Annotated in this window: 53 protein-coding genes, 3 tRNA genes and 1 pseudogene (1 of these 57 only partly in view); 20 read left to right on the top strand and 37 right to left on the bottom strand. The window is 54.7% G+C overall.

What is annotated here, in order from left to right:
* Nucleotides 1-157 precede the first annotated feature (157 nt).
* Nucleotides 158-4,975 carry an NAD-glutamate dehydrogenase gene (locus tag IE111_RS09185; RefSeq protein WP_189608263.1) on the bottom strand — a complete coding sequence of 1,606 codons (4,818 nt, stop codon included), beginning with the start codon at nt 4,973-4,975 and terminating at the stop codon, nt 158-160.
* A 209-nt stretch (nt 4,976-5,184) separates the two neighbouring features.
* On the opposite strand from IE111_RS09185, the gene IE111_RS09180 reads away from it, so the two are divergent.
* On the top strand, nt 5,185-5,385 hold the full coding sequence (locus IE111_RS09180; RefSeq protein WP_189608262.1) for a DUF2970 domain-containing protein: 201 nt from the start codon (nt 5,185-5,187) through the stop codon (nt 5,383-5,385).
* A gap of 216 nt (nt 5,386-5,601) precedes the next feature.
* Here the strand turns inward: IE111_RS09180 and IE111_RS09175 are convergent, their stop codons facing one another.
* Nucleotides 5,602-5,835 (bottom strand): hypothetical protein, encoded by a 234-nt coding sequence (locus tag IE111_RS09175; RefSeq protein WP_189608534.1) that lies wholly within the window; start codon nt 5,833-5,835, stop codon nt 5,602-5,604.
* Between the two features lie 139 nt (nt 5,836-5,974).
* Between IE111_RS09175 and IE111_RS09170 the strand changes: the two genes are divergently transcribed.
* From IE111_RS09170 to IE111_RS09155, 4 genes are all read left to right on the top strand, one after another.
* A complete protein-coding gene (locus tag IE111_RS09170; protein ID WP_189608261.1) occupies nt 5,975-7,636 on the top strand; it encodes a nitrite/sulfite reductase in 1,662 nt (553 codons plus the stop codon).
* Nucleotides 7,620-8,105: a DUF934 domain-containing protein gene (locus tag IE111_RS09165; protein WP_189608260.1), complete on the top strand. Its 486-nt coding sequence runs from the start codon at nt 7,620-7,622 to the stop codon at nt 8,103-8,105. Before IE111_RS09170 ends, IE111_RS09165 begins: the two co-directional genes overlap by 17 nt.
* A gap of 194 nt (nt 8,106-8,299) precedes the next feature.
* Nucleotides 8,300-8,887: a cell division inhibitor SulA gene (locus IE111_RS09160; RefSeq protein ID WP_189608259.1), complete on the top strand. Its 588-nt coding sequence runs from the start codon at nt 8,300-8,302 to the stop codon at nt 8,885-8,887.
* Nucleotides 8,888-9,206: 319 nt separating this feature from the next.
* Entirely contained in the window at nt 9,207-10,463 is a 1,257-nt protein-coding gene (locus IE111_RS09155) for a site-specific integrase (RefSeq protein WP_189608258.1), read from the top strand.
* 22 nt (nt 10,464-10,485) lie between these two features.
* On the opposite strand, the gene IE111_RS09150 is transcribed toward IE111_RS09155, so the two are convergent.
* From IE111_RS09150 to IE111_RS09135, 4 genes are all read right to left on the bottom strand, one after another.
* The gene (locus tag IE111_RS09150) at nt 10,486-10,755 is read right to left on the bottom strand and encodes a hypothetical protein (protein ID WP_189608257.1); all 270 of its coding nucleotides are present in this window, start codon (nt 10,753-10,755) and stop codon (nt 10,486-10,488) included.
* 65 nt (nt 10,756-10,820) lie between these two features.
* Nucleotides 10,821-10,988, bottom strand: coding sequence for a hypothetical protein (locus tag IE111_RS09145; RefSeq protein WP_189608256.1), 168 nt, complete (start codon nt 10,986-10,988; stop codon nt 10,821-10,823).
* Nucleotides 10,989-11,041: 53 nt separating this feature from the next.
* Complete coding sequence (locus tag IE111_RS09140) at nt 11,042-12,721, bottom strand: coiled-coil domain-containing protein (protein WP_189608255.1); 1,680 nt, start codon at nt 12,719-12,721, stop codon at nt 11,042-11,044.
* Nucleotides 12,722-13,243: 522 nt separating this feature from the next.
* Nucleotides 13,244-13,723, bottom strand: a complete 480-nt coding sequence (locus tag IE111_RS09135; protein WP_189608254.1) for a replication/maintenance protein RepL — start codon at nt 13,721-13,723, stop codon at nt 13,244-13,246.
* A 1,542-nt stretch (nt 13,724-15,265) separates the two neighbouring features.
* On the opposite strand from IE111_RS09135, the gene IE111_RS09130 reads away from it, so the two are divergent.
* Both IE111_RS09130 and IE111_RS09125 read left to right on the top strand, forming a co-directional pair.
* Nucleotides 15,266-16,012: a leucine-rich repeat domain-containing protein gene (locus tag IE111_RS09130; protein ID WP_189608253.1), complete on the top strand. Its 747-nt coding sequence runs from the start codon at nt 15,266-15,268 to the stop codon at nt 16,010-16,012.
* 516 nt (nt 16,013-16,528) lie between these two features.
* Complete coding sequence (locus IE111_RS09125) at nt 16,529-17,035, top strand: hypothetical protein (protein WP_189608252.1); 507 nt, start codon at nt 16,529-16,531, stop codon at nt 17,033-17,035.
* A gap of 45 nt (nt 17,036-17,080) precedes the next feature.
* Here IE111_RS09125 and IE111_RS09120 read toward each other — a convergent pair whose 3' ends face one another.
* The 11 genes from IE111_RS09120 to IE111_RS09070 form a co-directional block, all read right to left on the bottom strand.
* A complete protein-coding gene (locus IE111_RS09120) occupies nt 17,081-17,716 on the bottom strand; it encodes a hypothetical protein (RefSeq protein WP_189608251.1) in 636 nt (211 codons plus the stop codon).
* A gap of 51 nt (nt 17,717-17,767) precedes the next feature.
* The gene (locus IE111_RS09115; RefSeq protein ID WP_189608250.1) at nt 17,768-18,088 is read right to left on the bottom strand and encodes a hypothetical protein; all 321 of its coding nucleotides are present in this window, start codon (nt 18,086-18,088) and stop codon (nt 17,768-17,770) included.
* Nucleotides 18,089-18,115: 27 nt separating this feature from the next.
* Nucleotides 18,116-18,490 (bottom strand): Rap1a/Tai family immunity protein, encoded by a 375-nt coding sequence (locus tag IE111_RS09110; protein WP_189608249.1) that lies wholly within the window; start codon nt 18,488-18,490, stop codon nt 18,116-18,118.
* Nucleotides 18,491-18,601: 111 nt separating this feature from the next.
* Nucleotides 18,602-18,688 (bottom strand) — tRNA-Leu (locus tag IE111_RS09105).
* Nucleotides 18,689-18,897: 209 nt separating this feature from the next.
* Nucleotides 18,898-18,971 (bottom strand) — tRNA-Cys (locus IE111_RS09100).
* Nucleotides 18,972-19,092: 121 nt separating this feature from the next.
* Nucleotides 19,093-19,167 (bottom strand) — tRNA-Gly (locus IE111_RS09095).
* Nucleotides 19,168-19,278: 111 nt separating this feature from the next.
* Nucleotides 19,279-19,839, bottom strand: coding sequence for a CDP-diacylglycerol--glycerol-3-phosphate 3-phosphatidyltransferase (gene pgsA / locus IE111_RS09090; RefSeq protein WP_189608248.1), 561 nt, complete (start codon nt 19,837-19,839; stop codon nt 19,279-19,281).
* Between the two features lie 122 nt (nt 19,840-19,961).
* A complete protein-coding gene (uvrC, locus tag IE111_RS09085; protein WP_189608247.1) occupies nt 19,962-21,794 on the bottom strand; it encodes an excinuclease ABC subunit UvrC in 1,833 nt (610 codons plus the stop codon).
* A gap of 48 nt (nt 21,795-21,842) precedes the next feature.
* On the bottom strand, nt 21,843-22,487 hold the full coding sequence (gene uvrY, locus IE111_RS09080; protein WP_189608246.1) for a UvrY/SirA/GacA family response regulator transcription factor: 645 nt from the start codon (nt 22,485-22,487) through the stop codon (nt 21,843-21,845).
* 129 nt (nt 22,488-22,616) lie between these two features.
* Nucleotides 22,617-24,014: a PhoH family protein gene (locus tag IE111_RS09075; protein WP_189608245.1), complete on the bottom strand. Its 1,398-nt coding sequence runs from the start codon at nt 24,012-24,014 to the stop codon at nt 22,617-22,619.
* 41 nt (nt 24,015-24,055) lie between these two features.
* Complete coding sequence (locus IE111_RS09070; protein WP_189608244.1) at nt 24,056-26,161, bottom strand: serine/threonine-protein kinase; 2,106 nt, start codon at nt 26,159-26,161, stop codon at nt 24,056-24,058.
* Nucleotides 26,162-26,253: 92 nt separating this feature from the next.
* On the opposite strand from IE111_RS09070, the gene IE111_RS09065 reads away from it, so the two are divergent.
* Nucleotides 26,254-26,631 (top strand): FHA domain-containing protein, encoded by a 378-nt coding sequence (locus tag IE111_RS09065; protein WP_189608243.1) that lies wholly within the window; start codon nt 26,254-26,256, stop codon nt 26,629-26,631.
* Nucleotides 26,632-26,650: 19 nt separating this feature from the next.
* On the opposite strand, the gene IE111_RS09060 is transcribed toward IE111_RS09065, so the two are convergent.
* On the bottom strand, nt 26,651-27,595 hold the full coding sequence (locus IE111_RS09060) for a DegV family protein (protein ID WP_189608242.1): 945 nt from the start codon (nt 27,593-27,595) through the stop codon (nt 26,651-26,653).
* Nucleotides 27,596-27,812: 217 nt separating this feature from the next.
* Here IE111_RS09060 and pabB point away from each other — a divergent pair, with 217 nt between their 5' ends.
* On the top strand, nt 27,813-29,171 hold the full coding sequence (gene pabB, locus IE111_RS09055; protein WP_189608241.1) for an aminodeoxychorismate synthase component I: 1,359 nt from the start codon (nt 27,813-27,815) through the stop codon (nt 29,169-29,171).
* A gap of 111 nt (nt 29,172-29,282) precedes the next feature.
* Here the strand turns inward: pabB and thrH are convergent, their stop codons facing one another.
* Entirely contained in the window at nt 29,283-29,900 is a 618-nt protein-coding gene (thrH, locus tag IE111_RS09050) for a bifunctional phosphoserine phosphatase/homoserine phosphotransferase ThrH (protein WP_189608240.1), read from the bottom strand.
* A 358-nt stretch (nt 29,901-30,258) separates the two neighbouring features.
* Between thrH and IE111_RS09045 the strand changes: the two are divergent.
* Nucleotides 30,259-30,981 (top strand): annotated as a pseudogene (locus tag IE111_RS09045) (phosphoadenylyl-sulfate reductase); the annotation flags it as partial.
* 15 nt (nt 30,982-30,996) lie between these two features.
* Here IE111_RS09045 and cysB read toward each other — a convergent pair.
* Nucleotides 30,997-31,971, bottom strand: a complete 975-nt coding sequence (gene cysB, locus IE111_RS09040) for an HTH-type transcriptional regulator CysB (RefSeq protein ID WP_189608238.1) — start codon at nt 31,969-31,971, stop codon at nt 30,997-30,999.
* Between the two features lie 191 nt (nt 31,972-32,162).
* Between cysB and IE111_RS09035 the strand changes: the two genes are divergently transcribed.
* Nucleotides 32,163-32,927 carry a sulfite exporter TauE/SafE family protein gene (locus IE111_RS09035; protein ID WP_189608237.1) on the top strand — a complete coding sequence of 255 codons (765 nt, stop codon included), beginning with the start codon at nt 32,163-32,165 and terminating at the stop codon, nt 32,925-32,927.
* 4 nt (nt 32,928-32,931) lie between these two features.
* Here IE111_RS09035 and IE111_RS09030 read toward each other — a convergent pair whose 3' ends face one another.
* Nucleotides 32,932-33,369: a hypothetical protein gene (locus tag IE111_RS09030; protein ID WP_189608236.1), complete on the bottom strand. Its 438-nt coding sequence runs from the start codon at nt 33,367-33,369 to the stop codon at nt 32,932-32,934.
* Nucleotides 33,370-33,464: 95 nt separating this feature from the next.
* Here IE111_RS09030 and IE111_RS09025 point away from each other — a divergent pair, with 95 nt between their 5' ends.
* A complete protein-coding gene (locus IE111_RS09025; RefSeq protein WP_189608235.1) occupies nt 33,465-34,532 on the top strand; it encodes a 3-deoxy-7-phosphoheptulonate synthase in 1,068 nt (355 codons plus the stop codon).
* A 126-nt stretch (nt 34,533-34,658) separates the two neighbouring features.
* The gene (locus tag IE111_RS09020; protein WP_189608234.1) at nt 34,659-35,810 is read left to right on the top strand and encodes a cation:proton antiporter domain-containing protein; all 1,152 of its coding nucleotides are present in this window, start codon (nt 34,659-34,661) and stop codon (nt 35,808-35,810) included.
* Here IE111_RS09020 and IE111_RS09015 read toward each other — a convergent pair.
* Nucleotides 35,785-36,681 (bottom strand): alpha/beta hydrolase, encoded by an 897-nt coding sequence (locus IE111_RS09015; protein ID WP_189608233.1) that lies wholly within the window; start codon nt 36,679-36,681, stop codon nt 35,785-35,787. The two genes, IE111_RS09020 and IE111_RS09015, sit on opposite strands and share 26 nt — an antisense overlap.
* An 84-nt stretch (nt 36,682-36,765) precedes the next feature.
* Between IE111_RS09015 and lexA the strand changes: the two genes are divergently transcribed.
* Nucleotides 36,766-37,374 (top strand): transcriptional repressor LexA, encoded by a 609-nt coding sequence (gene lexA, locus IE111_RS09010; RefSeq protein WP_189608232.1) that lies wholly within the window; start codon nt 36,766-36,768, stop codon nt 37,372-37,374.
* A 45-nt stretch (nt 37,375-37,419) separates the two neighbouring features.
* Here lexA and dnaQ read toward each other — a convergent pair whose 3' ends face one another.
* From dnaQ to IE111_RS08995, 3 genes are read right to left on the bottom strand one after another with little or no spacing between them, the layout of a single operon-like run.
* A complete protein-coding gene (gene dnaQ, locus IE111_RS09005) occupies nt 37,420-38,151 on the bottom strand; it encodes a DNA polymerase III subunit epsilon (RefSeq protein WP_189608231.1) in 732 nt (243 codons plus the stop codon).
* On the bottom strand, nt 38,148-38,606 hold the full coding sequence (rnhA, locus tag IE111_RS09000; protein ID WP_189608230.1) for a ribonuclease HI: 459 nt from the start codon (nt 38,604-38,606) through the stop codon (nt 38,148-38,150). Before rnhA ends, dnaQ begins: the two co-directional genes overlap by 4 nt.
* A complete protein-coding gene (locus tag IE111_RS08995; protein ID WP_189608229.1) occupies nt 38,596-39,390 on the bottom strand; it encodes a class I SAM-dependent methyltransferase in 795 nt (264 codons plus the stop codon). The genes rnhA and IE111_RS08995 overlap by 11 nt, the downstream gene beginning before the upstream one ends.
* Nucleotides 39,391-40,098: 708 nt before the next feature.
* On the opposite strand from IE111_RS08995, the gene IE111_RS08990 reads away from it, so the two are divergent.
* Nucleotides 40,099-41,298 carry a LysM peptidoglycan-binding domain-containing protein gene (locus IE111_RS08990; RefSeq protein WP_229805301.1) on the top strand — a complete coding sequence of 400 codons (1,200 nt, stop codon included), beginning with the start codon at nt 40,099-40,101 and terminating at the stop codon, nt 41,296-41,298.
* A 42-nt stretch (nt 41,299-41,340) separates the two neighbouring features.
* Here IE111_RS08990 and sohB read toward each other — a convergent pair whose 3' ends face one another.
* Nucleotides 41,341-42,339: a protease SohB gene (gene sohB / locus IE111_RS08985; protein ID WP_189608228.1), complete on the bottom strand. Its 999-nt coding sequence runs from the start codon at nt 42,337-42,339 to the stop codon at nt 41,341-41,343.
* Nucleotides 42,340-42,452: 113 nt separating this feature from the next.
* Here sohB and IE111_RS08980 point away from each other — a divergent pair, with 113 nt between their 5' ends.
* On the top strand, nt 42,453-42,767 hold the full coding sequence (locus tag IE111_RS08980) for an SCP2 sterol-binding domain-containing protein (RefSeq protein ID WP_189608227.1): 315 nt from the start codon (nt 42,453-42,455) through the stop codon (nt 42,765-42,767).
* On the opposite strand, the gene IE111_RS08975 is transcribed toward IE111_RS08980, so the two are convergent.
* The gene (locus tag IE111_RS08975) at nt 42,759-43,409 is read right to left on the bottom strand and encodes a hypothetical protein (RefSeq protein ID WP_189608226.1); all 651 of its coding nucleotides are present in this window, start codon (nt 43,407-43,409) and stop codon (nt 42,759-42,761) included. The two genes, IE111_RS08980 and IE111_RS08975, sit on opposite strands and share 9 nt — an antisense overlap.
* Before the next feature lie 26 nt (nt 43,410-43,435).
* Nucleotides 43,436-45,091 carry a FimL-related protein gene (locus tag IE111_RS08970; RefSeq protein ID WP_189608225.1) on the bottom strand — a complete coding sequence of 552 codons (1,656 nt, stop codon included), beginning with the start codon at nt 45,089-45,091 and terminating at the stop codon, nt 43,436-43,438.
* A gap of 487 nt (nt 45,092-45,578) precedes the next feature.
* Between IE111_RS08970 and nhaB the strand changes: the two genes are divergently transcribed.
* The 4 genes from nhaB (at nt 45,579) to IE111_RS08950 (ending at nt 50,311) form a co-directional block, all read left to right on the top strand.
* Nucleotides 45,579-47,093 (top strand): sodium/proton antiporter NhaB, encoded by a 1,515-nt coding sequence (gene nhaB / locus IE111_RS08965; RefSeq protein ID WP_189608224.1) that lies wholly within the window; start codon nt 45,579-45,581, stop codon nt 47,091-47,093.
* A gap of 98 nt (nt 47,094-47,191) precedes the next feature.
* On the top strand, nt 47,192-48,187 hold the full coding sequence (gene dusA / locus IE111_RS08960; RefSeq protein ID WP_268245022.1) for a tRNA dihydrouridine(20/20a) synthase DusA: 996 nt from the start codon (nt 47,192-47,194) through the stop codon (nt 48,185-48,187).
* Nucleotides 48,188-48,306: 119 nt separating this feature from the next.
* Nucleotides 48,307-49,233, top strand: coding sequence for a transaldolase (gene tal / locus IE111_RS08955; RefSeq protein WP_189608223.1), 927 nt, complete (start codon nt 48,307-48,309; stop codon nt 49,231-49,233).
* A 217-nt stretch (nt 49,234-49,450) separates the two neighbouring features.
* Complete coding sequence (locus tag IE111_RS08950) at nt 49,451-50,311, top strand: DNA replication terminus site-binding protein (protein WP_189608222.1); 861 nt, start codon at nt 49,451-49,453, stop codon at nt 50,309-50,311.
* A gap of 91 nt (nt 50,312-50,402) precedes the next feature.
* On the opposite strand, the gene sthA is transcribed toward IE111_RS08950, so the two are convergent.
* The 9 genes in view from sthA to IE111_RS08905 are tightly spaced (at most 42 nt apart) and all read right to left on the bottom strand, a layout consistent with a single transcriptional unit that may run on beyond the window.
* Nucleotides 50,403-51,797, bottom strand: a complete 1,395-nt coding sequence (gene sthA / locus IE111_RS08945) for a Si-specific NAD(P)(+) transhydrogenase (protein WP_189608221.1) — start codon at nt 51,795-51,797, stop codon at nt 50,403-50,405.
* Nucleotides 51,798-51,821: 24 nt separating this feature from the next.
* On the bottom strand, nt 51,822-52,067 hold the full coding sequence (nqrM, locus tag IE111_RS08940) for a (Na+)-NQR maturation NqrM (protein ID WP_189608220.1): 246 nt from the start codon (nt 52,065-52,067) through the stop codon (nt 51,822-51,824).
* Between the two features lie 42 nt (nt 52,068-52,109).
* Complete coding sequence (locus IE111_RS08935) at nt 52,110-53,156, bottom strand: FAD:protein FMN transferase (RefSeq protein ID WP_189608219.1); 1,047 nt, start codon at nt 53,154-53,156, stop codon at nt 52,110-52,112.
* Between the two features lie 9 nt (nt 53,157-53,165).
* Nucleotides 53,166-54,392, bottom strand: coding sequence for an NADH:ubiquinone reductase (Na(+)-transporting) subunit F (gene nqrF, locus IE111_RS08930; protein ID WP_189608218.1), 1,227 nt, complete (start codon nt 54,390-54,392; stop codon nt 53,166-53,168).
* 18 nt (nt 54,393-54,410) lie between these two features.
* Nucleotides 54,411-55,019: an NADH:ubiquinone reductase (Na(+)-transporting) subunit E gene (gene nqrE, locus IE111_RS08925; protein ID WP_189608217.1), complete on the bottom strand. Its 609-nt coding sequence runs from the start codon at nt 55,017-55,019 to the stop codon at nt 54,411-54,413.
* The gene (locus IE111_RS08920) at nt 55,019-55,678 is read right to left on the bottom strand and encodes an NADH:ubiquinone reductase (Na(+)-transporting) subunit D (RefSeq protein ID WP_189608216.1); all 660 of its coding nucleotides are present in this window, start codon (nt 55,676-55,678) and stop codon (nt 55,019-55,021) included. Before IE111_RS08920 ends, nqrE begins: the two co-directional genes overlap by 1 nt.
* A gap of 2 nt (nt 55,679-55,680) precedes the next feature.
* Nucleotides 55,681-56,463 carry a Na(+)-translocating NADH-quinone reductase subunit C gene (locus IE111_RS08915; protein ID WP_189608215.1) on the bottom strand — a complete coding sequence of 261 codons (783 nt, stop codon included), beginning with the start codon at nt 56,461-56,463 and terminating at the stop codon, nt 55,681-55,683.
* The gene (locus IE111_RS08910; protein ID WP_189608214.1) at nt 56,453-57,655 is read right to left on the bottom strand and encodes an NADH:ubiquinone reductase (Na(+)-transporting) subunit B; all 1,203 of its coding nucleotides are present in this window, start codon (nt 57,653-57,655) and stop codon (nt 56,453-56,455) included. The genes IE111_RS08915 and IE111_RS08910 overlap by 11 nt, the downstream gene beginning before the upstream one ends.
* 3 nt (nt 57,656-57,658) lie before the next feature.
* Nucleotides 57,659-57,671, bottom strand: the 3' portion of a protein-coding gene (locus IE111_RS08905) for a Na(+)-translocating NADH-quinone reductase subunit A (RefSeq protein WP_189608213.1). It continues 1,325 nt past the right edge of the window; only the last 13 of its 1,338 coding nucleotides appear in the window; the start codon falls outside the window, past its right edge; it ends in the stop codon at nt 57,659-57,661.

The following is a 57,671-nucleotide window of genomic DNA, read 5'->3' as shown; positions in this document are numbered from 1 at the left end:
CAGCGGTCCCCGGAAGGACATACCCCTGCATCGGTCTCGGGCTATTGGCAGGAAAATCTACCCAGGCAACTCTGACCAAAGGCACCCAACCCCACCCTGGCACCTCAAAAAAAACGCCACCCGAAGGTGGCGTTGGTGCCAAGTGAAGCTGTGAGCCTTAGAGCTCCGGCATAGTGGCCTGGGAGAGATCGAGAAGCTCTCGAATGGCCACGCTGTACATGCTGAATTCTGGCTCACCCGCCGCCCGAATCTCACTCATCATGCGCAGCCAGCGGTCGACAAGAATGCTGTTGCGTTCCAGCCATTCATCAACCAGGCCATCCAGCTCCTCGCCATCCTTCATCTGCGCGAACAGGCCCTGGGTGATGCGACGCTGCTGCCATTCCAGATCGTCCCGGAACGACTCCCGCGCCATCGCCTGCCAGTGCGAGTTGACGGTCAGGCTGTTGACCTGGCCGGCGAAGCCGTCCAGTGCCAGCGAATCGCCGACGCGGAAGTAACCCTGAGCCACCTTCATCGGGTTGCGATCCTGGCTCTGGGCGACGGCGATGACCCCAAGGGCCGTGTACAACATGTCCGATGCGCATACCCGACGAGCAACCGCTTCGGGAATGCCCTGCTCCTGCAACTGTTTGGCCTCGTCCAGCCACTTGTCCTTCTGCTCGGTCGGCAACAGGTTTTCCAACTCGTCGATCATCTTGTCGATGTTCGGCTTGTACAGGTCGATGACCGAGCGGATGTCGATACCGGTCCGGTAGTTTTTCACCAGCCAGCGACTGGCGCGACGAACCATACGGGCGGAGCGCAGCATCAGGGCGGACTGGAGATCGGCCGGGACTTTGTGGTCCAGTGCTTCCAGCTCATCCCAAAGTTCGTGCAAGCCGTAGATGTCGCGCGCGGCCACGTAGGCTTTGGCGGCTTCGACCGGTGAGGCGCCGGTGCTTTCCTGCAGTCGATTGAAGAAGGAAATGCCCATGTAGTTGAAGATGTCGTTGGCGACCTGAGTCGCAACGATTTCGCCTTTCAGGCGATGTTGGCGCATGGGTTTTTCGAACTTCTTGCGCATGGCTTCGGGGAATTCGGTCGCCAGCGCGTTCTCCAGATACGGGTCGGCTGCGACATTCGCGCGAATCAACTGCTCTTTCAGGTCACCCTTGACGTAGGAAATCAGGACCGACAGTTCCGGCCGGGTCAGGCCGATACCACGTGCCTTGCGCTCGCTGATTTCTTCATCCGGTGGCAGAAATTCCAGTTCCCGGTTCAGCTTGCCGGCGGATTCCATACTGTTGATCAGGCGCCGATATTCCTCGATGCGCTTGAAGGATTCCGTGAAGGCGATGCCCAATGCCTGCGACTGGCGATAGTTGTTGCGCAACACCAGCTTGGAGACATCTTCGGTAAGCTTGAACAACCAGTCGTTGCGCTGTTTGACGGTCATGTCGCCGCCGGCGACGATCTCGTCCAGCAGGATCTTCATGTTGACTTCGTGGTCCGAGCAGTCGACGCCGCCGGCGTTGTCGATGAAGTCCGTAAAGCACCGGCCGCCGTGCAGGTTGAACTCGACCCGGGCCAGTTGACTGAAGCCGAGGTTACCGCCCTCGCCGATCACCTTGCAGTGCAGTTCATCGGCATTGACCCGAACGGCGTCGTTCGCCTTGTCGCCGACGTCCGCATGATTCTCGCTGCTCGCCTTAACGTAGGTGCCGATGCCGCCGTTCCAGATCAGGTCGACCGGTGCGCGCAACATGGCACTGATCAGTTCGTTGGGGGCGACCTTGGCCTTGTTGATGCCGAACACGGCTTTCATTTCCTTCGAGACCGGAATCGATTTGGCGCTGCGGCTGAATATACCGCCGCCCTTGGAGATCAGATCCGCGTTGTAGTCTTCCCAGCTCGAGCGCGGCAGTTCGAACAGACGTTTGCGTTCCGCGAAGCTCTTGGCAGGATCCGGATCCGGATCGACGAAGATGTGCAGGTGGTTGAAGGCACCGACCACCTTGAGGGTTTCGGAACGCAGCATGCCGTTACCGAAGACGTCCCCGCCCATGTCGCCAATGCCGACCACGGAGATCGGGTCTTTCTGAACATCCAGACCCAGTTCGCGGAAGTGCCGCTGTACGCTGACCCAGGCACCGCGTGCGGTGATGCCCATTTTCTTGTGATCGTAGCCGTTGGAACCGCCCGAGGCGAAGGCATCGCCCAGCCAGAAACCGTATTCCTCGGCGACGCTGTTGGCGATGTCGGAGAAGGTCGCTGTGCCCTTGTCGGCGGCAACGACCATGTAGGGATCGTTCTCATCGAAACGCACCACCTGTTTCGGCGGTACGACTTCACCTTCCTGCAGATTGTCGGTCACATCCAGCAAGGCGCGGATGAAGGTCTTGTAACAGGCGATGCCCTCTTTCTGAATCGCTTCGCGATCGCCATCGACCGGCAGATGCTTGGCGACGAAGCCGCCCTTGGCGCCGACGGGAACAATGACGGCGTTCTTGACCTGCTGTGCCTTGACCAGGCCGAGGACTTCGGTGCGGAAATCCTCGATACGGTCCGACCAGCGCAAACCGCCCCGGGCGACCTTGCCGCCGCGCAGGTGTACACCCTCGACCCGTGGCGAATAGACGAAGATCTCGAACTTCGGCCGTGGCAGTGGGATATCGCTGATCTGCGACGGGTCCAGCTTGAAGGACACATATTCCTTGCGATGACCGGCGTCGTCCTGCTGATAAAAGTTGGTCCGCAAGGTGGCCGACATCAGCTCCACATACCGGCGGATGATGCGGTCTTCGTTTATGTTGTTGACCGATTCGAGGTCCTGTTCGATGGCCTGCATCCATTTCTCGACCTGGTTCTTACCCTTCTGCTTGGCCGGATTGAAGCGAGCCGAGAACAGTTCAGCCAGTTTGTCCGTGATGCCGGTGTACTTGATCAGGGTGTCGGCGATGTATTCCTGGGACAGGCCGAACCGCACCTGTTTCATGTAGTGGGCGTAGGCGCGCAACATGGCCACCTCACGCCAGGTCAACTTGGCGCGCAGGATCAGCTGGTTGTAGGAGTCGTTCTCGGCGCGGCCATTCCAGATATTGATGAAAGCACTGGAAAACTCGTCGCGGTATTTGGCCGGGTCCAGATCCGGGTCCGGATCGTAGAGCAGCGAGAAATCATAGATCCAGGTGCAGTTTTCGTCGCCGTAGTTGATCTCGTAGGGGTATTCGTCGATGACCTTGAGCCCGAGGTGTTCCAGTACCGGTATCAGGTCGGACAACAGCAGGGCTTCGCCCTTGTTGAAGATTTTCAGCTTCAATTCACTGCCGGTCGGCTCCATGGAGCGATAGAAGCTGAGCGTGATCGGCTCGGCGTGTTCGACATTGAGCGCTTCCATCCGCTGGATGTCGGCGACGGCCACGCGCGCGCTGTATTGCTCGCGATAGCTGGCGGGAAAGGCTTCGTGATAGCGCTGATAGAGGCGATTGCCCTTCTCTTCGCCGAAGGACTCGAACAACGCCTGCTGCAATTCGTCCGTCCAGCGACGGGCGATCTGCTGGATACGCTTCTCCAGGGCTTCGGTGGGCAAGGTTTCTTCGATCGGTTGCTTCAATTTGAACACGAAACGCGTACGGGCCAGCACCGATTCGCTGAAGAAGGTGGTGAAATCCGACCCTTCCACATCGAAATACTCGGCCAGCAGATCATGCACCTGGGCCCGCAACTGGGAATTGAAAATTTCCCGTGGCATATACACCATGGCGTTCAGGAACTTGCCATAGATGTCCTTGCGCAACAGCAGGCGGATCAGTTTGCGTTCCTGAATCGCCAGCACGTCGAGCGTCATGTGCAGCAGGGTATCGATCGACGACTGGATCAACTCGTCGCGCGGGAAGGTGAACAGGATGGCCGACAGTTCCTTGTGATTGTGGCTGCCGGGGGTGAAACCGCTCTTGTCCAGCACGCGCTCGATCTTGCGGCGGACCACGGGAATGTTCGCCGGCGTCTCGTTGTAGACCGTTGAAGTGTAGAGACCGAGGAAACGACGCCCGCCGATCACTTCGCCTTTCTCGTTGAAGTGCTTGACCAGGACATAATCGGAATAGGCCGGGCGATGCACCGTGGAGCGCTTGCCGGACTTGGAGAAGATCAACAGCTCCTTCTCGAACACATGCGATCGACGCTGCTCGGACATCTCGTGGATGGATTCCTCGCGCCGCTTGCGGGCCTTACGGAACAGCCCCAGGGCACTGCCCTCGACCTGTTTGACCTTGTCCCCTTCGACCACGTACTCGTCATAGGCCAGGAAGGTAAAATGGTTGTCCGACAGCCATTTCATGAAGACCCGGCCTTCGTCCAGGTCTTTCTTGTCGATCGGATACTTGCGGGATTCCAGGTCCCGGGTGACCTCGTTGGTTTTTTCCAGAATATTGGGGTAATCGTCGACCACCAGGTTGACGTCGGTCACCACTGAATGGATCTCGCTTTCGAGGCGCTCGCGTTCCTTGGCCACCGAGGTGCGGTCCACTTCGATCAACAACAACAGCTCCTTGTTGCCCTTGTCGCTGAAACGGCTGAATTCGCCCTTCTTGTTGCGCTCGACCTTGAAACTGGCGTGAAAAATGGTGTGAATGTTGATCCCGAGGCGGTTCAGGGTCAATCGGACGGAGTCGATCACAAAAGGCACGTCGTCGTGCAGAACGGTAACGATGGTGTGCGGCGACTGCCATTCGTGCTCTTCGACGTTCGGGTTGAAGACCGAAATCTGGTGATGCGGTGACTCGAATTTCTGCAACATCCGCCACATGGAGACCACCAGGCCGGCCAGGTCGGTCAGCTCATAAGCCTGCAGATCCTGCATTGACGCATGCTTGAACATGGAATCGATCAGCACCCTGAGGTTGGGGTGGTGCTGTTTCGGGAAGTGGGGCTCCAGGCGCCCCTGCAGGCTATCAAGCAGTTCAATCCTTTGATTGGACATCAATTGCGTCATAGTTGGCCTCGGTTTTTCTTTTAAGTGGCTGGCAGATCACTGCCAAAGGTAGTTGATGTTGTGATTGTGTTCGAATTGCCCGTATTCTCTAGGATTCAACGAACCCTTTCACCCCACGGGCGTGGGATTTCGGAACGGTTGTCGCATTGCCCGAGCGGTGGTCGCATTTATGAAAAAGTTTTGATAATTCTGCATCAGGAAGCGCGTTCATGACAGACAAAGCAAAGAAAACCGGTCTCAAGCGACTGATTGTCAGTCTTTTGGCGGGGCTGGTCGGTGTACAGAGCGATAAGAATCGACAAGAGGACTTCGGATCGGGGAGTATTTGGCCGTTCATCATCGGCGGCATCCTTTTTACCATCCTGTTCGTGCTGGGCCTGATTATGCTCGTTCGCTTTCTGGCACCCTAGCAGACAGGGCCGAAAACAGACAATCGGCCCCATCGAGCAACCTGTGGGGCTGGCCAACCCGGTTCGAAGCCTTGTGTCAGGCCGTACCACCGATGTGTTGGGCCGTTAAATGAAAAAGGGCCGACGCATCGGCCCTGGTTTCCCGGCTGAATCGTTCAGCCAGCGGGTTCGGAATCGGCCGGGATCCCGCAGGAACGCCGGGCCGATGAACGAGTGTCAACCGGCGGTTGCCACCCAGTAGATGGCCGCAGCCACGACAGTTGCCACAATGATAACGGCGGCAATGGCATCCGCCTGGGCATCCGTCAGTCCTGCCTTTTTACTGGCCATAATGAGATCTCCCCTTTTTTCTTGTTGTTCGTGCTTATTTAAGGCCGCCCACTTCGCCGGAATCGCCGCAATGTCGCGGCTCGGCCGGCTCCGGACGGTACTGCTGAACACGGGCGTCATTTAACCCCCTATGGCCGCTCGGTTCAAGCACCCTTATATAACGGTATGAGATTAAATTATGAAAATTAAATCATTCATGGAATAAGCCTCCTTAGGTATAGTCACGGACCAAATACCCAAAACCAGACAGGTTGATTTCATGTACGTCTACGATTCGTTCGACCAGAGAGTGGTTGATGAACGCGTCGCTCAGTTCCGGGAGCAGACTGAGCGCTATCTGGATGGTCAGCTTGCCGAAGACGAATTTCTGCCGCTTCGCTTGCAAAACGGTCTGTACGTCCAGAGACATGCGCCCATGCTGCGCATCGCCATTCCGTACGGTCTGCTGTCATCCGCCAAACTGAACAAGCTGGCTGAGTTGACCGAGACCTACGACAAAGGCTACGCCCATTTCACCACGCGCCAGAACGTCCAGTTCAACTGGCCGGCACTGGAAGACGTACCCGACATTCTGGCCGGCCTGGCCGAGGTGCAGATGCACGCCATCCAGACCTCCGGCAACTGCATCCGCAACACCACCACCGACCAGTTCGCCGGTGTGCTGCGCGACGAAATCGACGATCCGCGCCCCTGGTGCGAGCTGATTCGCCAGTGGTCCACCTTCCATCCGGAATTCGCCTTCCTGCCGCGCAAGTTCAAGATTGCGGTCAATGGCAGCCCCTCGTCCGATCGTGCGGCGGTGCGTTTCCACGACATCGGCGTCGAGTTGAACCGCAACGAAGCCGGCGAATTGGGTTTTCGGGTCTATGTCGGCGGTGGCCTGGGCCGGACGCCCCTGGTTGGCCAGTTGGTGCGCGAGTTCCTGCCGAAGGAACACCTGCTGACCTATCTGGACGCCATTCTACGGGTTTATAACCTGCAGGGCCGTCGGGACAACAAATTCAAGGCCCGGATCAAGATCCTGGTGAAGGCCCTGGGGGTCGAGGAATTCACCCGTCGGGTCGAAGCCGAATGGGCGCACCTGAAGGATGGGCCGGGCACCTTGACCGAAGCCGAAATCGAACGGGTAGCCCGTCATTTCGTCGATCCGGACTATGTCGAACTCGACGACGCCGATGCCCTGCTGGAGGAACAGAAAGCCCAGCATCCCGGGTTCGCCCGCTGGCTGGACCGGAACGTCTATCTGCACAAACGCCCGGGTTACGCGGCGGTGACCCTGTCACTGAAGAAAGTCGGCTATGCTCCGGGTGATTGCACCGCTCATCAAATGCGGGCTTCGGCCAAACTGGCCGATGCCTATTCCTTCGGCGAACTGCGCGTCAGCCACGAGCAGAACCTGATCCTGGCCGATGTCCGCCAGGACCAACTGCTGGATTTGTGGTACCAAGCCAAGGAATACGGTTTCGCCACTCCGAACATCGGTACGCTGACCGACGTCATCTGCTGCCCGGGCGGTGACTACTGCGCATTGGCGAACGCCAAGTCGATCCCGATCGCCGAGTCCATCCAGGCCCGGTTTGACGATCTGGACTATCTCTACGATCTGGGCGATGTCGATCTGAACATCTCAGGGTGCATGAACGCCTGTGGTCATCACCACATCGGCAACATCGGCATTCTCGGCGTCGACAAGAAAGGCGAGGAGTTCTACCAGATCTCCCTCGGCGGCGACTCCGGACTGAATGCGCGGGTCGGAAAAATCGTCGGACCGTCCTTCAAGGCGGACCAGGTCCCGGATGTGGTCGAGAAGATTGTTCAGGTCTATGTCGACCGGCGTCGCGAAGACGAACCCTTTATCGATACCGTCGAACGTCTCGGACTGGATCCGTTCAAGGAGCGCATCTATGCAACATCTCATTAAGGACGGACAGACTGTCGCCGACGATCCCTGGACGCTGGTCGAGGCGGATGGCGGAATTCCCGATCAGGGCCCGGTTATACTGCCGCTGGCCTACTATCGGGAGCAGCGGGATGAATGGCGGGCGAGCGGACGTACCGTCGGTGTCTGGCTGAACGACGCCGAATTCGCCGAAGACGTGGTCGATCTGCTCGACGAACTCGAGCTGGTCGCCCTGCACTTCCCGAAATTCGCCGATGGCCGCGGCTTCTCGAAGGCCCGGTTGCTGCGCGAACGTCATAACTATGACGGTGAAATCCGCGCCATTGGTGATTTTCTGCCCGACCAGGCATTCTACCTGAAACGGTGCGGCGTCAACGCCTTCGCCTGTCGCAACGAACAGGAAGCGGGCACCACGGCCCGGCTTCTGGAAACCTTCAGCGTCCGTTACCAAGCCGACGTGAATGCCCGGCCGTTGTTCGAGCAGCGCTGATTGCCAGCCCCGACTTTCCACTAAGGCCCCATCCGGGGCCTTTTTTGTGTCCGACCCAAGCTACCTCCACCTCACCATCCCGAACTCCAAAACCGGAGATATGCCAGACAGTTCTTCCATGCAGTTGACACACGCCAAATGACTGTATATAAATACAGGTACTGTATATTTACACAGTTACGGAGGTCGTCACGATGTCACTCAACCACAACGCCCAGGCCCTGCATTTTCCGCACCCGGCAAGCCGCCACAGCTCGTGGCAACCGAGCGTCGTACACGGCCCATCTACCCGTGCGGCCCGCCGTGAAGCGGCCCCGGCCGCATCCAGCCTGCCTCGAGGCACACTGACAGAAGTGTTCTGCCAGGCCGACAGTCGCGATCAACTGCGTCTGCTGGTGCCGACACTGGCCGAACTCAGCCGCGAACACAAATGGATTACCCTGGTCGCCCCGCCCTGCATCCCCAACGAGCGGTTGCTGGCCCGGGCGGGTGTCGATACGCGCAAGATCCTGGTTATTCATACCAAGACGATCAAGGACTACTGGCGCACTCTGGAACAGATGCTCTCGAACGGCATGAGCAGCGCCGTGTTGGCGTGGCTGGGTCGCGAATTCGACGACGCGCACCGCGAACGCCTCAAAGCCGCCGCCGAACGAGGCGGAAGCGTTGCTTTTGTATTGCGCCAACTCGGCGGCACCAAACCCGTTCCAGCCAAACCGCTGGAATACGAAACAGTCTCGCTCGATCGTGACCAGGATCGGCAAATGAGCCTGGCATTTTAGTTTTGAAGGAATACAGACAAGGGATTCTATCCCCCTCCTTTGTCTGTCGCAGGGATGCGATTTTTTTTCTCTTACTCGACAACAGGGCACCGTGCGGCACCCCGCAAACAGGCCGGCTACCTATTGCATCGGGTAGATTCAGATCTGCGGTTAAGGGATTCGTTTCAGGGGAAGAGTCACATGGTGCCCGGAGCCGGACTCGAACCGGCACGACCAAATAGGTCGAGAGATTTTAAGTTAACTGCCACTTGACAAAAACCGCTCTATCTCGCACCTTTCAGACCAACCGGCAAAGCCGTTGTAAAAAGGTTTGTAAAAGATGAGTGGTTCAAAGGGTGAGTATATCAGGCTTGATGATGGCCTTGCCATCTATACACAGTATGAAGGCGGCAACTGGTATATCTACATCAATTTTTCCAACTTCGACCACCCTACTCCCTTCAAAAAGCGCCAGTTCTCGCTAAAAACGAAAGACAAGAAAGAAGCAACGCGGAAAGCGTGGAAAATCTATCTATCTACTGAAAATGACATAGAAAAAGGACTTCCGGTCTTTCAGAATTATGTAAAATTCAATCAAATATTAGATTTATTAAAAGAAGAATATATTCAGAAAAATACAGATACCTCAAAGAAATACGCTAATCTTATTGACTCACTGTTAAAACCATTTTTTGAAGACAAAAATATTACTGAACTACACGAAAAAGACATATTTGATTTTTATATGTCTGACACAGACAAAACCTGTGGTTACACGCGTTTTCAGAATTTAAAAACCATTATTAATTCAGCCATTGACCGCGCTATTTTTGAAAAAATGATTAAGCGCCAAGATGCACCTAAATTCCCTAAATCTCTGAACAAACATCGTCGCCAACAAGTAGCGCGTAATTTTTTCTATGATGATGAATTGAATATTATTTTTGACAATCAGAATTTAAGTTCTTTTATTCAATCAACAAATAGAAAAGACGCACAACAACGCCGCATCATGTTTATGCACTTCATTCGCCTAATGGTGGCTACTGGCTGCCGACCTGGAGACGAATTATGTAATTCAAAATGGGGCGATTTGAAACTACATACACAAAAAGATGCGCAGTTTTATAAAAATGAATTTATTCTTCACAGTGTTGATGAAAATCAGTTTTACACACTCTTAATTAAATCAGGAAAGACGCAAACAGAAGACGATGCACGACACGTTATAATTAACAATGATGCAATAAGAGAATTACAAAATACAGCCATTAAAACAGTATCAGCGGATTACGTTGTTAAGCCATTATCTGACCTTGCCAAATCTCAAAGAAACAGGTTTATTTTTGCCTATAATGACAACAAACCCAATTTTGATAAAGTCTGGCAACAGTATAGAACATTTTTAGAAGAAAACTGCAATTTAAACCTAAAAAACCAGACTCTTTATTCATTTCGCCATACGTTTATAACTCAAAAATTGAAGGAAGGAAAAGCGAGTTATTTAATCGCTAAGAATTGTGGAACATCAGAGGCAATGATTAAGCGTTACTATGATAAAAATAAAACCATCATACTTGCTGAACAGATGATATAAAAAGGGGCGCATGCCCCTTATTTCAATGTATTGTGTGTTTTTTAGTTTGTGATCCAAAATGCCCTTTCTTTAAACCTTTTAAATACTGATATTCGTCAGCCAATTGGATACGTTCAAAACACTTTTCCAGTGATGCGCCATTTTCAACAGCTTCGGCCATCTCATGAATCAAATCTGGGTGATTCTCTGGATTAATTGCATGAAGTCTACATATTTCATCTAATTCTATTCTTGAAGCAAAATAAGCATCATGAAACAACTCGTCGTAGGATACTCCTGATAGTTTACCCATATCATTACCCTCCATCATACGTTGTTTGTTTTGTATGATGTTACCTATATAACACTGTTTAATTTTTAGTCAACAGTTATCTTATCTCTTAATTCTTCTATCACTGCTGAAAGATAAATTACGTAAGCGTCTTCATCACTCCATTTTGTATAATATCGCGTTCCATTAAAAAAAGGGACTTTCTCTGCCTTTCCCTGTGCAATAAAGAACTCCAATATTTCTTCTGAGCGCATAACCTACCTCTTTTTTGATACTATTAAATCATGCCACTCATTAAATACAACCTTTAAAGTTTATTTTTCTGCCTGTTTTTCAAAGTATCAGAAACGAAATTAATAACGCTTTTACGCTTATTAGATGGGTCATTTTTGTGGGCTTCGCCCTTTATGGTCTTGTATATCTCATAGTATTTTCCTTTAGCCCAGTCAAATGCACTGCGATAACTCTTAGAGGCTCTGTATGCTTTCCTGTGCATTTTTTTAAGCGGATGGGTATCATCAGCCGCTATTTTCTCTACGCGGTTTACAACGTCCCTCATGGCCTTCATTCCCTCAACCTGTTCAACGGCCTTATCAATGGTTTCAGCATTTTCGAAATAGTACGGATACTTGTTTTCAAGCTGTTCTTGTGCTTCTTTTAGTCGTTGGTCAAAATCTTCATTTAAGCGCCTTATTTCGTCTTCTCTGAGTTCTAAACTATCTTCTCTCATTTTAATGTAATTACTGAGTTGTTTTGTGTGTATTTCAGCCTGCTCCAATACTTTTAATGCATCGCGCTTTTGTTCTTTCGCTGATTTAGCTTCGTCTTTCAAGTCACTGATTTTCTGATTGAGATAGTTAAATTCTCTTTCTGATTTTCTGAGTTTCGATTCTCTGTCAATGTTGCGTTTTTTCTCTTGTTTTTCATCAGTGTCATAAACGACTTTTTGAACATTAATCCTGTATGGCTTTAATTGCTTGTTTAAGAACCTAAAAATCATTTTTTGATGTGCTTCACCCATACGACTTAAAGCCCTTCTCATTTCTTTATTTTCTCTGGCTTCTTGTGAAGTTAATGGTTGTAATACGTCGTTTTTTCGTTTTCTTCTGTGCAATATGAGGTTAGGTTTTAAAAGGTCTTTATTGATATCTGGAAACTCGTCTGGGTGGTTTAATATGTAGTCAATCGCTTTTTTCTTCTGTGCTTGCAACAGGTCATATTTGCCTGTTTTGGCGTTTCTTGTGTTTACCATGATGTGACTGTGTGCACCCAGTTCTTCCCCTGTTAAATCGCCTTTTTCGTCCTTTTCTGGGTAAGTTTCTGACCCATGGAAGAAAATCGCTTTTATGTAATAGTCTGGATAATATTCACTATAAAAGTTCTTCAACGCTTCAATGAAAAAGTCGTTTGACACTTTACCCAAAGGAGTACTTGGAAGTTTTAATATTGTCTCTTGTAGTACCGCGTTATTTATGGCCGTTTTATCGTTTCTTTGCTGTTTGAGCGCTTCTCTTTGAACGTGCAAATCAAAATAATCCTGTATGGATTTAACACGCTGATTAACACGCTTCATGTCACTACTTTTAATCAATTCAATGCATTCGTTTAGTTCATCTTCTGAAAATTCTTCGTTTTGCTTGTCAACCAATGGAACTAATTTTTCGTATAAATCTGGGTATGGTTTAGCAAACTTTTTAATTGATGAACGTTTCTTTCTCATCTTCTTTAAGAGGTCATCAATTTCTGTTTGTAGGTCTTCTGGTGTCCTCGGTTGAAGTTTATGAACATGATCCAAAATGTACTTTTGAATATCCCTTTTCCCTTGTTCGTTAAATGTATCTAATGATGTTTTTTCCTCTCCAAAAAGTTCAGGGATATACACCAAATCTCTGTGTGTTTTATCCTTATCCCACTCTAAACCTTTACGTCTTTCTTCTGTGTTTTCCATGCGCAATGAATGGCCCACACTGCTTTCAATTTTAGCCATATCGATTACACTTCGAGCGGTAAAATTGACCATACGCATAAGCGCTGTTGATGTTAAAACCTGGGACATATGCCACCTATTTTTTATTATTATTGGTGACAAAACACACATTAAAACGATGCGATATTCTGTCATTAAATTGAATAAAATTGACCCCTCTGAGGGGGCATTTTTAGTTCAATTTTACGCATTGAAAATGCGCCGGGTCTTTCATTTGATTAAACTTTTTAAAGTTTACAAGCGGTTGGAGTCTCATCTTTTTGGAACAAAAAGTGGGGCGGAAACCATAGCTTGTTACTGACGTTCCTGAAAAACCGCATGTATCGACTAAATAGAAAAACCAAAAATCCTATTTATTAAACCTTTTTCGATTTTGGCGAATAAAAAAAGTCGGTACACTGACATATTATCATATTTTTTGAAAATGCAAGGGTCCGATTTTATGAGTAACGTATTGAAGGGGGATAAAAAAAGACTCCCTAACGGGAGCTTGATTATAAATTATATCAAAAGATATTTTAATTAACTTGAAAGGCTGCTCTTGATAACCCTTTCACCATCTTTATAATCTATCTTAATCCAACCATCGCGTTTCTTTTTAATATCCTTCCACTCTCCTCTTCCAAACAAGTTCGGATTGGGTTGATAAACTCCTGTATCTACTCTTTTAAAGATACCTTTTTTAATCAATTCTTTTGATATGTAATTATCAAGGCTGGCAACGGTTCTATAACCAACTCGTGAACTTATTACTTTTTTAATGCTCGAATTAAGAACAACCAATCCTTCATAGTCCATTCTTTTAATTAACTCGAACAATACGCGGTGCGAATTTTTTGATAATTGATATAGATATTCTATATCTTCTAAATAGAGTTTAACGTAAGGTGGTTCACTTGGAAAGTGAACTATATTCTCTCTACTACTTTGCTTAACTTCACCAGTTTCTTCATTAATCGTTTGTTTTTCTATTGACCTTACTACTTTCTTTTTTCTTTCCATATAGCCCTCATTTTTATTTATTATTTTATATATACACTAATCTATATTTTTTTCAACACCTAATTAAAACCAATTAGTATTTTGCTAATAAAAACAAAAAACTCTAATCGCTATGATTAGACTTTTTATAAAAACCAAATTAGAAATTAATCCAAAAAACAATAACTTTCTAATCACAGCGATTAGACTTTCTAATCACAGCGATTAGACTTTCTAATCACAGCGATTAGGGTCAATTCGTGTTTTTCCTTGTAAAATCAACAAAAATCGAGATTTCTACCCTCTTATATATTTAGACCCATTTTTAACCTTGGCGAGGAACATGACTAAATTACTATTTTTTTGAAAACAAAATTTCTTCACTTATTAGTTTTCGATATTTTGGAAAATATCAAAAATGAAAAACTTTCTTATTAGATAATATTTTCTTAATAGTTTTCTTGATTTCTGGGTTTTATAAAATTTCTTTTTTATCATGACATCAAAGCGGCCAATAAATTGACCGCTCAAAATCATAATTTGGCCGTATTAATAAAATGAGAGAGAACAAAGAATTTTACAAATAACAGGATTAATAGACAGGCGAGCTGTCCATTAACCTGTTTAAGCGCTTCGCGCATTTCTGAAAGGAAAATCGGAGATTTTCTGTTGTTTGTTGATTTGAATACCGTGGCAATGGGTCATGTGGCTTCATATTTTGCCCTTCTCGCGTGTTAAAACAAAAAAGAAGGGGTAACAGTCAAGTAAGTTAAAACAAGCCCTTAAATCGCATTAAAAACGCCATCAATCATCAATTCAGAAAGGCGCGAAGCGCAATAAAAAAACAATCTGATGGGTTGCGAAGCAACTCTCAGAATTGTTTATCTGAAACCTTTATTGTCTGAATATTTGTAAAAAGAAAATTTATAAGAAAACAAGCATCTTTTTTGTTAAGAATTTCTGTTTTTGTGAATTTCATAATCTTGAAATCTATTTTGTTAAAAAAATCTTCATATAAGAATATAAAAAGAGAATTTTGTAAAAATCCCATAAAATCAACATTTTTGACAAACCTATGAATACTCAGAGTATTCATTAATGATTCATTTTTTTAAAAAAAACTTCTGAAACCCGCATAGTAGAGCCGCAGAAAGGGTGATAGGGGGTAACGGTGGAATGCGGGTTTTAGAGACATTAAAACACTTAATCTGAACATTAATGTTAGGTTAAAAAGCATTACACATTCAATTTAATGAACAACCTATCCACTTAAAATGTTCATTAATGAGCAGAACTATTGTGCATAGTTCTGAAGCCTACATATCAGAAGTATAAAGAGATAAGAGGGAGTTTTGGTCAAAATTCATATATAAGCCTTTAAAATACGCAAAAACTGGGAATGTGTTTGATTAAAAATATTTAATATTCTGATTAAATTTTTTTAATACTTTGATTAATTTTAATTTAATCATTGGTTATGCTCTCGTTTTAAATTAAGCATTAATATCATAATATTTACTTTTTATGAAAATATGCCAAGATAAAAATAAAAAGGCTAATATCATGAAAAAATTCTTGGTTATTGCGGCATTATTTCCAATAGCATTTGCCACGACATTCAATATAAAAATACCTACCCCATCAAAAACACTTCCATATTCTGAAGATATTAACTTAGGGGGTGGAAGTGAAACCCAACCTTATCAATATACGGGTGATACATGTGAGGATGATGGAGCCATCACCAGCGAAACGGTAAATATTTTAAATTCTTGGTCTGGATACAATTATAGTTCTGATAATTGGTGTAACCAAGTTTCTTTGAATATGAATAATAACAACTTGACAATAGTTCCAGAAGAAATAGGATCATTAACGAATTTGACTAGCCTTAACCTTTATAATAACCAACTAACCACTGTACCAGAAAGTATAGGTAATTTAACTAGTTTGACTCACCTTTACCTTTATAATAACCAACTAACCACTGTACCAGAAAGTATAGGTAATTTAACGAGTTTAACTTACCTTCACCTTCGTTATAACCAACTAACCACTGTACCAGACGGTATAGGTAATTTAACGAATTTGACTTACCTTTACCTTCATAATAACCAATTAAGCACTGTACCAAACAGTATAGGTAATTTAACGAGTTTGACTCACCTTTACCTTTATAATAACCAATTAAGCACTGTACCCAATACAATCAATAACTTAAACAATTTAGATTATTTATACTTAAATGATAATCCAGGTTCGCCGTTTCCAAATATTGATTGTAGTGGAATAGTAAACTGTAATAAATAGTAATAGAAACACCTTTTAAACGAATTTTTCACGAAAGCCCATCAAGGGCTTTATTTATTAAACCCATAAAATTAATACTTTTAAATCATTCGACAATAATAATACTAATAGTATAAAGGTAATTTTGTTTTAAAATCTATGTCCAGTGAGACTAAACATTAATGTCCAGTTTCACTGAACATCTATGTATAAATTTTTATACAACCCATTCAATTTTTTCAACCATGATAACAACTCAAAAAAAAAGCCCTTGAAGGGCTTTTAAAACGTCTTAGCAATTGTTTGTTAAATAAAGAAAACCCTCGCATTTGATAATTCAAAATTGAGGGTTAACAACAAAAGGGGAGGAAAGCCCCTACAACATAAATTAATTTATTTTCTATTTGTGTCAATAGTATCATGGAAAATTTCTATAATTACCATAATACTTGACTTTTGATATTTTAATGTTTAATTGAAAGCATGTTGATTTATTCAACGATAATAAAACAAAAATAAGAAAAAGAGGAAAACAACATGTTTGCATTAATTATTTCAATCTTAGCGATTATCTTAGCCGTTGCATTGGCTGGCGTATCCGTTTATTACGGTGGTGACGCTTTCTCAAATGGTAGTGAAGAGGCTTCCGCTGCTACATTAACTAACCAAGGTTCTCAAATCGAAGCCGCTATGACACTTTACCGTGCTGAAAATGGTGAAGCTGCAACAACAGCAAATGCCGCTACACTAGCTGGCGTTACTGACACTAATAGTAATTCACAAACTTGGGATGAGGTATTGGTTGCTGAAAATTACTTGAAGCAAGTTCCTGTATCTGAGTTTGATACTTTTGTAGAAGAAAGTGGTTATGTTATTTCAGAAAATGTTGGTGCTGCTGTATGTGATGCGTTTGAAAAAACCGTTTCTGTTGCAACTGCTGCTGATTTAGCTGCTGCGGTAGGTAATGCGGAAGGAATATCAGGCTGTATCGATTCTACAGACGCCGCTGGATATGAGGGTAAAGTGTTTTATTACGCACTTTAATCCGTTAAGTGATTGAACAAAAGAGACCTTTTTAGGTCTCTTTTTTTATGAACAAAACACAATGTCTAATCCACTTAAAATGGCTAAAAACGCCAATAAATAAGGAATCAATTCCTTAGCCGCATTTTTATCTCTAACAAACCACTCAAACGACTTTTTTGCTATTGGAAATAAAAAATACCTATATGGTACGTTGATGTAAAAATGTTTACCACTAGAACCACGCCTGACCCTTTTTTCAAAGGAAGCTACGTACATTAGCTTAAACGGGCATTCTTTTGTAATGATTAGGTGATGAACATTCAAGCTAATTGGATCATCGTCATGTGGTTGACCAAATTCTTCAAATAGCTGTGTGGAGTCCTTTTCCTTAAAGTTTTTTTCAGCAAGTCTTTTAAACTTTTGTTTTCTTTTATCACTTATATCCATTCTTTGAAATTGAGCTGTATAAGCAAAAAGCAACTTCTTGCTGGATTCTTGCCAGAACCGGAAAAGAAACCATGCCAAAAATATCCAAGGAATTATTTTCAGTGGCTTAGTGTTTCCAATCTCGAACTTATTAAATAGAATATTGAATGTAGTTTGGTCTGGCGGTGACAGTTCCAGCCAATTATAAAATATGAACATCAGTGATATTATTATCAAATTACGTGCGTAAGGGTTAGGGTCTTCAAATGTCATTACAAATTATTCCTACTCTGTAATTTAAAACAGCGCTTACATTCCATGAGCCTAACTTCCAATTTCGTTCAAAGCGTTGGTTATTTTTTCTGATGCATAAATCATGTCTTCTTCTCTGATCTTCCCAGCGCTCATCCATTCCACAAAAGTTGCTTGGGCAAAACTCCCCATATATACAATTGATGGGTTTGATTTAACTTTAATCTCGAAAAAGTGACAGAAGGCACCTAGCGCGGCTTGGTGGGGCGTTATTCCATCTTTTTTTAGTTCTTGTCCATAATTTAACAGCGCTTCTCTTTCACTGCTATTCAATACTGAATTGTCCAGCCCCAGTTGCTTCAACGCTTTGGCATACTTCACAGTAAAAAACATAAGCCCTCTGAAACAGTTATATACAGGTCAATTGCATTTGTAAGAACGAGTTAATGCACTGGTAGCAACCATCGATTCATCCATATCAAGTAACTCAGGGTCACTTTCTATGTATGAGACAATTGAATCAACAATGTCACCCGTTGACTTTCCATCTGGTATACAAGCAAGTATTAAGCCTTGGTCAATGGTTCTGTAAAGATCTGCCATGTACCTCATCCCTTCAACCATACTGGCGCACTGAATAGCTTTCATGAACTGTTCATTGCTAAGCCCATCATGCTGGCCGCTAATCGCTTTCTGAGCCAGTTTGCACGATTGGTAAAGGTTAAGGCCGGTCTCTGCCGTAGAAGCCGTAGACAAGCTTAAAAGTGCGGTAAGTGCTAAGGATGCTCGAATCACAGTGCTATTCCTTGATAGGACACTGTTTGACTATACAGGCGGGGGTTGGGTCGTGTGAAGTGAGAAACCGGCTCTCAGGGGTGTTTCTGAGCGTCTGGCGCGGTGTTGGTGTGGTGCTCGGGGCGGGACTCGAACCCGCACGGGGCGAACCCCTCAAGATTTTAAGTCTTGTGTGTCTACCAGTTTCACCACCCGAGCGAACCAATTTTGTAAAACGTTGTAAAACGTTCTTTCTCTTCCCTTTCTGCCCTAAAACCGCTCTACTATGCGGGTTTCGTGTGGTATCGGTAGAAAAGGCAAGTTATTTTAAGTCTCTTGTGTCTACCAATTTCACCACCCGGGCGTATCGCTTGGCAGCGTGCGACCCTGGGTCAAGGTCGACTTGGCACCTCTGGGGAGAGAGGGAGTGGAGGCTGGAGTCGGAATCGAACCGGCGTACGCGGAGTTGCAGTCCGCTGCATGACCACTCTGCCATCCAGCCTTAATAAAAACCTGCTTGTGCAGATTTGGAGCGGGAAACCGTGAGTCGACTGGTCGGCATGCCGATGGCCGGCATTCCGGTCGTGACCCCAAGGTTCCTGCCAACAGTTCCCTAATGAACTTGGAGCGGGAAACGAGATTCGAACTCGCGACCCCAACCTTGGCAAGGTTGTGCTCTACCACTGAGCTATTCCCGCTTTACTATCGTTGTCCGGGATCTCCCCGAACAACGAGGGCGAATTCTAAGGGCTTAGTTTCTGGGCGTCAATAATTTTCCTTTGATTTTAAGCACTTAGAGAATCTTCAGCTTATTCCGTCGCTTTTGGTCGCAAAACCGGCCAGGCAGCTCGCAAATAGACGATCATCGACCAGAGCGTTAATACCGCCGAGATTTGCAGGGCCAACAAGCCCAGCCCTTCGAGCCAGGTATCCTGAGTGGGATCCTGACTCAGCAAAATAACGATGGCGGTCATCTGCAAGGTGGTTTTGACCTTGCCCAGCATGTTCACGGCCACACTGGCCCGCTTGCCCAATTCCGCCATCCACTCCCGCAGGGCGGAAATCACGATCTCCCGGCCGATGATGACCACGGCCGGCAGCGTCATCCACAGACTAGCGTGGCTTTCCACCAGAACCACCAGGGCGGCGGCGACGATCAACTTGTCGGCCACAGGGTCCAGAAAGGCACCGAACGGCGTACTCTGCTCCAGCTTGCGGGCCAGATACCCGTCGAACCAATCGGTGATCGCCGCGGCCAGGAAGATGGCCGAGGCCAACCAGGGGGCCCAGACCTGGGGCAGATAGTAGACACCGACACAAATCGGGATCATCAGAATGCGAAACAGAGTCAGAATGTTGGGAATGTTCATAGCGGTCCTTTATTGAGGGCCTTAATATCGCCGGTACGGCGCCGGTAAGGGCGAAATGCGCGGTAGCATTTCAGGTTTCATTAACACTGTAAAGTACCACCGGTCACCTTACCCGTCGGTGGTTATCGGCTGTGCAGATGTTCGTAGATCTCGGTGGCCAACGCCTTTGAAATGCCTTTAACACGGGCAATTTCCTCCGTACTCGCCGATTTGACGCCCTGGGCGCTGCCGAAGTGTCGGATCAGGGCCTTGCGCCGGGTCGCCCCCACCTTCGGAATGTCGTCCAGCACGGAGCCGATGCGCGCCTTGCCACGCCGTGCCCGATGGCTGGTGATGGCGAATCGGTGCGCTTCGTCCCGGATATGCTGGATCAGATGCAGTGACGGCGCATGATTGGGAAGCTGAATCACCCGGTCCGGCGACTCGTAAAACAGCGTTTCCATCCCCGGCTTTCGGGTTTCGCCCTTGGCCACACCCAACAACGGAATGGTGACGCCCAACTCATTCATGACTTCCCGCGCCATCTTCATCTGACCCTTGCCGCCGTCGACAATCAACAGGTCCGGCAACCTGGCCTCTTCCTTCTGCAACCGACTGTAGCGCCGTTCAATGGCCTGGGACATGGCGGCGTAGTCGTCCCCCGCGGCCACCCCTTCGATATTGAATTTCCGGTACATCGACTTGTTCGGACCATTCTGGTCGAAGACGACACAACTGGCCGTCGTGGCTTCGCCGCTGCTGTGAGAAATGTCGAAACACTCGATGCGTTCGGGCATGGCGTCCATGTCCAACACCTGTTGCAACGCCTCGAACCGCTGCACCACCTGCTGACGATGGCTGATCCGGTGTTGCAACTGTTCGCGGGCATTGGTCTGGGCCAGTTCCAGCCAGCGAGCGTTACGTCCTCGAACCGAGGACTGCAACGTCACTTTGCGGCCGAACCGTTCCGCCAGTGCGCCTTCGAGCCAGGCTTTTTCCGTCACCGGTACGTTCACCAGGACGCTTTGCGGACAATCCTCGTGGCTGCGCCCCAGATAGTACTGGGCGAGAAAGCTCATCATGATCTGCTCGGGCTCGTCCTCGATACCCGGTTTCGGGTAGAAGCTCTGGCTTCCCAGTAGCCGCCCTTGTCGGATCATCAGATAGTGCACGCAAACCCCGGCGTCGATGGCTTCGAGCGCGAATACATCGACATCGCCCTTGTCGCTGGACACGTATTGCTGTTCCTGAACCTTGCGCAGATACAGCAATTGATCGCGGACCTCGGCGGCCGTCTCGAAATCGAGTTCGTGTGCGGCCCGATCCATCTCGGTTTCCAGAGTCTCGATCAGGCTCTGATTCTTACCCAGCAGGAAAGCCCGGGTCTTTTCCAGATCCGCCCGGTATTCCTCCTCGCTGACAAAACCCACGCACGGCGCCTTGCAGCGTTTGATCTGGTACTGCAGACAAGGCCGCTGCCGATTCTGGAAGACACTGTCCTCGCACTGACGAACCTTGAACGCCTTCTGCAGTATCGCCAGGCTCTCGCGTACCGCGCTGGCACTCGGATAGGGCCCGAAATACTCGGCGTTTCCGCGTCTCGACCCCCGATGCACGTAGAGTCCGGGCCAGTCGTTATCGCTGGAGAGCTTGATGTAAGGGTAGGATTTGTCATCCAACAGCAGAATGTTGTACGGCGGGCGGTGTTCCTTGATCAGCGTCTGCTCGAGCAGCAGCGCCTCGGTCTCGCTGTGGGTGACCGTGGTTTCGATGTGATGGATGCGATTGACCAGGGCGACCGTCTTGTTGGTCAGCCCCCGGCTGCGAAAGTAACTGGAGACCCGGTTTTTAAGGTTCTTGGCCTTGCCGACATACAACAGCGTCCCCTCGGCGTCGTACATGCGGTAGACGCCCGGGCGGTTGGTCAGGTGCTTGAGGTAGGCTTTGTGGTCAAAGGCAGTGATGGCTTCGGTCATGGCCGGAAGTATATCAACTTCCGGCCCATGGAATCATACCCCTCTTTTTTAAACCATCTCCTGGGGTTCCAGCAGGCCGTGGCGAATGGCCAGGTGTGTCAGTTCGACATCGCTGGAGATTTCCAGTTTTTCGAATATCCGATAGCGGTAGGTATTGACCGTTTTCGGGCTCAGGCACAGTTTGTCGGAGATTTCTTGAACCTTTTTGCAGGAACAGATCATGGTGGCGATCTGCATTTCCCGGTCGGACAGCTCCGAAAAGGGCGAACCGCCCTCCCCGACGCTCTGCAAGGCCAGTTTCTGGGCCACGTTAGGCGTCAGGTACTTCTGACCGGCGGTTACGGTTCGGATCGCCCGAACCATTTCCTCGGTCGAGGCGCCCTTGGTCAGATACCCGGCCGCACCGGCCTGCAGCAAGCGCGATGGAAACGGATCGTCGCCGCACGCCGTTACGGCGATGACCTTGATGTCCGGAAACTGACGGTGAATTTTCCGGGTGGCTTCAATGCCGCCGATACCGGGCATGCGGACGTCCATCAGAATGACATCCGGTTCTTTTTCTTTGGCCAGCTCGATGGCTGCCTCGCCACTGTTGGCCTCCGCGATGACTTCGATCCCTTTTGCATCATCGAGCAGGCGAACCAGGCCCATCCGGACCAGGTCATGATCGTCAACCACGATAATTTGGATCACACGCTTACCTCACCCTTGAACCACCGGACTATGATACGTCCAGTATGAAAGCCATGAAAGAGAGACGCAAAGAATTTGTCAAGATATCCGACACACGGTGGGTGAACAGCCCACCGTGCGCCGGTTGCATCACAGGTGCGATTCCGCATAGGCGGCCAGTCGACTCCGCGCAACCCCCTTGAGCGTGACCGAGCCGGCATGCTGGAAGCCCTTGAATCGCTCGCTCATGTACGCGAGACCTGAGCTGGTCGCCCCGAGATAGGGCGTGTCGATCTGTGCCAGGTTACCCAGACAGATGACTTTTGTACCCTGCCCGGCCCGGGTAATGATCGTCTTGATCTGGTGCGGCGTCAGGTTCTGGGCCTCGTCCACGATCATGAAGCTCTGCTGAAAACTGCGCCCACGGACGAAATTGAGGCTCTTGAACTGCAATGGCACCTTGGCGCCGACAAAGTGCTGACTGCTGCTGGGGTCGAAATCCTCGGCATGCAGAGCTTCCAGGTTGTCGGTAAAAGCGCCGAGCCAGGGCTGCATCTTTTCCGCCTCGGTGCCGGGCAGAAAACCGATGTCTTCGTCCAGTCCCCGGGTGCTGCGGGTGGCGATGATGCGTTTGTAGACCTTGGTCTCCATTGTCTGCTCCAGCGCACAGGCCAGCGCCAGAATCGTCTTGCCGCTGCCGGCGGAGCCGTTGAGGGCGACCAGGTCAACCTCCGGGTCGAACAGCAGGTACATCGACATCGCCTGATACAGGTCGCGCGGGCTCAACCCCCAGGCCTTCTGACGCATCAGCGAACCGGAGTTCAACAATTCGAGAGCGACGTGTTCTCCGTCGTCCTTGTAAATGCGACCGACGAATTCTTTTTCATCGTAAAAGAACTGATTGACGAAAAACGAGGTCCCCAGCACTTCTTCCAGGACGTCCCGCTTGACGACGTGATACCGCTCCCCGCTCATGGTCTGAGGCGCCACGGCCTCGAGTTGTTCCCAGAAACTGCCTTCCAGACTGTGGTAGCCCGTCGTCAGGCTGTCGATGTCGCTGATCAATTGATCGTTGTGATAATCCTCGGACTCGAGGCCGCTGCCTCGGGCCTTGAGCCGCATGTTGATGTCCTTGGTCACCAGGATGACCCGGTATTCCGGCTGTTTCTGCTGCAAGGCCAGCAGATCGTTGATGATGCGGTTGTCGTTGCTGTGGGCCGGCAGCATGACGGGGGATTCGGTGATCGGCATCAGAATCGACAATGTTCCCTGAACATCGCCTGTGACCCGCTTTATGCCCACGCCCTGCATGATGTCATTGGGCGTGGCCGGGCCGAGAACGCCGTCGATCGTGCGCACGGCCTGGCGCGCGTCGGCGGCGACCGACGCGTTGCCAATCTTGAGTTTGTCCAACTCCTCCAGCACCACCATGGGAATCAGTACCTGGTGCTCCTCGAAGTTGAAAACGGCGCTGGGATCGTGGATGAGAACATTGGTGTCCAGTACGTAGATCTTGCGATCGGTATCTTCCAGAGCGGATGCGTGCATAGCGTCTCCTGGTCTCGACAACCGGGCTTGGGCAGCCCTGGTTACTCGCCGGCCCCGGCCCATCTGGCCAGAGCCTGTGCCATGTCACCGGCGGACGCGTAGCGTTCGGCCGGGTCTTTCTTCAGCGCCTTGTTCACAATGCGAACCAGCGCCACGGGAACGTCTGGATTGTGTTTTTTCGGACTCTCCTGTTGGTTGTGTGTAATAGCATAGGCCAGTGCGGGCAAGGTTTCCCCCTCGAACGGCAATCGACCGCACAAACATTGGTACAGTGTTACACCCAGGCTGAATATATCGGTGGCTCCGGTCAACGGTTCCCCGCGGATCTGTTCCGGCGCCATGTAGGACGGGCTGCCCAGCACAATGCCGGTCTGGGTTTGCCGCAGCCCGGCGATACGCGCCACGCCGAAATCGGTGATCTTCAGACGGCCGCTGACGCGATCGATGAACAGGTTCGCCGGTTTGATGTCCCGGTGGATGATGTCGTTGCGGTGGGCGAAGTCCAGGGCGTCGGCGGCTTGTGACAACCAGAGACAGACCTGATCGATCCCGGGCAGAGTACGGTCGTCCAGCCGCTTGGAGAGCGGTTCGCCCTGCAGCAGATCCATGGCGATGTAAGCCAGGTCATGCTCTTCGCCGACATCGAAAACGGTGACGATACTGGGGTGATTCAGGCGACCGGCGGCCTGGGCTTCCCGGAAGAAGCGCTGCTTGACGGCTTCGGCGTCGTCGGCATCCAGTGCATCGAGCTGGACCACCTTGATGGCGACCCGGCGGTTGATCTTCGGGTCTTCGGCCTCATACACAACGCCCATGTTACCCCGACCGACCTCCCTGACGATACGGTAGCGCCCCAGTTCGGGCGCCTGAACGCCCTCCCCGAGTGTCAGCCCACGCGATTCCTGACCCAGGGTAACGGTCTGCTGACCGTCCACCATGGGCCGCAGACGACGGCGGCGCTCGCTGACATCCCTGAAGTCCGGGTCGTGCTCGGCGATGCGATCCAGACAGTCCAACGCCTGGCTGTACTGGCGACGGCGCTCGAACCCCTGGGCCAATTCGTAGGTCAGATCCCGGGACCGGCTCAAGGCGGAGTCGGAGGCCAGAAACCGCTGCCCGGCTTCGGTTTTGCCGTTGTCGAGCAGATGCCGCAACCAGGAAAGCCCCAGGGTTCGATAGCGCTCCTCAAGATCCCGATACGATTGCAGGTGTTGCCGATACCGCCGATGCCAAGCACCGGCCAGGCCGACCGACACCAACGGGTACCAGAGCGGCCACCAGAGCTTCAGACCGACGATCAGTCCAAGGTTGAGCAGAACCATGGCCGCCATCAGCACCGGAGCCGCCCAGGGGCGCCGACTCACCAGACCGGGCCAGAGCCAGGGTAACACCACCGCGATGGCCGCGATCATCGTCAACCAGAACGGTTCGACCAGATAAAACCCCTGTTGCAAAGCCCAGTGTTCGCGCAATGCCTGAATGCCGGCCCCATGGGCACTGGAGACGCTGGGTAACGGTCGCTCGCCGAGAGCGTCCCGTACCGGCTCCGGTACCGCGAAGTCGAGCAACAGGAGCCCGCCACGCCAATTCGTGTCGAGCTGACCGTTTCCGCCCACAAGCCCCAGGCCGGGTCGGTATCGCCAATCGGCATCGGCCTCCAGGAGCGTTAACTGGGCATCGAACACCAGCCCCATGTCGGTGCGATACACTAGGGACTTGTAACCGTGGTCGGCCGGCTGCCAGTAGCGATCCGACAGGGCGCGGGGTGGATTAAGCCGTGCAGTCGGCAGTCCCTTCAAGACGAAAGCGGGACGCAGATTGTCCCACCAGGGAGCGACACCGGTCATATCCCGTTGCACAGGTCCGTACAAGGGACCCAATTGCCAACGCTCGTCACCCTGTGGCCAGGTGATGTGACTGCGCGCCGTTCGTTCTTCCAAGGCAAGGGTATAGCGGGCCGGGGAGGCCTCGCTGTGCCAATACCAGCCGGTGGTCCAGCGTAGCCACTGCTGGTTCAGTTCACGCTCGATCGGGAAACCGGACAGCACGAGCAGCAGAGCGACCCCGATAGAGATGGGAAAACCGAGCCAGATGGCCAGCCTTGAAATGCGTGTGTGTCGAGGTGCCCGCTCGGGGTCTTGCATCATTGTGTTAACGGCTGCTCAATGTCGGAAAATCGGATACTGTAACCTATACCGGACGAACGAAGCGGGGACAACCCCTTCTGGAGGAGAACACCGTGGCCGTATTGATGCAATTGAACAAAGAAGTCGTGCAACACAAGGTGGCGCTGGACGAGGCCCCCCTGACTCTGGGACGGGATGCCGCCAACGACCTGCAAATCGAAGACCGAACCGTATCCGGTTTCCATGCGCGCATAGAGTGGGTACCCGGCGACGAGAAAACCCCGGGTCATCACCGCATCGTCGATCTGGACAGCACCAACGGCACCTTCGTCAACGAAGAAACCGTCACCAGCCATCGACTGGCGGCCAACGACCGGTTGCGCCTGGGGCTGGTGAACTTCCTGTTCGCGACGGACGAGGCCGTCCAGCACGATCGGACGGCACGGGTCCATAAAAGCTGGATTCCGGGCGTTTACTACACGAAAGACTAGGGAGCCCCGGAACGGCTCCCTAGCCGTCGAATTCGTGCTCCTCGGCCGCCAGCGCCAGGCCAACGCAGCCGGGTCCGACATTCAGGCCGCCGGTCAGCCCCATGACGCAACTGAGCACGCGCACGTCGTGCTCGCCGGCCACTCGTTCCAACTCCTGGAACGATTCGTACGCCAGCAAGTCATTCGGATCCCCGGCGATGCTGACCACGACATAGGGCGTAAACAGGCCGGCCCGGATGTGTTTGATCGCATACTGGAACAAACGGTCCACCGAGGTCTTGAACCCGCGCCCCTTCGCGACCGGGAAGGTTTCATCGTCACGACCGCATAAAATCGGGACGATATCGAACGACTTGGCCACCAGTGCGCTGATCATACCGACGCTGTCGTCCCCTTTCTTGCGTGCCCGCTCACGAATGTAATAGACATCCGGTGGCACCAGATAGGAATACACCTTGTGACGCATCGACTCGGTCAGCTTGAGGATTTCGTTCTTGGACTTGCCCATTCGAATCATGTCGCTGGTGAAGGCCGCCAGTAACCCCTGACCGCAAAACAGGCTTCCGGTATTCATCACCCGGAGCCCGAAACCTCCTTCGCGACCCGCCTTGGCACGTACCTCCCGATAGGAGCGCAGGATGCTGTGCGACGCCTTGGTGGCGTTGTCGAAAATAGGACTGCGTTTGCGACTGACGGTCTGGACCAGTGCGAAGTCATATTGCGTGACGATGCGGTCGAGAAAGAGCGCCTCGATCTGTTCGGCGCTGAAAGGCAAGGATTCGGCGTCATGGTCGCGTCCCAGCAAACCCTGGGCGTAAAAATCGGTTAAGGTTCGAGCATCCTTGTCGTCGGTAAAGGTCTGTTCGTCGATTCGAATTGAAATCGGCAACACCTGAATGTCGCGTTCATCAATGAACTGGCGCGGCAGATCGCAAGCCGCATCGATGACGAGTACGGTGCTCATTGAGGCTCCTGTTTTTTATTTTTATGACTAAAGTCACATTATTGCCCCCGCCCGACTCCAGAATCAATCAGATACCCCTCATGAGGGATGCTGGGGGCCATCTGCGGCGCAGTACTGTCCGCATTACAGAAGAATCTTCATTAAAGCCACGATTCCGGGCGAAATTTTTCATCCAGACGCTAGAATAGCGGCCGGTTTCATTGAGGAAGAAGTGGTCTTGGAACGCCTGGAACTGCCCTATTGCGCATCAGCCCTGCCCTATTTTCAACACCTGGCGAATGAACCCGGGGCCATCTGGTTTCATTCCGGCCAGCCGCTGCGCCCCGGCCATCGCTGGGAGTGGTGCTCCGCCTGGCCGACGGAACGCTATCGTTACCTCGGACAGGGACGCGTGCGGGTCGACCGTCCGCTCGGCACCGAGTCCGTACACTGCGACGACTTCTTCCGCTTTTTGGCGCAACAGGTCCGGCCCGGACCGGGACTGAACATCCCTTTTTCCTCTGGCCTGGCCGGCCATCTCGACTACGAACTCGGCTATGAATTGCACAGTCTGACCGGCCGCCACACTCCCCGAGCCGAGCTCGCCTGTGTCGGTCGTTATGACTGGAGCCTGGTCACCGACCACGACACCCGGCGCTCCTGGCTGCTGATTCATGAGGATTGTCCGGCCGACATTCGCGATCGGGCTTTGACACTGCGTGGTGCTTCCACCGGGGTCCCGCCACTGGAAGGCCTTCCCCGGGTGCGGTGGCAGTCCCTGATGTCGGAAGCCACCTACCAGGATCGATTCGAGCGCATTCGGGAATACATTCTCGCCGGCGATATCTACCAGGCGAACCTGACCCGCCAGTGGCGGGCGACCCTGCCCGAAAACGTCTCGGACTGGGCCCTCTACCGACACCTGATCGAGCGCGTGCCGGCCCCGTTTTCGGTCTATCACAAAGCCGCCGACCATACCCTGCTCAGCGTGTCGCCCGAACGCTTCATCACCATCGATCAGGATCGGATGACCACCCAGCCCATTAAAGGGACCCGTCGGCGCGGAAAATCCGAGGCCGAGGATCGACAATTAGCCGAAGAACTGTCGGCCAGTGAAAAAGACCGGGCTGAAAACCTGATGATCGTGGATTTGCTGCGCAACGACCTGTCCCGGAATGCGGCGATCGGCTCGGTCAAGGTCCCGGACCTGTTCAAACTCGAGACCTTCAGCAATGTCCACCATCTGGTGAGCACCATCACGGCACGGCTGAAAAGTGGCTCAACGCCGCTGGATGCGCTGCGAGATGCCTTTCCCGGTGGCTCCATCACCGGAGCCCCGAAGCGCCGGGCGATGGAAATCATCGAAGAGTTGGAGCTGGCGCCGCGAGGCAGCTACTGCGGCTCGGCATTCTGGCTGGGCGATGACGGCTGCTTTGACAGCAATATTCTGATTCGGTCGCTGGTCCGGCAGCACGATCGATTGGTCTGTTCCGGTGGGGGCGGCATAGTGGCCGACAGCGTCGGTGACGAGGAGTATAAGGAGAGTGCGACCAAGGTCCGACAGTTGCTGGAAGCCCTCGGCCGCATCGATGATTGAGTCCACCCCCTAGGGTGGGATGGTCCGACACATCGGCCGCCCACCATTCCTATTTCCAGCCAGTGGGTCACTCTCTGGTATGGCTTTCTTCCATGGTGGGCGGTGCCCACCCTACAGGCTCAGCGGCCGCTCGCTGGCGTCTATGAACGCCTGTTTGAGGTTGTCATACCCCGTCACCGCCGGGAATTGCGGAAATTCGGCGATCACATTGTCCGGCGCATTGAAAAGAATGCCGGCGTCGGCTTCACTGAGCATGGTGGTGTCGTTGTAGGAGTCGCCGGCGGCGATGCAACGATAATTCAGGCTGTGGAACGCCTGAATGGATTTACGCTTGGGATCGCTTTGGCGCAGACGGTAGTCGGTGACTCGCCCGTCATCGGCGACTTCGAGTTTGTGACACAACAAGGTCGGGAAGCCAAGCTGGCGCATCAGCGGCGAGGCGAATTCGTAGAAGGTGTCGGACAGGATGACGACCTGAAAGCGCTCGCGCAGCCAGTCGATGAACTCGCGTGCACCGGGCAGCGGTTCGAGTTCGGCGATGACCGCCTGGATTTCATTGAGTCCGAGGTTGTTGTCCTCCAACAACCGCAACCGTTGCTTCATCAGAACATCGTAGTCGGGGATGTCCCGGGTCGTGGCTTTGAGGGCGTCGATGCCGGTTTTTTCGGCGAAGGCGATCCAGATTTCGGGGATCAATACCCCTTCCAGGTCCAGACAGGCTAATTCCACAGTGTGTTTCCTATCGAATGGTGGGTTCGGCTGCTTCTCCGGCTCGGCTCCGGGCGCATCGGAGACCCGCGCTGAACCGGTTCCGGGTGCTGTGCAGCGCTGCAATGGTAAAACCCGGTACATTAGAGGGATGGGATCGTTAAGACAACGCCGTTTTCCGAATCGCAGTATTGCCCCGGAAGCCTGTCGGACCTGGGTTGAATTGATCAAAAATTGTTCCACGGTCCGTTTTCCACGTGGAACATTGTGTGTTCCACGTTATGCGCTTTGGTTATGTAATAACAATATGGTATGCAGTTATTTTTAGACTGCGCACGGGAGTGCTAGGCTTACCGCGTTTAAACCGACCGACCGTGCCAAAACAATGAATTTGACTGAATTGAATCTGGAGCTCTCGGGGAAATCGCCCCGGGAGATCATGAAAACGGCCCTGGCCAACCATGAGCGCATCGCGGTGTCCTTCAGCGGCGCGGAGGATGTGGTGCTGGTGGACCTGCTGAGCAAACTGACGGACAAGCCCAGGGTGTTTACCCTGGATACCGGACGCCTGCACCCCGAAACCTATCGCTTCATCGAACGGGTGCGCGAACATTACGGAATCGACATCGAACTGATGTCGCCTCGCGCCGAGTCGGTTCAGGCGCTGGTTCGCGAAAAGGGTTTGTTCAGCTTTTACCGGGACGGTCATGAAGAATGCTGCGGCATCCGCAAGATCGAGCCGCTGCAACGGGCGCTGAGCGGTCTGGATGCCTGGATCACCGGCCAGCGCAAGGACCAGAGCCCGAGCACCCGGTCGGAAGTGCCGCACGTACAACGCGATGCGACATTCCAGGGTCGCGGTGACGACCTGGTTAAATACAACCCGCTGGCAAATTGGAGTTCCAAAGACGTCTGGGACTATATCCGGATGATGGAGATTCCCTACAACATCTTGCACGAACGCGGATTCGTGAGCATCGGCTGTGAACCCTGCACCCGCCCCGTGTTGCCCGGTCAGCATGAGCGCGAAGGCCGCTGGTGGTGGGAAGAAGCCACGCAGAAGGAGTGCGGGCTTCATGTCGGGAATGTAAAGGGCGAGTAATCGCCCAGCCCCCGATCAGTATGTCGGCAGAGGGATATTCTGGAACAACTGTTCCAGATCGTGCCGATTGCTGGTTACCATGGCTTCGTCCACCAGCTCCCGGGACAGATGCGGAGCGAAGCGTTCGATAAAGCGGTACATGAAACCGCGAATGAAGGTTCCCTTGCGAATACCGATCTTGGTCACGCTGGCCTCGAACAAATGACTGGCGTCGAGGCTGACCAGATCGCGGTCCTGCTCCGGGTCGATCGCCATGTGCGCGAGAATGCCCACACCCAGTCCTAGTCGTACATAAGTCTTGATCACGTCCGCATCCGCCGCGGTGAACACCACCTTGGGGGTGAGCCCCTTGTCGATAAAGGCGTCGTCCAGCTTGGAGCGTCCGGTGAAGCCGAAGACATAGGTGACGATCGGGAACGCGGCGACATCTTCCAGCGACAGCTGCGATTTTTGCGCCAGCGGGTGGTCCTTGGGGACGACAATGGATCGATTCCAGCGATAACAGGGCATCATCACCAGGTCGGCGAAATGCTCCATGCCTTCGGTCGCGATGGCCAGATCGACGGTGCCGTCCGCAGCCATTTCGGCGATCTGCACGGGCGTCCCCTGATGCATGTGCAAGGAGACATCGGGAAAATCGTGGATGAAACCATCGATGACACTGGGTAATGCGTAACGCGCCTGGGTATGGGTGGTGGCGAGACTCAGACTGCCCTGCCGGTCGTTGCTGTGTTCCTGGGCGATCTGCTTGATGGAATCGACCTTGCGCAGGATCTCGCCGGCGACCTTGAGAACGGCTTCACCGGCGGGAGTGATGCGGGTGAGATGCTTGCCGGAGCGGGCGAAGATCTCGACTCCCAGTTCGTCTTCCAGCAACCGAATCTGCTTGCTGATCCCTGGCTGCGACGTATAGAGCACCTGAGCGGTGGCCGATACGTTCAAATCGTGATGAGCGACTTCCCAAATATATTTCAGTTGCTGCAGTTTCATGACATCCCCGTAATGCGTGTGCCAATGCGTCCCATTGTTGTCGTTATAGAGTCCGTCGATCCGATCAAGGCCGTTCCGACGGCAAGACTGTTTTCTATCAGGTTATATAAATATGATCAATTATTCTTTTTCAGAATAGTTAATAACCGATAGATTTAGCAACACAATTACTCTATGACTTTTTTAACAGTATGGAAATCCTTTTCTACAGTCTGTCGGGAGCGACGGTCGGCCTCATCGTAGGCATCACCGGTGTGGGTGGTGGCGCACTGATGACGCCACTGCTACTGCTGTTCGGATTTCCGCCCCACATCGCCATCGGGACCGATCTCTGGTACGCCGCCATCACCAAGAGTGGCGGCATGTGGGCCCATCATCGCAAGCAGCATGTGCGCTGGGACATCGTATTGAAGCTGGCCGCGGGCAGCCTTCCGGCCAGCGCCGTCACCGGACTGATTCTGCATCGCTTCTTTGCCGACGCCGAACAATACGCCTCCCTGTTGCAGACCGCCCTCGGAGCCATGCTGGTCGTGACCGCTCTGGTACTGATTTTCCGCAGACGCCTGTTCCAGCATAGCAACCCGTCACAGCGCGTACCGCCCGGCCGTACCACCCTGTGGGCCATCGGTGCCGTGCTCGGCGTTCTGGTCACCCTGAGTTCGGTGGGTGCCGGCGCGATCGGAACCGCCGTTCTGATGGTCCTGTTTCCCGTACTGTTGCCAAAACAGGTGGTCGGGACCGATATCGCCCACGCCGTACCCTTGACCTTCACGGCGGGCGTTGTGCATCTGTTTTTGGGCAATGTGGACTTCGCGCTGCTGTTGGCGTTGATCGCCGGCTCTCTGCCCGCCATCTACCTGGGTACACACCTGTCCGCCCACCTGCCCTCTCGGGTCATGCATCCGCTACTGGCGACCGCCTTACTGGTGCTGGGGTTGAAATACGCGGTGTTCTGATCGGTCACCCCCAAAAGAAACCGCCCATCCCCTGAATTCGAAATTCCAGAATAGTGCGTTCCACGGCGGATACATCGCAACGGGCGTAGATGTCGCGTTCCTCGTTCCTGATTTGCAGATCCAGAAAGACGGTATGCACCTGCAACGTCTCGTTGTAACGCGACGAGCGGCTGTCGAAGGCAGCCTGCTGCAACTGGGACCCCATTTGGCGGGCCACCCGCTGACGACACAGCTCCTGGGCCAATTGAATGCTGATCTGGGCACGGCCTTCTGGAATGGCCGGCTTACCGGTCAACCAATCCCAGAGCGTGCGACGATAGTCCCCCTTGTTCGCAGCCATTTCTTCCAGAGCGATACCCATGGCACCGGCAAGCAGGACAATCACCACCATGCCGCTGACCAACCCGACCACCGACTGCTTTTTTTGATTCTTTCTCGACACGTTGTAACCTTTTGTTTACGGGTTGTCTTTGTTTCTTTACTTAATTATCATGCCCATTGACACTGAAGAATGACACAGAGAGTCGCCGCCTAGCCATGCAAGAACTAACGAACCTGAATGTCGAAAGCCAGGAAATCCTGATTACCCCGGAATCCCTGAAAGCCGACATTCCCGTCACCGAAGAAGCCGCCGAAGTCATCGGCGCCGGCCGCCAGGCTGTTCGCAACATCCTGGATCGCAAGGATCACCGCCTGATCGTCGTAATCGGCCCCTGCTCCATCCACGACCCGGCCATGGCCATCGATTATGCCAAACGTTTGAAGGCATTGTCCGACGAGGTCGGGGACACACTGTTGCTGGTGATGCGGGTTTACTTCGAAAAACCGCGTACCACCACCGGCTGGAAGGGCCTGATCAACGACCCGCACCTGAACGACTCCTTCAAGATAGAAGAAGGGTTGCACATTGGCCGTCAGTTGCTGCTCGACATCGCCCACCAGGGCCTGCCCACCGCCACCGAAGCGCTGGATCCGATCTCGCCTCAGTACCTGCAGGATCTGATCAGCTGGTCGGCCATCGGCGCGCGTACCACCGAAAGCCAGACCCACCGGGAAATGGCCAGCGGCCTGTCCTCGGCCGTCGGCTTCAAGAACGGCACCGATGGCAGCCTGGACGTCGCCATCAATGCGCTGAAATCGGTTTCCTCACCGCACCGTTTTCTCGGCATCAACCAGGAAGGCCAGGTCGCCATTATTCACACCAAAGGCAACCGCTATGGCCATGTCGTATTGCGCGGCGGCAATGGCAAACCGAACTACGATTCGGTCAGCGTCTCGCTGTGCGAGGACACCCTGCGCAAGGCCGGTGTACCGACCAACATTATGGTTGACTGCTCCCACGCCAACTCCAACAAGGACCACAAGCTGCAGCCCCTGGTCGCGGATAATGTCGCCAACCAGATTCTGGAAGGCAACACGTCGATCATCGGCCTGATGATCGAAAGCAACCTGTCCGAAGGCAATCAGCCCATTCCGGACAACCTCAAGGACCTCAAACCTGGCGTGTCCATCACCGATGCCTGCATTGGTTGGGATACGACCGAACAATTGTTGCGGTCCATGCGTGACAAGCTGAAGGACGTGTTACCCAATCGCGCGGATTGAGCTTAATATAAAGCTGTTGGGTAGAGCGGAAGTGTCGGACCACTTCCGCTCTACGCGCCACCCCACGGACTGGGTAATTCCCTTCCGGCTTGATAGTATGCCGCTAAAGGACAAACACCAGCCGACATGATATTTTCGTTTTTTCTGATCTTCGCCGGTGCCGCCGCTCTGGCCACCCTGGCGCTCTATTTTCGACAACCCCTGTTGATCGCCTATATCGTTCTGGGCATGGCCGTCGGTCCGTTTGGGACACATTGGGTCGAGAATACCCACCTGCTGACCGAAATCGCCGAAATCGGCATCATCTTCCTGTTGTTTCTGCTCGGGCTCGACATGCAGCCCAAGAGCCTGGTCTCGACACTGAAAAAGAGCTCCCTGGTGACGATCGCCAGCTCGGTGCTATTCGCACTGATGGGGTTCCTGCTGGTGGTCAACCTGGGTTACCCGACCCGCGAAGCCATCGTCATCGGCCTGTGTCTGATGTTTTCCAGTACCATCATCGGCATCAAGCTGTTACCCACCACCGTTCTGCACCACAAACACGCCGGCGAACTCATGGTCGGCATCCTCCTGGTTCAGGATTTTATCGCCATTCTGGTGCTGTTGATTCTCGGCAGCATGGCGTCCGGACTGGATGCCATCAATCTGATTCGCCCCTTGATCGCCTTGCCGATCCTGGCCGCATTGGCCTGGGGCGCCGTGCGCTACATTGTTCTGCCTTTGCTGATGCGATTCGACCGCTTTCAGGAATACATCTTTCTGCTCGCCCTGGGTTGGTGTCTGGGCGTTGGCGAGGCGGCCGAGGTCATGGGGTTGTCTTACGAAATCGGCGCCTTTATTGCGGGCATTACCCTGGCCAGCAGCCCGATTTCGCAATTTATCGCGTTGAACCTGAAACCGTTGCGGGATTTCTTCCTGATCCTGTTTTTCTTCACGCTGGGAGCGCGACTGAACCTCAACCTGCTCGATGAAGTCTGGCTGTCAGCCCTGTTACTGGCGGGCATGATCCTGACCGTCAAACCCATCCTGTTCCGCTTTCTGCTGCACCGGTTCAGCGAGAGCAATCATCTGGCTTGGGACGTCGGGTTTCGGCTGGGACAAATCAGTGAGTTTTCCCTGCTGATAGCGTTCATCGCCCTGGAATCCAACCTGATCTCGGATCGGGCTTCGGTGCTGCTGCAAACGACCGCCATCCTCACGTTCGCCGTATCCAGTTACATCATTGTGCTGAATTTCCAGAACCCGATCGCGATCAAAGACGAGCTTCGTCGGGACTGACATCGGCGGCGGCACGCTCGGGCACGGTCGTGCGGCTCGCCCAGGTTTCCGGCATCCAGTGAGCCCAGTCACCGTCGGAATCGACCGCTTCGAAAACCCGGTTCCGGTTGACCTGCAATCGATTCAGCCAGGTCGGTACCCTGCCCGGCGAAAACACCCAGTGAATGCGCCCCACGGCCTGCTGCAGAGCGGGCCGGACCGGTTCCCCCGACGCGTCGACCCAGCGACCGAACCACCCCTGCTTGGACAACAGCTCAGTGAACAGCTGACGCGGTTCGGGCTCTTCCCCATCACCTTTCAACCAACGCCGCTTTCCGTATTTGAGTCGGCGGGCGAACTTCAGTCCGGGCAACCAGCACAGACGACTGGGCGGCAACATGGGCGGATGCATGAACACCGCTTCCGGGACCGGTGTTCCGCCGGCCAATGCCAGGCTGACCATTTCGCAGCCCAATCCCCGGGCCACCAGGGCGGGATGTTCGCCGGTGCTTTCCTCGATAAAGGCGATCACCGCCGGCAGATCGTGCCGCGCCATTTCCTTCAGGGTATTGAGTCGCGGACTCTTGTTACGGGACGACAGACCATGACCCCGCCAATCGAGCAGCCAGACGTCGAACCCATCCCGGGCCAGACGACCGGCCGCACCGCCGAGGCCGTAGTCGAGCCACTGCCAATGATTGTGGAAGGCATCGTGAATCAGCAGAATGGGACGGGATTGGCGGCATTGCTCGGTATGCAACCGTACCAATGCGATCTCGACGGTCTTGTCGACGCTGTTGTTGGGTTTAAGCGAATAGACATCTTCGTAGACGCCTTCCTTGTATTCCGCGCTCAATAAAGCGACGGGAAAAAGTTCACTGCTGCTTTTCAAACCGTACCTTCCATCTGCCATCCTTTACAGCGGCCGCGAGCTGTATATAATCACAGCTACTGTATATAAAAACAGGCCGACATTATGTTGAAACTGACCGCTCGTCAACAGCAAGTGCTGGACATCGTCAAGGAACACCTCAACGCCACCGGCTATCCGCCGACGCGCGCCGAAATTGCCGAACGGCTTGGCTTTCGCTCCCCGAACGCCGCCGAAGAGCATCTCAAGGCGCTGGCGCGGAAAGGCGCCATCGAAATCATCGCCGGCGCCTCACGCGGCATTCGCCTGCCCGAGGACGACACCGAACAGGGCGTCCCCGTCGTGGGCCGTGTCGCCGCCGGCTCCCCCATTCTCGCCCAGGAGCAGATCGAGGAATTCATCGAACTACCACCCGGTCTGTTCAGCCCCAAGGCCGATTTCCTGCTGCAGGTCCAGGGCCTCAGCATGAAGGACGTCGGCATTCTGGAAGACGACCTCATCGCCGTCCACAAGACCGATCAGGTACGCAACGGCGACATCGTTGTGGCGCGCGTCGGTGAGGACGTCACGGTCAAGCGGTATGAGCAGAACGGCAAACAGGTAACACTCTACCCTGAAAATGAAGACTTCGAACCCATCAAGGTCGATCTGGCCCAGGACGATTTCGCCATTGAAGGCCTCTATGTGGGTGTGATTCGCCGCTCATTGCATTAACAGCCCGGCCGGGAGCGGTCCATGGACCGCTCCTCATCCGATGGCCTATTGACCCAGTTTCTGGCGCCAAAGAGCCTCGCCACCGCAGGCTTTGTCGATCACCGACAGCATCGCTTCATGCGCCGCTTTTTCGTCCTCGCTGGGTAAGACCTTCTTCAAGGCCTCACCCGAAGCCAGCACATGGCTGGCGTCGAAACTGACCTGCTCCCCCTGATTGTCCTCTTCCTCATCGAGAATCAGATCGGTCTGCCCGCCCGTCATCAGCAAATAAACGTCGGCCAGAATCTCGGAGTCGAGCAGGGCCCCGTGCAGGGTCCGATGGGAGTTATCGATACCGTAACGCTTGCACAACGCATCCAGCGAGGCCTTGGCCCCCGGATGCTTCTCACGGGCGACCTGCAGCGTGTCAAGCACGGTGCAGACATCGATCAGTTTGCTGAACTGGGTGTGACCTTCCTGGCGCAACCGTTCGAATTCCATTTCCAGGAAACCCATGTCGAAGGCCGCGTTGTGGATCACCAATTCGGCGCCCTTGGCGTAGTCCCAGAATTCCTGGGCGATGTCGCGAAACTTAGGGGCATCCTTGACCTTGTCGTTGTCGATGCCGTGGACGGCCACGACTTCATCCGGAATGTCCCGCTCCGGATTGATGTAATAATGGAAATGCCGCCCCGTCAGTTTCCGGTTCACCAGCTCGACGCAGCCCACCTCGACAATGCGATCACCTTTATTGGGGCTCAGCCCGGTGGTTTCGGTATCCAGTACGATTTGTCTCATGCGCGTTGCTTGCTCCGTTGCATCTCATCAATGCCCTGATTCGCCAGGGCATCGGCCTTTTCGTTTCCAGGGTGACCGGCATGTCCCTTGACCCAATGCCATTTCACCTCGTGCTTTTGCATCAGCTCATCCAGCGCCTGCCATAGATCCCGGTTTTTCACATCCTTCTTGGCCGACGTTTTCCAGCCGTTCTTCTTCCAGTTGTGTATCCACTGTGTGATTCCCTTGCGCACATACTGCGAGTCGGTATAGAGGTCCACATCACATGGCCGCGTCAATGCTTCCAGCCCGCGAATGGCGGCCAGCAACTCCATCCGGTTGTTCGTGGTGAGCGATTCACCGCCGTGCAGGTTTTTTTCGTGCTTGCCGAATTGCAGAAAAACGCCCCAGCCACCCGGGCCGGGATTCCCACGACAGGCTCCGTCGGTATAGAGGGTCACACCCTTAGTCGTCATATCGATTCCTGATGGTACGGCTCGCCAGACCGGATTCCAGCACGGGCCGGGCCCGCCAGCGAGCGCGACTGTTGATTCGACCCACCACCTGCTTGCAGCCCACCATTAAATAGACGGCTCCGGTGGCGGGTAACAGGGTTTTCTGCATCCGTCCCAGGGCGCCGAGATGCGTCATCCAGTTCGGGCGATTGAACGGTGGTGAGAAGACGTGTTTTTCGTGTCGTTCGATTTCGAAATCGAGCAATTGCATCCAGTCGGCCACCCGACCGCTGCGGATGAATCGCGACCGCCACAAGCCGGCCCGATTGCGACTGACCATGGCCCGCATTCCCCAACTGCTGAACGGATTGAACCCGACGATGATCAGCAAGCCACCGGGCTTGAGTACCTGGGCGGCTTCGCGCACGGCCTGATACGGGTTCTCGCAATGGTCCAGCGTGTGGTGCATCACCAGCGCGTCGATGCTCTCCGGCTCGAACGGCAACGCCTCGGCGTCGGCCAGCACCAGGGGGCTGGGGGCTCGGTTGTCCAACTGGCTGACCAGTGTTCCGCACCCGAACAGTCGCTTTTCGAACAGCGGTTCGTGCAGGCCGGTATCCAGCTGCAGCAAATGAGAGCCGAACCGACCGGACAGCGCCCGCGACACCAATTGGCGCTCGATATTGATCAGCCGCTGCCCCATGGGCGTGCGATACCAGCGCGATAAAGCTTCTTCCTGGACCCGTATGTTTTTGGGACCGGAATGAATCAAGTGTTTTACCTGCTGGCCGAGTCGTTTGTGCAAAATATCCTCTTTTATGCCGCGATTAGCCGATATTTAATGCGAAACCATGACATAAGTCGCCCTGATTGGCTTGCGGCACCCACCGTCACCAACATAGAATTATCCCCCAACTTGAATCCAGCTTCAAAAACTCATAAAAACGACACATTACATGCGTTCCATTCGACTGATCCTGCCGCTGGTCTTTACGGGCCTTATTACCAGCGGTTGCAGTACAGTGCCCGGCTTGAGCGTCCTGAACAAGGGATCCAAGAAAGAAGTCTCGACGAGCGAGGATCCGTCGCCCGTGGCCAATGCGGCCGCGACGACGGACGGGTCGGCGACGGCCGACGCGGCAGCGACCACCACATCGGCCGCCCCAGCCCCCTCCGACGACCCCGCTCCCGTCTTTGACCCTCTTCTCGCCACCTTGACCCAAACTCCGGATCTCTTCTCCACTCACCCCGATCTCAGCGAGGAAAACCAGCGCGCACGGGAAGTCTACGACCCCTATGCGCACTACCCCGAAGATCTCTACCAGGCACTGCGTCGCGGCTTCCAGTTCGATCTGAGCCTGGAGAACCCCCGCATCATGACGCAATTGCGCTGGTATGCCAGCCATCAGAGCTATTTCGACCGCGTCAGCGAGCGGGCCGGCCGATACATGCACCACATCATCGCCGAACTCGAAGCCCGCGACATGCCCTGGACCTGGCCCTGCTTCCCATCGTGGAAAGCGCCTTCGATCCGTTCGCCTACTCGCACGGCAGCGCCGCCGGCATGTGGCAATTCATTCCATCGACCGGACGCATGTTCGACCTCAAGCAGGACTGGTGGTACGACGGCCGCCGCGATGTCGTGGACTCGACCCGCGCCGCCCTGGAATACCTGGATCAACTGAACCGGATGTTCGATGGCGACTGGCTGTTGGCCCTGGCCGCCTACAACTCGGGGCCCGGCACAGTACTGAAAGCGGTGCGCCGCAACCAGGCCGCCGGCAAGCCGACGGACTTCTGGAATCTGGACCTGCCGCGCGAGACCGAGGCGTATGTGCCCAAGATGTTCGCTCTGGGCAAACTCATCCACTCCCCCGAACAATACGGCATCGAACTGCCCGAAATTTCCACCGAACCCTATTTCGCGGTCGTCGACACGGGCGGTCAGATCGATCTGGCACAAGCCGCCGAGTTGGCGGATATGGATCTGAGCGACCTCTATCTGCTCAACCCGGGCTACAACCAGTGGGCGACCAATCCGAACGGCCCGCATCGCCTTCTGGTCTTCGCCGACAGGGCCGAATTGTTCCGGGAACGACTGACGGAACTGCCCACCGATTCCCGGATGGCCTGGCAACGCTACACCATCCAGCCCGGTGATTCCCTGCTGACCATCGCGCGTCAGTTCAACGTCACCGTTGAGACGATTCGCCAGGCCAACGAGATCAACGGCTCGCTGATCCGTGCCGGCGACGCGCTGATGATCCCGACCGCCTCGGCCGACAGCTCCGAATACAGCATGAGCGCCGGACAACGCCTCGCCCGGCGCCAAAACTCCCTGGCGGGCGGCGATCGGACCCGTATCGACCATCAGGTCCGGACCGGCGATACGTTCTGGGACATCTCACGGGAATACGATGTCAGCGTCCAGAGCCTGGCTCGCTGGAACAATATGGCGCCGAAGGACGTTCTGCGTCCGGGCCAGACCCTGGCTGTCTGGATCGACCAGGACAACACCAGCGTCATCCGCAACAACCGTGAAGTGGTGAGAAAGGTGGGTTACGTCGTGCGCCAGGGCGACTCCCTGTACCGCATCGCCAATAAATTCAATGTTCGAATCGCCGATATCGAACGCTGGAACCGGATTGATCAGAAGTATTTGCAGCCGGGCCAACGGCTCACGCTGTATGTAGACGTCACCCGGATTCAGTAACTCCCTCCGACAGCCGGGCAGGATTGCCCGGCTGTCCATTCCTTAAGGCAACACCCGACGCGACAGACGATCCAGACCACCGTCCATCAAGGCCGAGGCCGCCGTTTTGATGTGGACTTTCAACTTCTTCTTGGGCTTCCATTTCACGCCGACCACTTCCCGATCGGAGACCAGAGAAGCCAGATAGGCATCGCTGGTGCCGATTTCATCGATCAGCGCCAACTCCAGCGCATCCTCGGCCAACCAGAAATCCCCTTCTGTGACGCGCTCCAGCTCGAGATTCGGCCGATAACGACCGACCAGTCCCTTGAAGCGATCATGGATGCCCTGAAGATCGGACAGGAACTTGTCCCGGCCTTCCTCGGTTTTCTCTCCCATCAAGGTCAGCGGCGCCTTGTGACGACCCGCCGTCAGCACTTCAACGTCGATGTCGTGGCGCTTCAACAGCTGATGGATGTTGGGTACCTGGGCCAGCACTCCGATGGAGCCGACGATGGCAAATGGCGCGGCGATGATCCGATGGGCCACACAGGCCATCATGTACCCGCCACTGGCGGCCACCTTATCGACGCAAACCGTCAGTTTCAGGCCTTCGTCGCGCAGTCGAGCCAATTGGGACGCCGCCAGGCCATAGCCACTGACCGCGCCGCCGGGGCTTTCGAGCACGACGACGACTTCTTCCTCACGTCGAGCGACCTGCAGAATGGCACTGACCTCCTGTCGCAACGAGTCCACCTGGGACGCCTGAATATCGCCTTTGAACGTCAGCACCCAGGTAAGGGGTTTTTCACCCGACTTTTCCGCCTTGCGTTCGGACTTTTCCGCCTTCTGATAAGCTTTGAGTGCCTTTTTTTCAAAAACGGCATGGCGAATGGCGTCTCCTTGCTGGCGCAGCCGTTCATTTAACTTCCTAACCACCAATCGACCTTCACTGCCCTCACCCCCGGCACGCGAGGCCCGGGCAATAGCGGCCACGGCGACGACCACAACCACCAGCACAGTGACGGCTTTCAATACAAACAGGAAATAATCAGACCACAAAATGGCGCTCCTCCGATTTAAACTCACGTTTCAAACATTCGTTTGATTTTAGACCGGGGCCCTCCTACAATGCCAGCATCGTCATCGCGACCACCACCAGACAGGAGACCCAGATGACCTCTATCGCCGAACACTTCAGCAATATCGAATCCCGTTTCAACGCCGATGCCGCCTCCGGCATGGATGTCGTCTTCCAGTTCAGCATCGAAGACGCCGACACTTACCACCTGATCGTCGAAGACGGCAGCTGCAAGCTGGGTCAGGGTGAGCACGACGACCCGTCCGTCACCCTGATCATGGACAGCGACACCTTGAAGGAAATCGTCAGCGGCGACCTGAACGGCATGCAAGCCTTCATGGCCGGCCGGCTTCGCACCGAAGGCGACATGATGCTGGCTACCCGCCTGTCCGACCTGTTCTCACTCTGAGAACCAGTCGTCCACGGCTTCCCGCGCCGGTTGATTAACCGGCCGGGCTACCAGTCCTCTCGCCGTCATTCCCACCTCGAACAATCCGCCGTCCACCATGGGCATATAGGCCGCACTGCCGAATCGACTGTTAACCCAGGGCAGCCGGGGCACAATGTCGGCGGCGTCCAGCCAATGGCCACCTTCCAACTCATAGACACTGCGAGAAGCGTTCCGCTCCTGCTCCAGGTCCAGGTAACGACCGGAAAACCGTTCCAATCGATACAGAGGCTCCATACCCAGAACCGCCAGGGGACCTTGCCAGTTGAGCACCCGCGCGTCGACCTGCCATTGGTCACCTCGAACCTCGAATGACATCGGCTCCGACCGACCAATGGGTGCGACCTGGGCTTCGTAGTGCTGGGAATCCAGCTGACGGAAAGACAGGGTGGCGACCACGGTTTCCTGGCTGAGCGCCCGAAAAGCCGACAGATCCACCAACAACAAGCCCAGCAGGACCAATGACGCCAGAGCGCCCAGGCCAACCAGACCGCGCAGGAAGCCCCCCACCCAACCTCGCTGGAACAGGAGGCGCAGGGCCACCGCCAGCAAGAGAATGCCGACGGGCAGAAGGATTAGATAAAGCGGCCAGAGTGTTGTCATAACGGGTTCCGTCCCTGAATCCGTAACTAGACCGACAGGGACGCCAGGCTGTGTTTGGCGAGCTTGAGGATGTCCTCGTTCGCCGTGTCGTTCAGCAACCCTTCGAGGAAGAACTCCAGACTGGACAGCGCATCGGCGAAGGCTTCCAACTGATGCGGATCGACCATGGTGCCCGACTCGCTGAGATCACGCTCAATGAACCGAATGGCGCGTTCGATCAGATCCGCCGCCGTCATGCTGTCGAGGAAGACAAACGCCCCCTTCACACCGCGCAGGGTCGGCACCACATTGGCCAGATGCAGTTTATCGCCCTGGGAGTCCATATAGGCCGTAATAGCCCGCTTGGCCAACGCCAGACCCGCCTCGGCTTCGTCGATGAGCACCACCCGGGCTTCGTGCAACTGGGCTTGCGCCGCCTTGTTGTCGCCACTGCCTTCGAGTTGACGCTGCCCCTGAAGCACGCGGGACAGCGCACTCTCGGCGTAAAGAACGGCATCGGCGATCTTCAGCAGTTGTTCGTCGGTCGGGGCGGCGTTATCGGCCCAGTCAGCGACAACGGCGGCCTGCTGCTTCAGTACGTTGGCGGGGCTTTGCAGCCCCAGCATGACGTAGACATCGGCGACCTTGGCGATTTTCTCCTGCAGCGCACGCGCGGAGAACCCACCGTCGTGACGCGCCGCCTGGTCGACGATCTCCTTGATCGCGGCGATGTCTTCCTTCAGCGCTTCCGAAACACTGGACAGAACACCGCGACCGGGACTGAACAGCATTTGACGCTGCTCTTCCAGGGTGTCTTCGGTGTAGCTCAACTCCGGCAGTCGATAGAACTTGGCCACCTGACGGGCGCGCAGGCTGTCGGACTTGTTGAGCGCCAGCAGGAACAGGAATTCTTTCATCAACGGCAGCGATGGCGGGCGCTCCAGGGATTTCGGGGCGCCTCGAATCAGGTCTTTCAGGTGCCGGTCGAGATGGGCGAACAGCAGCTTGCGCGGCCCGGTCATGTTGGCGCCGCGTTGCGCCATCGACTCCAGCGCCCCGGAAGCCACCCACCACAGCGGGGCACAGGGTGCGTTGGCCAACAGTTGATCGATACGATTCAGCGCCAGCCCCATATACCGGAAGGCGCCGGCCGTGCGTTCACCCCGAATCAGATGCAGCAAGCCCGCCTGATACATATGGCGGAACTTTTTCAACTGGATCACCACATCGTTCGAAAACTGAAATGGCTTTTTCGTGGGTGGTTTACCCGGCTTGAACGAAAACTGGAAAAAGTGTCCCTCACCGAGACCGGATACACCGCGCGCCTTGCGAACGTTGTTCATCGTCGGCAGCAGTACGGCCGGAATCGCCTTACGGCCCAGACTGAGGAATTCCAGATACCGGTTCAAAACCACCAAACCCTGACTGATGGCATCGAGTTTGGGGCGAACCTGATCGCTGTCTCCGCTTTCGCCGGTGGGTATGGCGTTGATCAGGGCGTTGAATTCATCACACAAAGACACCGCACCCGGTTCTTCGAGCACCTGAAAAATGCCGCGTGTCTGGCCAATCAAATCCTGCGCCTGCTCGAGCTGGGACAGATCGGCCGTGTCGTCGCTGAACGATTCCAAGGCGGACTGGGCCTGCTGCAAGGTCGCTTCCAGCTCGGTTTTTATGGCTTCCTTTGAAGTCGCTGTACTCATCCTGGGGCCTCTGTATTGCTATGACGAAGACCTGGCCTTTCATTCGTTTCTGACAGGCCGGCCTCGCCCACTTCGAGCTGAGTATACCGCCCATGCACCCAATTCATCAGTGTTTCACACTCTTTTTGTTAATAAAAGCACATATTTAGGACGGAAAGTGCATGTTTCACCTGAAACAAGCGCCCTTGGTTTATTGCGAAAAGTCGGTTTCTTTCAGGAAATCGGACATTTCACTTGAAAAAAAGTTGAAAATCAGTAGTTTGAGCGCGCCATTCGAGAGCTCCCGATACAGCCCTTCACTCTGTTTCGGGACTCCGTCGCCAGTCCGGTGTCCTGAACCAGGAAGTCAGAGCGTCTGCGCATCCGCCGTTGCCCCGCCCGGGACAACCCTTCCTGTTTTTGGACAGTCGATTGCCGACACGGCACATCCCACCCAGCCCGACCGGATGTGACCGCACCGCTTTCATTTTGAACCCAAGAGCACAGCATGAACACAACGCTACCCCAGTCCTTTGTCTATAACTTTCTCGGCCACAGCCCCGCCTGGTACAAGAAAGTCATTGTCGCCTTCCTGATCATGAACCCGATTCTGATGTTCGCCCTCGGCGAGCAGGGCCCCCTGGTGGTCGGCTGGCTGCTGATCGGTGAATTCATCTTCACCCTGGCCATGGCCCTGAAATGCTACCCGTTGCAACCGGGTGGCCTGCTGGCCATCGAGTCCGTCGCCATCGGCCTGACCAATCCCGAGGTGGTGTACCACGAGGTGGCGACCAACCTGCCCGTCCTGCTGTTGCTGATCTTCATGGTCGCCGGCATTTATTTCATGAAGGACCTGCTGCTGTTCACATTCACCAAACTGTTGCTGAATATCCGTTCCAAGATCCTGCTGTCACTGATGTTCAGCATGGCCGCGGCTTTCCTTTCGGCCTTTCTCGACGCCCTCACCGTAACCGCCGTTCTGATCAGCGTGGCGGTCGGCTTCTATTCCGTCTATCACAAGGTCGCCTCCGGCAAGCATTTCCACCATAAGGGCCACGATCACAGCGAGGACGACTCCGTCGAGGACCTGCACCGGGAAGACTTGGATGCCTTTCGCGGCTTCCTGCGCTCTTTGTTGATGCACGGTGCCGTCGGGACAGCCCTGGGCGGTGTCTGCACCCTGGTCGGTGAACCCCAGAACCTGCTGATCGCCCACATCGCCGGCTGGGACTTCAAGGAATTCTTCCTGCGCATGGCACCGGTCACGATTCCCGTGCTGTTCGCCGGCTTTACAACCTGCGTATTACTGGAAAAGCTGAAGTGGTTTGGCTATGGCGACCAGTTGCCCGAATCCGTACGCGGCATCCTGACCGACTTCGAAGCCCACCAGCACAGCAAACGGACCCGCAAGGACGTCGCCAAACTGGTTGTCCAGGCTATCGTCGCGGTCTGGCTGATCCTGGGTCTGGCCCTGCATCTGGCGGAAGTCGGCTTGATCGGCTTGAGTGTGATCGTACTGTTGACCGCGTTCAACGGCATCACCGATGAACACAATATCGGCAAAGCGTTCGAAGAAGCCCTGCCCTTCACAGCCCTGTTGGTTGTGTTTTTCACCATCGTCGGGGTCATTCACAGCCAACACCTGTTCACCCCCATCATCGCCTGGGTTCTGTCCTTGCCCGAATCCATCCAGCCCGGGATGTTCTTCGTCGCCAACGGGGTTCTGTCGGCCATCAGCGACAACGTGTTCGTGGCCACCGTCTATATCAACGAGGTCAAGACGGCTCTGGAAGCCGGTACCATCAGCCGCGACCACTTTGATTTGCTGACCGTCGCCATCAATACCGGCACCAACCTGCCGTCGGTGGCCACACCCAACGGCCAGGCGGCCTTCCTCTTTCTGCTGACCAGCGCGATCGCACCGCTGGTGCGGCTGTCCTACGGCCGCATGGTCTGGATGGCCCTCCCCTATACCCTCGTTATGGCGTCGCTGGGTTACTTCGCGGTCTCGAACTGGTTATAATTTGACTCGAAAATAAATTATACTGTCCGCCGGGTCTCCCAAGAGGCCCTTTTTACCGTTTGATCCGGTTTTCAACGAACAAACCCGCGGAGCCTTTTTTGAGTTACCCCCATCGTTTCAGCGTCGCCCCGATGATGGACTGGACCACCAGCGAGTGTCGCCAGTTCCACCGGCTGTTGACGCACAAGGCCCTGCTCTATACGGAAATGGTGACCACCGGCGCCCTGATACACGGTGACCGGGCCCGCTTCCTGCGGTATGACCCCAGCGAGCATCCGATTGCCTTGCAGCTCGGTGGGTCCGACGCTGCGGAATTGGCCCAGTGCGCCACCATGGCCGAAGACTGGGGCTACGACGAAGTCAACCTGAACGCCGGTTGCCCGTCGGATCGGGTCCAGAACGGCATGATCGGCGCGATTCTGATGGGCCATGCGCAGTTGGTCGGCGATGGCCTCAAAGCCATGCGGGACGCATCCGGGATACCGGTGACCATCAAACACCGCATCGGCATCGACGACTTCGACAGCTATGAGTTCATGCGCGACTTTGTCGGCACCACGGCAGAATCCGGCTGCCGGACCTACATCGTTCACGCCCGAAAGGCGATCCTGCAAGGGCTCAGCCCGAAGGAAAACCGCGAGATACCGCCGCTTGATTACGATCGCGTCAAACGCCTGAAAACCGATTTCCCGCACCTGAACATCGTCATCAATGGCGGTTTGAAGTCCCACGACGCTTGCCTTGCGCTGCTGCGCGACGGGCTGGACGGCGTCATGCTGGGTCGCGAAGCCTACCAGAACCCGTTGATTCTTCAGGACGTCGACCCGACCTACTACGACAGCGAAGCCCCTCTGGCGAGCCAGGGTGAACTGGTCGAGGCCTATCTGGCCTGGATCGAGGCGAAAACAGCTGAGGGTACGCCGTTGAAATACCTCGCGCGCCATACTCTGGGTCTGTTCCAGGGTCAACCGGGCGCCCGCCAGTTTCGTCGTGTCCTGAGCGAGGGCATGCACAAGGCCGGGGCCAGCCCCGATCTGGTCAGAGAAGCTCTCGCGCGGGTGCGTTTACTGGAAACAGAGCCGATGACGGCCTGAACCAACCTTTTCACCGTCATCGACGTTGTTGGGCAGCCTCCCTTGTCGGAGCTCCCGCAGTGACAACCGATGAAAAAGTCACCATAATTGACCTATCGGTCAGATTACAGAGAGTCGAGATGAGCAAACTTGATCAATTGAAAGAGTACACCGTCATCGTCGCCGATACCGGTGAACTCGAAGCCATTAAAAAATACAAGCCACAGGATGCGACCACGAACCCCTCCCTGGTGTTGAAGGCCATTCAGGGAAATCACTACGATGACCTGATTCACCGCAGCATGAAGGCGGCGGAACACTTCGATGATGGCATCGATCGCCTGCTGACCGCCATCGGCGCGGAAATCCTACAAGAAGTGCCCGGCTACGTCTCCACCGAAGTCGACGCTCGCCTGTCGTTCAACACCGAAGCCACACTGGCCAAGGCGCGTCGTCTGATCGAACTGTACGAAGCCGACGGCTGGAGTCGCGACCGCATCCTGATCAAGATCGCCAGCACCTGGGAAGGCATCCAGGCCGCCAAGGTGCTGCAGCAGGAAGGCATCAACTGCAACATGACGTTGTTGTTCGGCATGGAACAGGCCCAGGCCTGTGCCGATGCCGGAGCCACCCTGATCTCTCCGTTCGTCGGTCGTATCCTCGACTGGTACAAGAAAGACACCGGCAAGGAATACACCGCCGAGGACGATCCGGGCGTGGTCAGCGTTCGCGCGATCTACGACCATTACAAGTCCCATGGCTACAAAACCATCGTCATGGGCGCCAGCTTCCGTAACGCCGGTGAAATCGAAGCACTGGCCGGCTGCGATCGCTTAACCATCAGCCCCGCCCTGCTGGAAGAGCTGAGCCAGGACAACGGCGAACTGAAGCGCGTATTGCACGCGCCAGACGCTCTGGGTCACCAGGCCGAGCCGATCAGCGAGAACGACTTCCGCCTCGGGATGAACAACAATGCCATGGCCACCGAAAAGCTGGCCGAAGGCATTCGCAAGTTCATCGAAGACCAGGTGAAGATGGAAGAGTTGATCAAGTCGCATCTGGCTTGATGGGTTCTCTGCCCTGATGTCCATGAAAGGCAGTGGTTAGCGCCACTGCTTTTTTTCGCGCACGGCGTGCGCTCCTACAAGGTGAGAACGCCTGCCGATTAATACTGTAGGAACGCACGCCGTGCGCGACACCTCCCTCTCCCTACTCCACTGATACCTTTCAACCCACCTCCGAATCGATTATCCTGCATACAAATCCGGATAGATAACGGTATAAATGATTACGGACAAGAAACTCTTCGATCATTTCGAACGCATGCGCCGGTCGATCTCGGCCTTCGCCCGGTCGGTGGACCAATACGACAGCGCGCACTGGATCGCCCCCTGGGCCGGATCGGTGCGGGCGCCGGACCTGGAAGACCTCCTGCTCGACCTGTGGTACCAGGAAGATCAGGACGGCCGGGAAACCCGGATCTATCCCGGGTTGATCGCGCTGAACCGGGAACAAATCACCCTGGCCGCCGAAGTGAACATGGCGAAAGACCAGTTCCGAAAAGTGGTGCACGCGATGAAGGAGGAAGATTCGGTCCGCTGGCGGGAAATTCAGGGTCAGTTGGCGCGCCGCTATCAGGGGCTCAACGAAGCCATGAGCCGGGAAGGCCTCTCGCGCCTGCATCTGAAACAGGTGTTTCGGCACATGCCGCTGGTGGTCAAACGGCCCGACCGGGTGGGTTTAAGCTGGTACACCAGTGGCCGTTCGATCCAGCGCATCACCAAACAGGAGGCCTGGGACCGGCTCACCCAGCTCAATACCGAATCGGCTCACATTCGAATCCAGATGGAGCGCCTGTCCGCCCTGCCCGACAACGAGCCGCTAGCGCGGGTTCAACGCCAGGCGCCGGTATTAAGGGCCAATCTGGTGTTCGCGGACGGCCGCCGCAAGTCGATGAACGTGTCCCTGCCGTTGTTGTTTCCGAGCCAGGGGGTCAACGAACTGCCCGATTTTTCGGTACCACCGGCCACGCCGCCGAACGAGCGACAGCGGTTGGTGCGCAGTGACAATAAGCTGGAGGAAGAGCCCTGGTTGCCGTCGATTCGAGTGCATCGGTATCGGCAGGAGAAGAAGCGGGTGTATTGAGTACAAGTCGGATTTGGCTGGAGGCCATCATCCGACTTTTTGTCAAAGGTATTGATCGTGGCCCAATTAATGGTGGGCAATGCCCACCCTACTAGAAGATGCGGTTCAGGCCGTTCAGGGCTGCGACCCGATAGGCTTCGGCCATGGTCGGGTAGTTGAAGGTGTGCTCCAGGAAGTACCGAATGGTATTGCCGCCGTTCTTCTGCGCCATGATCGCCTGGCCAATGTGAAGAATCTCGGCCGCCTGGTCACCGAAACAGTGAATCCCCAGCAATTCCAGGGTTTCGCGGTGAAACAGCAATTTCAACACGCCGACATCCTCGCCGGTGATCTGGGCCCGGGCCGTGTCCTTGAAGTAGGCCTTGCCGACTTCATAGGGCACCTTGGCCGCCGTGAGTTCACGCTCGGTCTGACCGACGGACGAAATTTCGGGAATGGTGTAAATACCGGTCGGGACATCGTTGATGTAGCGAAAGGTATCGTTTTCCAGAATCACGCCGGAGGCGCTTCGACCCTGGTCGTAGGCCGCACTGGCCAGGCTGGGCCAACCGATGACGTCACCGACCGCGTGAATGTTGGGCACCGAGGTACGATATTGCTTGTCGACTTCGAGCTGGCCACGCCCGTTCGCCGTCAGGCCGACCGCGTCGAGGTTGAGCTTGTCGGTATTGCCGGTGCGGCCGTTGGCCCACATGAACGCATCGGCCTTGATTTTCTTGCCGGACTTCAGGGTCAGGACGATGTGGTCGTCAAACCCTTCCACCTTATCGAATTCTTCATTGTGACGAACCAGAACGCCGTTGCCCCGCAGGTGGTAACTGAGCGCATCCGAGATCTCATCGTCCATGAAGGCCAGCAGGCGAGCCCCCGGGTTGATCAGGTCGATCTTGCAGCCCAGGCCATTGAAAATGGAGGCGTACTCGCTGCCAATAACCCCGGCGCCGTAAATCACCAGATGGCGCGGCGTTTCGGGTGTATTCAAAATGGTGTCGCTGTCGAAAATACGCGGATGGCTGAAGTCAATTTCGGGCGGACGGTAGGGACGAGAGCCCGTGGCCAGGATGAACTCCTGACCGGTCAGCACATCGACCTGGTCTTCGCCGCGATCGACCTTGACGGTATTACCGTCGACGAAACTGGCGACTCCGTAATACAAATCGACGCCATTTCGACTGTAAAAACGGGCCCGCATGGCGACCTGCCTGTCGATCACACGTTGCGCCGTCTCGCGCACCTGACTGTAAGAGAGCCATTTCTGTTCGGAGATGTGACGGAACAGCGGATTTCGATTGAATTGCATGACCTGGTGGACCGCATGACGCAGCGCCTTGGAGGGAATCGTTCCCTGGTGGGTGCAGTTGCCGCCCACCTGGTGGCGCATGTCGATGATCGCCACCTTCTTCCCCGCTTTGGACGCGTTCATGGCCGCGCTTTCGCCGGCCGGGCCACTGCCGATGATTACCAGATCATAGAGGTTGTCCGCCATCAGTTTTATCTACTCCGAACTTGGTTACTGCTTGGTTGCATCCACGGCCAGATCGGCCAGTGCTTGACGTTTCGCGGCTTTTTTAGCGGCCTTCACCTCGGTCTCACAACGAGACTTGTCGCCACGACAGACGTCGCATTCGGTTTCCATGCCCAGTGCCGCCATACCGCCGCAGGAACCGCTGATCGGCTTGCGGCCAAAGATGACGCCCACAGCCATGCCGGCGACTACGATGAGCATAAAGGCCAATACGGCCAGAAAGGTTGCCATAAGCACCTCCCGTTGATAAATCCGACCATCGGCGCAGGTCGGTTAATCGGAGTTTTCGTCGTTCGACGCTGCGCCGAACAGCGTCGTGAATCGTTTGGATTCGAACGAACGAAAACCGTCCTCGGTTTTCTCTATCAGATACACCGACATGTTCAGTTCATTGGCCAGCACGCGTGCCTTGTCCGTTCCGAGCACCAGAAAGGCGGTCGCGTAGGCGTCGGTCATAGCGCTGCGTTCGCCAATCACCGTCACCGAAACCAGATTGTGCCGAATGGGGTAGCCGGTATCGGGCCTCAAGGTGTGGGAATATCGGACCCCGTCCTGCTCAAAGTAGTTCCGGTAGTCACCGCTGGTGGCCATCGCCCCTTCGGTGACCTCAAGTACACGGTAGACGTTTCGCTGCCCCGATTCAGGTGTCTCGATCGCGATTCGCCAGGCATCGCCACCGGGTTTGCGGCCCGCGAAACGCAGTTCGCCACCGACCTCCACAAGATAGGACTCGATGCCCTCTTCTTCCAGCAGATCGGCGACGTAATCGACCGCGAAGCCTTTAGCGATGCCGGAAAGATCCAACTCACGCGGGGCTGTCTTGCGAACCCGGTTGTCTTGCGGGTGCAGCTCGATGGCTTGCCAACCGATGGCATCTAACGCCGCTTCAATCGCATCGGCATCCGGTACCTGATCCGTTGTGGGTTTGGGGCCGAAACCCCAGAGGTCAACCAGAGGACCCACCGTCGGGTCGAAGGCGCCGCCACTGATGCGTGCGACATCCAACGCCTCCGCGATAACCTCATGGGTGATGGCGGAAACCTCAACCCACTCACCGACCGCCGCATCATTGAACCGGGACAGTTCGGAGCGGGGCAAATAGGTCGACATGGCATCGTTTACTTCGCCGAGACGGGCCCGGATCTTACCGTCCAGTTGTTCCGCCGTCGTTTCGGTGGCGACGACTGAAACGGAATAGCTGGTGCCCATGGTCTGCCCCCACAGGGTTCGAACCTCGGGCTTACCGACAAAGGAACAGCCCGCCAGCAGGCAGACCAACAGGCCTGCCCAGCCGACGGGCTTGATCAATTGTGACAACATTCAGTGTGCTCAGCCGCCAAAGTCGTCCAGCATGATGTTCTCACGCTCCACACCCAGATCTTCCAGCATCTTGATGCAGGCGGCGTTCATCATCGGTGGCCCACACATGTAGTACTCGACATCTTCCGGCGCCTCATGGTCCTTCAGATAGTTGTCGTACAGTACGTTGTGGATAAAGCCGGTGTAGCCTTCCCAGTTGTCTTCGGGCAATGGGTCGGACAACGCCAGGTGCCACTCGAAGTTGTCGTTTTCTTCGGCCAGCTTGTCGTACTCTTCCGAATAGAAGGTCTCGCGCAAGCTTCGCGCACCGTACCAGAAGCTGATCTTGCGCTTGGACTTGAGTCGCTTGAGCTGATCGAAGATGTGCGAGCGCATCGGCGCCATACCCGCACCACCACCGATGAAGACCATTTCGGCATCGGTGTCCTTGGCGAAGAACTCACCGAAGGGACCGAAGACGGTAATGGTATCGCCCGGCTTCAGCGCGAATACATAGGACGACATCTGACCCGGCGGATGATTGGTTCCCGGCGGAGGTGTGGCGATGCGGATGTTGAATTTGACGATGCCCCGCTCTTCCGGGTAGTTCGCCATCGAATAGGCCCGCACCACGGTCTCATCGACCTTGGAGCTGTACTGCCAGATGTTGAACTTGTCCCAGTCCGGGTGGAAACGCTCTTCGATATCGAAATCCTTGAAATGGACTTCGTGCGGCGGCGCTTCCAGCTGGACATAGCCACCGGCCCGGAAATCGACATTTTCGCCTTCCGGCAATTTCAGGGTCAGTTCCTTGATGAAGGTCGCCACGTTCGGGTTGGACTCGACCGTGCATTCCCAGCGCTTGACGCCGAAGAATTCCGGATCGACTTCGATCTTCATGTTTTGCTTAACGGCTACCTGGCACGCCAGACGCCAGCCTTCGCGCAACTCACCCTTGGTGAAGTGGCTTTCCTCGGTCGGCAAGGCGGCACCGCCGCCATCCAGAACCTTGCACTTGCACTGGGCGCAGGTACCGCCACCACCACAGGCGGACGACAGGAAGATCCCCTCATTGGCCAGGGTACCCAGCAACTTGCTGCCCGCCGCCGTGGTGATGGCTTTGTCGGGTTCTTCGTTGATTTCGATTTGTACGTCGCCGCTGTTCACCAGCTTGGACCGGGCCGACAGAATGACGGCGACCAGTGCCAACACGATGAGGGTGAACATCACGACACCGAGTATGATTTCTGTAGACATCTGTTCAATCCTTACCGGTTACAGGGAAACGCCGGAAAACGACATGAAACCGAGCGACATGAGCCCCACCGTGATGAAGGTGATGCCCAGACCACGCAGGCCGGCCGGCACGTCACTGTATTTGAGCTTTTCACGAATACCCGCGAGCGCGACGATGGCCAAAGCCCAGCCGACGCCGGCACCGATGCCGTACACAACGGACTGACCGAAGGTGTAATCACGCTCAACCATGAACAGGGATGCCCCCAGAATGGCGCAATTCACGGTAATCAGTGGCAGGAAGACACCCAGGGCGTTGTACAGCGCCGGGAAGTACTTATCGAGCACCATTTCCAGGATCTGGACAATGGCGGCGATCACGCCGATGTAGCTCAAGTACCCCAGGAAACTCAGGTCGGCTTCGGGAAAGCCGGCCCAGGCCAGGGCGCCTTCGCGCAGAACATAGTTAAGCAGCAGGTTGTTGACCGGTACGGTAACGGCCTGAACCACGATCACCGCGATACCCAAACCAATCGCCGCCGACACCTTCTTGGACAGTGCCAGAAAAGTACACATACCCAGGAAGAAGGCCAGCGCCATGTTTTCGACAAAGACAGCCCGTACAAAGAGGCTCAATGCGGCTTCCATTACAGCGCCTCCTTCTTGACGTGTGCTTTCATGGTGTATTCATTCTCCTCGACCTGATCCTTGTAAACGGTTCTCAGGATCCAGATGAAGCCGCCAATGATGAAGAAGGCGCTCGGCGGCAGCAGCAACAGACCGTTCGGTACGTACCAGCCACCGTTGTTGACCGTGGCCAGCAATTCGAAGCCGAACAGGCTGCCGGAACCGAGGAGTTCACGTACGAAAGCGACGAACAGCAATACCACGCTGTACCCCAGGCCATTGCCGACGCCGTCCATGAAACTCAGGAACGGCGGGTTCTGCATGGCGTACGCCTCGGCACGGCCCATGACGATGCAGTTGGTGATGATCAGACCGACGAAGACCGACAATTGCTTGGAGATATTGAACGCATAGGCCTTGAGAATCTGATCCACCACGATCACCAGGGACGCGATGATGGTCATCTGCACGATGATCCGGATGTTGCCCGGGATCTGGTTGCGGATGATGGAGATGAACAGGTTTGAAAACGCCGTGACCGCGGTCAGGGCGATGCACATGACGATGGTCACGTTCATGCTGGTGGTGACCGCCAGAGCGGAGCAGATCCCCAGGATCTGCAGTGCAATGGGGTTGTTGGAGAAAATCGGTGTTACCAACACCTGGCGCACTTCGGACATGATCACGCTTCTCCCGCTTTCAGATTTTGAAGGAAGGGTTTGAAACCACGCTCGCCCAACCAGTACTGGATCAGGTTGGACACACCGTTACTGGTCAGGGTGGCGCCACTGAGCGCGTCGACCTTGTAGCGACGGTCGGACTCCAGTTCGGGGTTGACTCCCCCTTTCTTCAGCGCCAGCTGAACGTTGTTTTCCTCACCGTAGACTTCCTTTCCGACGAACTGGGCTTTCCAGGCGGGGTTGTCGACCTCGCCACCCAGTCCAGGCGTCTCGGCATGTTCATAGAAACCCAGACCCTTGATGGTATCCATATCATCTTCCAGAGCGATGAAACCCCACAGCGTAGACCACAAACCGTAGCCACGGATCGGCAGGATGATGGTCTGCAGGTCTCCGGCGTCGTTATTGATCAGGTACACCTCGGTGTACGTCTCGCGCCGTTTGATGCTGGCGATGTCATGCTCGGCCGATACCGATTCGGATAAGGCCGGATCACGGGCGGCGGAACGCGGGTCGTACGTCTCGGTGTCGAATTCATCCGAAAAGGTGCCGGTATTCAGGTTCACCAGGCGGGTCTCCACCTGCTCGAACTGCTCGGCGACGGTCTTGCTCGGATCCCACAGGCCGGCGGCGGCCAGGATGTTCTTGCGCAGGTCCGCCTGGCGGTTTTCCTGCTGGATCGGACGCAGAACCACGGCCGCGGTTGAGACAACGACCGCGCACACCAAGCACACCAGGAAGGCGACGGTGAAAATGTATCGAATGGAGTCTTTCTTACTGGACACGTGCAAGCCTCCGGTTGATGTTTCTCTGAACGACGAAGTGGTCGATCGTCGGCGCGAAGATGTTGGCGAACAGAATGGCCAGCATAATACCTTCCGGGAAGGCCGGGTTGATGACACGGATCATGACTGTCATCACACCGATCAGAATACCGAACCAGATCTTGCCGGTGTCGGTCATGGAGGCCGAGACCGGATCGGTCGCCATAAAGATCATGCCGAACGCGAAACCACCGACGACCATGTGCCAATACCAGGGCAAGGCGAACATCGGGTTGCTGTCCGAACTGACGACATTAAGCAGAGTGGACAGGGCCACCATACCGATCATGACGCCGAGTACGATGCGCCAGCTGGCGATCCCCATAACCAGCAGCACGGTGCCGCCGAGGAAAATCATCAGGGTGGACACTTCGCCGACGGAGCCTTGCTGGATACCCAGGAACGCATCCATCCAGCTGATTCCACCCAGGGCACCTTCCACCAAACCGTCGCTGAAGGCGTGGCTCAGGGCCGTGGCGCCAGAGAAACCATCCACGGCGGTCCAGACCGAATCGCCCGACATGGAAGCCGGGTAGGCGAAATAGAGGAAAGCACGGCCGGTCAAGGCCGGGTTCAGGAAGTTTTTACCGGTTCCACCGAAGACTTCCTTGCCGATCACAACGCCGAAACTGATGCCGAGCGCCACCTGCCACAACGGCAGATCCGGCGGGCAAATCAGCGCGAACAGGACCGAAGTCACGAAGAAGCCTTCGTTGACTTCATGGCCGCGCACCATGGCGAACAACACTTCCCAGAAGCCGCCGACGATGAAGGTCACCGCGTAGATCGGCACAAAGTAGGCCGCGCCATAAATGAGGTTGTCCCAGATACTGGACGGATCGTGCCCGGCCAGCAGGGCGATGATGGCTTCGCGCCATCCTTCGCTCACCGGCAGGCCCGCGGCTATGGCGGTGTTGGCCTGATAACCCAGGTTCCACATGCCCCAGAACATCGCCGGGAAGGTGCACAACCAGACGGTGATCATGATGCGTTTCAGGTCCATGCCGTCACGGACATGCGCCGTTGTGCGCGTGACCGTATTCGGCATGTAGAAGACGGTATCCACGGCTTCGTAAAGCGCGTACCACTTTTCATACCGGCCGCCCTTCTCGAAGTGCGGCGCCATCTTGTCGAGTGTATTTCTCAATCCCATGCCTTACCCCTCCAGC

This window comes from Saccharospirillum salsuginis (assembly GCF_014651855.1).
Taxonomy (GTDB): domain Bacteria; phylum Pseudomonadota; class Gammaproteobacteria; order Pseudomonadales; family Natronospirillaceae; genus Saccharospirillum; species Saccharospirillum salsuginis.
Note: the sequence above shows the minus strand (reverse complement) of the source record. Positions and strands in the feature narration are given on the sequence as shown.

Coding starts and splice junctions, on each gene's coding strand:
- IE111_RS09185 (WP_189608263.1), bottom strand. CDS start 4,975: ATGACGCAATTGATGTCCAATCAAAGGATTGAACTGCTTGATAGCCTG.
- IE111_RS09180 (WP_189608262.1), top strand. CDS start 5,185: ATGACAGACAAAGCAAAGAAAACCGGTCTCAAGCGACTGATTGTCAGT.
- IE111_RS09175 (WP_189608534.1), bottom strand. CDS start 5,835: ATGACGCCCGTGTTCAGCAGTACCGTCCGGAGCCGGCCGAGCCGCGAC.
- IE111_RS09170 (WP_189608261.1), top strand. CDS start 5,975: ATGTACGTCTACGATTCGTTCGACCAGAGAGTGGTTGATGAACGCGTC.
- IE111_RS09165 (WP_189608260.1), top strand. CDS start 7,620: ATGCAACATCTCATTAAGGACGGACAGACTGTCGCCGACGATCCCTGG.
- IE111_RS09160 (WP_189608259.1), top strand. CDS start 8,300: ATGTCACTCAACCACAACGCCCAGGCCCTGCATTTTCCGCACCCGGCA.
- IE111_RS09155 (WP_189608258.1), top strand. CDS start 9,207: ATGAGTGGTTCAAAGGGTGAGTATATCAGGCTTGATGATGGCCTTGCC.
- IE111_RS09150 (WP_189608257.1), bottom strand. CDS start 10,755: ATGGGTAAACTATCAGGAGTATCCTACGACGAGTTGTTTCATGATGCT.
- IE111_RS09145 (WP_189608256.1), bottom strand. CDS start 10,988: ATGCGCTCAGAAGAAATATTGGAGTTCTTTATTGCACAGGGAAAGGCA.
- IE111_RS09140 (WP_189608255.1), bottom strand. CDS start 12,721: ATGGCTAAAATTGAAAGCAGTGTGGGCCATTCATTGCGCATGGAAAAC.
- IE111_RS09135 (WP_189608254.1), bottom strand. CDS start 13,723: ATGGAAAGAAAAAAGAAAGTAGTAAGGTCAATAGAAAAACAAACGATT.
- IE111_RS09130 (WP_189608253.1), top strand. CDS start 15,266: ATGAAAAAATTCTTGGTTATTGCGGCATTATTTCCAATAGCATTTGCC.
- IE111_RS09125 (WP_189608252.1), top strand. CDS start 16,529: ATGTTTGCATTAATTATTTCAATCTTAGCGATTATCTTAGCCGTTGCA.
- IE111_RS09120 (WP_189608251.1), bottom strand. CDS start 17,716: ATGACATTTGAAGACCCTAACCCTTACGCACGTAATTTGATAATAATA.
- IE111_RS09115 (WP_189608250.1), bottom strand. CDS start 18,088: ATGTTTTTTACTGTGAAGTATGCCAAAGCGTTGAAGCAACTGGGGCTG.
- pgsA (WP_189608248.1), bottom strand. CDS start 19,839: ATGAACATTCCCAACATTCTGACTCTGTTTCGCATTCTGATGATCCCG.
- uvrC (WP_189608247.1), bottom strand. CDS start 21,794: ATGACCGAAGCCATCACTGCCTTTGACCACAAAGCCTACCTCAAGCAC.
- IE111_RS09075 (WP_189608245.1), bottom strand. CDS start 24,014: ATGCACGCATCCGCTCTGGAAGATACCGATCGCAAGATCTACGTACTG.
- IE111_RS09070 (WP_189608244.1), bottom strand. CDS start 26,161: ATGATGCAAGACCCCGAGCGGGCACCTCGACACACACGCATTTCAAGG.
- IE111_RS09060 (WP_189608242.1), bottom strand. CDS start 27,595: ATGAGCACCGTACTCGTCATCGATGCGGCTTGCGATCTGCCGCGCCAG.
- cysB (WP_189608238.1), bottom strand. CDS start 31,971: ATGAAACTGCAGCAACTGAAATATATTTGGGAAGTCGCTCATCACGAT.
- IE111_RS09035 (WP_189608237.1), top strand. CDS start 32,163: ATGGAAATCCTTTTCTACAGTCTGTCGGGAGCGACGGTCGGCCTCATC.
- IE111_RS09025 (WP_189608235.1), top strand. CDS start 33,465: ATGCAAGAACTAACGAACCTGAATGTCGAAAGCCAGGAAATCCTGATT.
- IE111_RS09020 (WP_189608234.1), top strand. CDS start 34,659: ATGATATTTTCGTTTTTTCTGATCTTCGCCGGTGCCGCCGCTCTGGCC.
- lexA (WP_189608232.1), top strand. CDS start 36,766: ATGTTGAAACTGACCGCTCGTCAACAGCAAGTGCTGGACATCGTCAAG.
- dnaQ (WP_189608231.1), bottom strand. CDS start 38,151: ATGAGACAAATCGTACTGGATACCGAAACCACCGGGCTGAGCCCCAAT.
- rnhA (WP_189608230.1), bottom strand. CDS start 38,606: ATGACGACTAAGGGTGTGACCCTCTATACCGACGGAGCCTGTCGTGGG.
- IE111_RS08980 (WP_189608227.1), top strand. CDS start 42,453: ATGACCTCTATCGCCGAACACTTCAGCAATATCGAATCCCGTTTCAAC.
- IE111_RS08975 (WP_189608226.1), bottom strand. CDS start 43,409: ATGACAACACTCTGGCCGCTTTATCTAATCCTTCTGCCCGTCGGCATT.
- IE111_RS08970 (WP_189608225.1), bottom strand. CDS start 45,091: ATGAGTACAGCGACTTCAAAGGAAGCCATAAAAACCGAGCTGGAAGCG.
- nhaB (WP_189608224.1), top strand. CDS start 45,579: ATGAACACAACGCTACCCCAGTCCTTTGTCTATAACTTTCTCGGCCAC.
- tal (WP_189608223.1), top strand. CDS start 48,307: ATGAGCAAACTTGATCAATTGAAAGAGTACACCGTCATCGTCGCCGAT.
- IE111_RS08950 (WP_189608222.1), top strand. CDS start 49,451: ATGATTACGGACAAGAAACTCTTCGATCATTTCGAACGCATGCGCCGG.
- sthA (WP_189608221.1), bottom strand. CDS start 51,797: ATGGCGGACAACCTCTATGATCTGGTAATCATCGGCAGTGGCCCGGCC.
- nqrM (WP_189608220.1), bottom strand. CDS start 52,067: ATGGCAACCTTTCTGGCCGTATTGGCCTTTATGCTCATCGTAGTCGCC.
- IE111_RS08935 (WP_189608219.1), bottom strand. CDS start 53,156: ATGTTGTCACAATTGATCAAGCCCGTCGGCTGGGCAGGCCTGTTGGTC.
- nqrF (WP_189608218.1), bottom strand. CDS start 54,392: ATGTCTACAGAAATCATACTCGGTGTCGTGATGTTCACCCTCATCGTG.
- nqrE (WP_189608217.1), bottom strand. CDS start 55,019: ATGGAAGCCGCATTGAGCCTCTTTGTACGGGCTGTCTTTGTCGAAAAC.
- IE111_RS08920 (WP_189608216.1), bottom strand. CDS start 55,678: ATGTCCGAAGTGCGCCAGGTGTTGGTAACACCGATTTTCTCCAACAAC.
- IE111_RS08910 (WP_189608214.1), bottom strand. CDS start 57,655: ATGGGATTGAGAAATACACTCGACAAGATGGCGCCGCACTTCGAGAAG.